We start from the raw sequence: 56,667 nt of genomic DNA, 5'->3' as shown, positions 1-56,667 counted from the left end.
GAGATAGTCCTTAAGCATGGCTTAATTATTCTGAGTGATGAGGTTTACGAAAGGCTTATTTATGATCAACTTGTTCATCAAAGTGTTCTGCGATATCCTGGTCTGGCTTCTCAGAGTGTAGCCGTATTTTCGTTTGGAAAAACTTTTCATGCAACAGGATGGAAGGTAGGTTATACTGTTGCTCCAGAATCTTTGACAAAAGAAATCCGCAAAGCACATCAGTTCATTACCTTCAGTGTTAATACCCCGGTACAAATGGCATTGTCCGAGTACATGAAAGATCCAGATCACTACATACACCTCGGAGAGTTTTTTCAAAAGAAGCGTGATTTTTTTCTTGAGCAGATAAAGGGATCATCATTTAAACCATTGCCTTGTCATGGCAGTTATTTTCAATTACTCTCTTATAAAGGAATTTCCAATAAATCAGACACGATGATGGCTGAATGGATGACACGTGAGCATAAACTTGCTTCCATCCCGATTTCTGCCTTTTATAAGGACGGAAGCGATCATCATCTTCTCAGGTTTTGTTTCGCAAAAAGCGAAAGCACTTTACAAAGAGCAGGCGAAATCCTTAGAAAGTTTTAAACTACTATGAAAGATCTTTCCATAAGCATTATTCAATCACCTCTTCACTGGGAAAACCAAGTGGCCAATCTTGCTATGTTTGAAGAGAAGATATGGAAAGTTGAGAAATCGACTGACGTGATCATTCTGCCGGAAATGTTCTCAACAGGATTTTCAATGAATGCACCAGCATTGGCGGAAGTCATGAATCAACACACCTTCAAGTGGATGAAGCAAATGGCCAATCAAAGTGGCGCACTTATCATTGGAAGCTTTATAGTGAAAGAAAATGGAAATTTCTTTAATCGATTGCTTTGGATGGAACCCGGCGGAAATTTTAATACCTATGACAAGCGGCATCTGTTTCGTATGGGGGAAGAGAACACAGTTTACTCTGCGGGGAAAAATAAATTCATAGGTCAATGGCGAGGATGGAACATCTGTCCGCTGGTATGCTATGATCTTCGTTTCCCTGTCTGGAGCCGTAATACATGGAACAAGGGTGAAAATAAAATGGAGTACGATCTTCTGATCTATGTTGCCAACTGGCCGGAAGCCCGTGTATCTGCGTGGGATGCCTTACTTCGGGCCCGCGCTATAGAAAATCAATCCTATGTTGTCGGTGTAAATCGGATAGGCAGCGATGGAAAAGAAATTCCCTACAGCGGACATTCTGCTGTCATTGGCCCAAAAGGTGAAACACTTTACTCTGCTGAAGAAGCTGAGACGATCAACACACAGATCTTAAGTGGGAAGGCTCTTAAAGAATACAGGGACAAGTTTCCGGCTTATCTGGACGGAGATAAGTTTGAGATTCAGCAAGATTGAATCTGAATACATTTCTGTTACCGGGTAATACAAGTGCATCCGTTTGAATTATCAAGGAATGGGATGTATTAAATCAACGGAAATCTGCCAGGGAAATGAATCCCTTCTGCCGGAAATCCTCTTAGTTTTGCACCTTAATTTTTCCCTATGTCTACCCGCAAAATCACAAGAGCCTTGATTTCCGTTTTCTATAAAGACAATCTGGAACCTATCATTCAGACTTTGGCTCAGCATGGAGTTGAATTTGTTTCTACCGGAGGCACCCAGGACTTTATTGAAAAGTTAGGCCATAAAGTTACTCCTGTCGAAAAGCTTACTGGATATCCTTCCATTTTCGGTGGTCGGGTAAAAACACTTCATCCTGCAGTTTTCGGTGGAATTTTATATCGGAGAGAAGATGCCACTGATGTGAAACAGGCTTCCGAGTATAATATTGGGCCACTTGATCTTGTAATTGTTGACTTATATCCCTTTGAGGAAACTGTTTCAAAAGGTGGGTCGGAAGATGATATCATTGAAAAGATAGACATCGGTGGAATTGCCCTCATTCGTGGTGCTGCCAAAAATTTTAATGATGTCTTGATCGTTTCTTCAAGAAATCAGTATGCGGAAGTTCTTGATCTATTGAAATCAAAGAATGCAAGTTCGGAACTCAGCGACCGGAAACATTTCGCAGCCATGGCATTTGACGTCACGTCTCACTACGACGGTGCGATCTTCAATTACTTTAATCAGGAACAAAACATACCAAGCTTTAAAGCAAGTGTGCAAACCGGCAAAACACTTCGCTATGGTGAGAACCCTCATCAGAAAGGTGTTTTCTATGGTGATCTCGACGCAATGTTTGAGCAGTTAAATGGAAAAGAGTTATCCTATAATAATCTTGTAGACGTTGATGCTGCCGTAAATCTTGTTCAGGAGTTCAAGGATGAGACAGCTTTCGTAATTATCAAGCATACAAATGCCTGCGGTGTGGCAACTGGCAGCTCAATAAAGGAGGCGTACCTGAAAGCTTTCGCCGCTGATACCATTTCTGCATTTGGCGGCGTACTTGCTGCCAACAAGACTATTGATTTAGCGGCCGCTGAGTCGATTAACTCACTCTTTTTTGAGATCCTCATTGCCCCCTCCTATACAGAAGATGCTCTAGCCCTTCTCAAATCAAAGAAGAACCGGATTCTCCTGACCCAAAAGCAACCGGTTACAAGTACCAAACAAGTTAAAAGCCTCCTCAACGGAGTAATTCAACAGGATAATGACTGGAAAACAGATTCCAAGGAAGATCTTAAAGTCGTCACAAAACGGTCCCTTACAGACTCTGAGGAAAAGGCTCTTCTGTTTGCCAGTAAGATCTGCAAGCACACCAAGTCGAATACAATTATCCTGGCGGTGGAGGGTCAATTGCTGGCCAGTGGGGTGGGCCAAACGAGTCGCGTTGACGCATTGAAGCAAGCGATCGAAAAAGCCAGGGAATTCGGCTTCTCACTGGAAGGTGCAGCGATGGCTTCCGATGCCTTTTTCCCATTCCCGGATTGCGTCGAAATAGCCCATAAACATGGCATAAGGGCCGTTATTCAGCCAGGTGGATCCATCAAGGATCAGGATTCAATTAACTATTGCGATCAGAATAATATGGCGATGGCCTTCACTGGTTTCAGGCATTTCAAGCATTAATAGGATCGGAGGCAACTCACCGTGTGTTTTAAAACACCCTATAAGTAGAGGGGTTCACGAATTAGCATTCATTGTTCTGAACCTGATTTGGGCATAATCGATAACATTTGCAGGCCTGAAATCAGCTAAATCGCCCAGGCTGGATCTGGTTTGAACTTAGTTAGAACCTAGTTAAGACCTAGTTAGAACCTAGTCAGAACCTAGTTAAGACCTAGTCAGAACCTAGTATGGACCTGGTAGTGCATTGAAAACACTCTGAAATATCTCACTGAACTGACTATTGAGACCCATGTGGTTGATGTCCTAAGCCAAAGTATCGTTGACCTGGGACAAAACCGTGATGACTCTGATAAGAAATCCACCGGCTTACAAAATACTTTCAAACTTGTAACATCTCTCAAAAGAGGATACTTGTTTGTTATCTCTACTTCGTGAATAGCCTGTCGAAACCGGTGTCATTCCGGCGATCAATAGGATTAAAAAATCTCTTTTAATCACTCTTAAAAAACTAATATCGAAAAAGCTCCTAACCTCCATCAAATCACCTGATTATTTACGTAATTTTGTTGCGATTTTTAACAGCATTCAACGGAGGATATTATAACGAATGGGACTTTTCGATTTCTTCACCAGTGACATTGCGATTGATCTGGGTACAGCAAACATCTTAATCATACATAAAGACAAAGTGGTAGTGGACGAACCCTCCATCATTGCTCTTGACAAACTCACAGGCAAGGTACTTGCCATCGGTCGGGAAGCCATGCAGATGCATGAGAAGACCCATGACAACATTAAAACGATTCGTCCTTTAAAAGAGGGTGTTATTGCCGATTTCCATGCTGCAGAGATGCTGTTACGTGGCATGATCAAGATGATTGATACAGGCCGTCGCCTTTTTCCACCTTCCCTTCGAATGGTTATCTGCATCCCCTCTGCTATCACAGAAGTAGAAAAGCGTGCTGTGCGTGACTCTGCTGAGCATGCAAATGCAAAAGAAGTATATATGATCCATGAGCCAATCGCTGCAGCTATTGGAATTGGTATTGATATTGAACAACCGATCGGAAATATGATCGTTGACATCGGTGGGGGTACAACTGACATAGCAGTCATTGCTCTTTCCGGTATTGTTTGTGATCAGTCTATCCGTATTGCAGGAGACACTTTTAACCGTGACATTCTGGATTACATGCGCCGCCAGCATAATCTGCTTATCGGAGAAAGAACAGCAGAGCGTGTGAAGATCGAAGTAGGTTCGGCATTGACGGAGCTCGATGACGGTCCGGATGATTATGAAATCCGTGGTCGTGATCTTATGACCGGCATTCCTAAAACTATTAAAATCTCTTACAGCGAAGTTGCCTTTGCTCTTGATAAATCTATTTCCAAGCTTGAAGAAGCCGTATTGAAAGCACTCGAGCTTTCACCTCCTGAACTTTCTGCTGATATATATGAGCGCGGAATTTATCTCACCGGTGGTGGTGCGATGCTTCGCGGTCTGGATAAGCGTCTTTCTTTAAAAACAAAATTGCCGATACACGTTGCTGATGATCCATTGCGTGCTGTTGTGCGTGGCACAGGAGCCGCTCTGAAGAATCTGAACCATTATCGCAAAGTATTGATGACATGATTTCATGCAGCGATTACTTAACTTTTTCTACGAGTACAGGGCTTTCTTTACTTTTTTATTCCTAGAACTTTTTTGTGCCTGGTTATTGGTTCAGAATAATCAATACCAGAGCACAAAATTTTTCAATTCATCCAATCGCCTCGCCGCAGGTCTTCTTGGTTTCTCTCAAAGCACCCGTGAATATTTTTCCCTTCGTCAAATAAATGAAGAGTTGGGGCGTGAAAATGCTCAGTTAAGAACCCAGTTGGAAAGGCAAGCCCAACCCACTGGAACCACCGTTGTAAAAACGGATAGCCTGATGGTCCGCTATGATTTTGTCAGTGCAAGGGTGATCAATAATTCTGTGGCACAATTCAAAAACTATATTACCATTAACCGGGGATCAGATTCCGGAATAAAGCCTGGAATGGCCGCTATCAGCATTTCAGGGGCTGTTGGGAAGGTAAAATCCGTGTCGGAACATTTCTCGGTTCTCATCTCTATTCTGAATATTGATGAGCAGGTTTCCAGCGTTCTTAAACGCACTGCGAATTTCGGAACCACTCAATGGGACGGAACAGATCCACGAATTGCAAACATGCTCTATGTGCCAAGACACGTCCAGCCCGTTGTTGGTGATACCGTTGTCACCTCGGGATATAGCGGAGTATTTCCTCCTGGAGTATTGATTGGAATTGTGAGTGAGGTCAAATTAAAAGAGGAGGCTTTGTTTTATGATATCCGCGTGGAGCTCGCTCAGGATTTTAGAAGATTATCATTTGTGAAGATCATCAAGAGTCAATTGAAATCAGAACTTGATTCATTGGAGAAAACAACTGTAGGAATACCGAAATGAACCGCTCTGGAATTTTCGTTGGAATTTATTTCATCCTTTACCTGCTGGTTCAGGTGATGTTGTTCAAACAATTGGTTTTATTCAACACTACTTTTTGCTTTCTGTACGTCGCCTTTATTCTACTTCTTCCTATTGAAACGAATGTGCTGATCCTGATGGGCATTGCGTTTTTCCTGGGATTTATGATCGATGTCTTTTATGATAGCCTTGGATTACATGCTTTCAGTCTTGTCTTCATTGCGTACATAAGAAACTACTGGTTAGGAACAATCACTCCTCAGGGTGGATACGATGCGGGTGAAGGTCCAACACTCGCTGTGAATGGCCTGCAATGGTTTATGGTTTATTCTGTGCCGCTGGTATTTGTACACCACTTTGTATTGTTCTTCACAGAAGCCGGTGGATTTGGAATCTTCTGGTTCACGATGTTGAAAGTGATCACGAGTGTGACATTCACCATGATCGTTATTTTATTTTTGCAATATTTTTCTTTTGACAGAAGACGATGAACGAAGGAAGAAAAGAAATTTTTCAAATTGCAATTGTGCTGATCAGCGTAGTATTCCTGGTCAAGCTTTTCTTTATTCAGGTGCTGGACAGTCGTTATGCGGAGTTAGCCGATAGTAATGCCATTTTACCTCAGGTCGAATATCCTTTTCGCGGTCTTATCAGTGATCGTAACGGAAAGCTGATTGTTTATAATACACCAGAATACAAACTTGATGTTCTTTTAAAAGATGTCAAGAATTTTGACTCTGCAAGATTCTGCGAAGTCTTTCAGATGTCACAGGAGGATCTGAAAAAGAAGTTTAAGGAGATGAAAGCGAGGAAGGAATATTCCCGATACAAGCCAACTCTCTTTCTCGATCAGCTTTCCAACACTGACTTTGCAAGAGTTCAGGATTATCTTGATGAATTCCCTGGATTTTATGTTCAGGCACGTACCACCCGGGCTTATTCTTCAAAAGCATTGGCAAACGCATTGGGTTATGTAAGTGAGATCAGCAAGACCCGTTTGGAGAATGATGCTACCAAAATTTATCGTCAGGGTGATTATGTCGGACAAAGTGGAATTGAGGCGTTCTATGAAGAACAGTTGCGTGGAAAAAGGGGTGTACGCTTCAAATTGCGCAATGTAAAAGGTATTGTAAAAGGCTCTTTTAAAGATGGCGCTTATGATACTCTTTCCGTACCAGGGCAAAATTTAACTACTGGTATCGATCTCGATTTGCAGCAATATGGTGAGTTTCTCATGGAAGGTCTTGCAGGAAGTGTGGCCGCAATCGAACCTTCTTCAGGTGAGATTCTTGCATTAGTATCAGGACCATCTTACGACCCAAATCTGCTCACTGGAAAAGAATACAGTTCTAATTTCAGATTGATCAGCAGTGATACTCTCAAGCCATTATTCAATAGGCCGTTAATGGCTCAGTACAGACCAGGATCCATTTTTAAAATTGCTCAGGCAATGACCGCCCTGCAAGAAGGCGTTATTACTCCCGAAACCAGAATCCGATGTGATCGATCCATCATTGGTTGTCACGGGGCTCATTCAAATGAAGACCTTCGTGGCGCGATTACAAACTCATGCAACCCATACTTTCATAATGTCTTAAGAAGAATGCTCAATCAGGGAAAGATCAACGATCCATTTAAGGATACACGCATTGGTCTCGCTGAGTGGGATAAGCATATCATGAGCTTTGGCTTTGGCAAACCTTTGGGCATTGATCTTCCAAATGAAAAAAATGGAAACATTCCGACTCCGGAATATTATGATCGCGCCTACAATAATCGTCCATGGAAATTCTCAAATATTTATTCCATCGCAATTGGTGAAGGAGAAAATCTTGTGGTGCCCTTGCAGATGGCAAACTTTGCGGCAACAGTAGCAAACCGTGGATTTTACTACACTCCGCACATTGTGAAGACCATTGGTAAAGAAGGCAAGCCTCTTCCAAAATATACAGAGCGTCATTACACCACCATTGATTCTGCTAATTTCCTGATCGCTATTGATGCCATGCAAAATGTGGTGGAGTCAGGAACAGGACTTCGCGCAAAGCTCAAGGATATTATTGTCTGTGGGAAAACAGGGACTGTACAAAATGATCCTCTTCCTTCTCACGGTGTATTCATAGCATTCGCACCACGTGATAATCCAAAAATCGCAATCTCTGTTTACGTTGAGGATAACGGGCAAGGTGGTCGTGCTGCTGCCTCCATTGCTTCCCTGATGATTGAAAAATATTTACTGGGTCACACTGAACGTCCCAACATTGAACAGTATGTGAAGGCCGGAAAATTTCTTGATGTAGTTAAACATTGAAAAGAGAAGATAACATATCGGGTAGTCTTGATTGGCCCACCATTGGTCTTTACATGGCCCTGGTGTTATTGGGATGGATCAACATCTATGCAGTCGTGTATGATGAAGGGGTTCATCAACCCATTTTCAGTCTTGACCTGAATTCCGGGAGGCAGCTGCTTTTCATTCTTGCTTCTTTCATTATCATCGCCGGCATTGTTATTCTTGATGTCAGGTTCTATGAAACTTTTGCTTACGTTTTGTACGGAATTATTGTCGTCATGCTCTTTCTGGTACCGATCGTTGGTAAAGAAGTTGGTGGAAATAAAGCATGGCTTGGGGTGGGGTCATTTGGAGTACAGCCATCAGAGTTTGCAAAGTTTATCGTCACCCTGGCGGTAGCCAAATACATTGGTTCTGTTGGCTTTAGAATGGACAATTTGCGCAATCAGGCCTTCCTTTTTGGAATGATCGGTATACCGATGTTCCTGATCCTGCTGCAAAAAGACACCGGAACAGCACTAGTTTTTACTTCTTTCATTCTGGTATTCTTTCGCGAAGGCATGTCGCCATTCCTGATGATTGTCGGCATCTGTGCCGCAACAATTTTCGTTCTTACGCTTCTCATTCCGAATCAGCTTTACTTGCACGCTGCTATTATTGTTATTCTGGCAATTTTAATTGGCTTTGGAAAAAAGAAGTTAAAGCGCATTGTGCTCCTTACGATTGGCGCCATTGTGATCATGGGTGTCATTGAGAGTGTTGACTATGTGATCACAGATGTATTGAAGCCACATCAGCAGAATCGTGTCAAAGCGCTTATCAATCCCGATGCTGATCCTCTTGGCTATGGGTGGAATGTCACTCAATCAAAAATTGCAATTGGAAGCGGTGGATTCTTCGGCAAGGGATTTTTAAAAGGGACACAGACAAAGTTTGATTTTGTTCCTGAACAAAGCACTGATTTTATTTTCTGTACAATTGGTGAGGAGCACGGCTGGCTGGGAAGCCTGATCGTAGTGTCCCTATTCGTTGTGCTTTTAATGAGAATCATTTTTATTGCTGAGCGACAGAAAAGCAGGTTCGCCCGTGTCTATGCATATAGTGTCGCGAGCATTTTCTTTTTTCACTTTGCGGTAAATATTGGAATGACGATTGGATTGTTTCCTGTTATCGGAATTCCTCTCCCCTTCTTCAGTTACGGTGGATCATCCTTATGGGGATTTACAACCCTGCTATTTATTCTTTTGAAGCTGGACGCTCATCGTGGTCAGATGCTTCAGCGTCTTTAGACTGTCAGGCAAATCGTCTTTCCACCAGTTCTATAAATTCCTGGTATTCCTCACTTTCTTTGCTCCACTCTGGATAATTATTTGTGAGGTAGGAATTAGCCTGGGATAGATTATCCAATTCATCAAGTCTGTCAACAGCAGCGGAGAATAATTCAAAGTCACCATTAAAAAGAATTTTGGTGAACATGAATTTCTGATTGATCGTGAGGATGTCCTTGATCTTCTTCCTTTTCTGAAAGTCTTCTACCAAAGAAGTCTGGGTGCTTTTAGGTAACTGATCTATTAGTGCCGACGCAGAAACCTGCTGAGGCTTAATCTCTTCTTTCCTTGGCGCTTCCTTCACGGCCTCCACTTTGACTGGTTCCGTTTTTATTGAAGGCTGTACAGGTTTCACCTCTATTTTAGGAATCTCCTTCTTTTCCGGCTCAATCTTTGGAATGTCAGATTTTACATGAGGCGGTGTGTGAATCGTTATGGTTTTCTTATCATAAAGCTTTTCAACATCCAAGGGAGTGATGGTAGAGAATTTCGTGACGTACGCATCAATTTCCTCTGGGGTGAAATTTACTTCCTCCAGGATCCGATCCAGCAAAGCAAATGCTTCGTTACCAGAAATTGTGGAGAGTTTTTTCTCATCCAGTGTCTTCAACAGATTTTGAAGTGGTGTATTGTTGATCTTCACATACTTCACTTCATTCTTTAAATCCTCTATTTTCAACTGACCACCAAGGCCATTGTCCAGGGTTTCGGAATAAAAATCATAAGGATCCAGAATGAGAAACAAAGTCTGATGAACAGCTTTCTTCAGCAACGGCTGGAAGTTTTCTCTTGAAATTGAAATATGATTTGATAAAAGGTTTTGAAACTTTGATAATGATTCTGCAACCTGAGGAGCAGAATAATCAAAGAAAGGACTTCTGAGTTTTTGAAGTTCATGCTTCCAGACATGGAGAAGTTCGCGTATGATGAATAGATTGATCTGATGAACATCGCATACTTTGAGGATCTCAGCCCCTGTGATTTTCTCTTTAGAAGAAAAGAAAGAAGCTGTTACCTTAGAGGCGTAGTCGTCACTGTAATCCTCCAGGGCCTTTAAACTGATTTTTTCATCCATGCGGCAATCCGGGTAAGAATATTTTTTGAACGATGGTAAAGATAATCATAGAAAATCTCGGACAAAAAGAAGTAGAAGTGCGGGAGCTTAATAAAACAGCCCTTTATCACTTCCAAACCAACTATATCGATTGGATGCACGAATGTGGCGGAAAGGGCAGATGCACCACCTGTAAAATGGCAGTTCGGCAAGGCATGGAAAACCTCAGCGGAATTACCCACGCCGAAAAAAAGTATAAAGAAGAAGGTCTTTTAAAGGAAGGCGAACGCCTTGCCTGTCAGGTGCGCGTCAATGGAGATCTTACTATACAGGTTCCGGACGAATCCAAGCTTCGTCATATCCAATACACACAGTAAGAATTACTTTTTCAATGGAGCAAGAATGCGGTATTCAGTATCCACATCTCCCTTGCTGATGTTGGTGAGTTTGCCTTTCAGCATGCGTTTCTTCAAAGGTGAAAGATAATCAACAAACATTTTACCATTCAGGTGATCATATTCATGTTGAATGATGCGTGCTTTCATTCCATCATAGTCTTCTGTCTTTTGATTCCACTCTTCATCATAATAGCGGACCTTTAATTTCTCAGGACGGTTAACATCTTCACGGATATTGGGAATGCTGAGGCAACCTTCTTCGAAAGGCCACTCATCACCTGTTTCCTCCAGGATTTCAGGGTTTACAAATATCTTTTTGAAAGCGGTCATATCATCGTCAACATCTTCCAGTGTTGTACCATCCACTATGAAAATACGGATGCTCTTTCCAATTTGTGGAGCAGCAAGACCTATTCCATGAGCCGCGTACATTGTTTCAAACATGTCAGCCGCAAAAGCTTTGATGTCCATTGAACCCTTTTCTACTTCTTTTGCACGTTTTCGCAAAACCGGATCTCCGTACATAACGATGGGGTAAACCATTTTTCAGTGAGCTGATGAGTCACAAAGGTAGAAAAAAAGTGTTGAGGTGATGAAGGCCCGTAATCTATTTTGGGGAGTTCATGTAGGACTGGAGGATCAGTGTGGCGCTGATCTTATCGACATTCCCTTTTACCCTGCGTTCCTTTTTTTTCATTCCGCCATCAATCATGGTTTGAAGTGCGATCGAGCTTGTGAATCTCTCGTCAATGAGGGCAACGGGTTTATCTGGAAATTTCTGAGCCAGCAATTCCATTAATTTTCTGACATGAGGAGTCATGTCAGTATCTTCATTATTAAGGCGTTTAGGCATTCCCAACACTAATTGATCAACGACTTCCTTTTTAAAATAGTCTTCCAGAAATTTTATAAGGCCGGGGCTTTCCACTGTTTCCAGTGAGGTTGCAATGATTCGATTAACATCCGTGACAGCGATGCCAGTACGTTTCAATCCGTAATCGATTGCCAGAATCCTTGCCATTAAGATTTTAAATTAAGAGAATTGAGTCAATCAATTGAACTTGATCTTCTCCATGAATGAAGTCTTGATCTTGTTCTCCAGCATCATTGCTTTCGGGAAAAGAATTTCATTCTCAATCCTTGCATGAACCTGCAGACTTTTCTCAAGTTCGGTGAGTTCGGTGTAAATCACGCGCACATGAAGTGGTGTGTGAGCGTCAACATTATAATCCTGTGTGATCTTACGAATGCCTTCCATCTCATCATCGTGAACTTCATGCTCAACAGCAAAGCGCTGAAGAGAATGTCGTTCCATCATATAGAATAACTTCGATGGATTATATTTTCCCCTATCCGTTTTGTCCAAAAACTTGATGTATCTGAAAAGCGTGGCCTCTTCTTCATAGATATGATGAACAAAATCTTCCACAAAAAGAGGAAAAAGAGTTTTCAGATCTTTTGAAATCGATTCATAGGATGAATGATCTGCTTTAAAGCTTTCCACTAATCTTGAGATATAGGGAAGTTTTCTTTTTATGAAAAGAAAGTGTGCGTGCTTAAGGTATTCGATGATCAGATCGATCGGATATGAAAGCAATGGAAGGCTTTCCTCAGAAAGAGCATGAGTAGGCGATTCCAGCTGGCGGACCACATGATCCAGTTTCAGTCCCCTGAGATGACAAACCTCCTCAAGCGTCTTTTCGGAATACTCATAGAACCGTATACCGAAATAATACAGCACATAGGCCCTGACATTGTCCTGCTCGACAAGGTCAGCGATTCTCCTATTTCTAAGCCCGGTTTTTTCCATGGAAGGGTAAATATAAAAATAGGGCCGCCCTTCTGCAATATTCATTCTGGGCCAGTTTCCTCGAATCTGAACTTTGGCGCATCTTTGACGTTCTAGAAAGGAAGTTTAATCCTATGAGCGAAGAAGTTAAAAACAACCCGCGTCAGATCGCCCTTCCACTGGTTTTATGCATTGGTTTGGCAGCAGGCGTTCTGATCGGTAGCAGCATCAATTCTACCTCTATTCAGGTACCTGGAAAATCGTCCGGAGAGGACATTCAGAAGTTCCGGGAGGTGCTGAGTCTCATCAAAAATGAATATGTCGACACGACCCAGACCGACATTCTGGTGGATGATGCTATTCAACATATGCTTGACAAGCTTGATCCTCATTCATCATATATACCCATCAGCAATAGAGTTGAAGCCAATGAGGATCTTCAGGGAAACTTTGAAGGGATAGGAATTGAATTCAGCATTTTCCATGATACACTTGTTGTCGTCTCTGCTTTGAGCGGCGGCCCGTCAGAGGCAGTTGGATTACATCCAGGAGATAAGATTATTAAAGTTGGTGACAAAGCAATTGCAAATGTCGGATTGACTAATCCACAGGTGATGAAATTGCTGAAGGGGCAGAAAGGAACAGAAGCAAAACTTGAAGTTATAAGGAAAAATGTAAAAGAGATTCTTAAGTTTTCAATCATACGAGATAAGATTCCTCAACATTCAATGGATGTATCTTATATGATTGACAATGAAATAGGATACATCAAGATCAATCGTTTTTCTCAAACAACTTTTGAAGAATTTCATGCAGGACTTGAAAATCTGCGCGGCAAGGGAATGAAGAAACTTGTGCTGGATCTTCAGGGCAATCCCGGTGGATATATGAATCAGGCGATTGATCTCGCCGATGAATTTCTCTCAGAAGGTAAAAAAATTGTTTTCACAAAAGGAAAAGATTCCCGGTACAATTCGGATGCGATGTCCACTAAAAAAGGAGACTTTGAAACAGGTGACCTGATCGTTCTCGTTAATGAAGGTAGCGCATCTGCCTCTGAAATTGTTGCCGGAGCCCTGCAAGATAACGACAGAGCATTGGTCGTTGGCAGAAGATCATTCGGCAAGGGACTTGTTCAATCACCGTTTGATTTGAGCGATGGGTCGGAATTAAGATTAACCATTTCACGCTACTATACACCGAGTGGTCGTTCGATTCAAAAACCTTATGTGGATATGGAAGAGTATTCCAAAGACATGCTAAAGCGATACCGTCACGGTGAATTCTTCAATGCGGATAGCATCAAATTCAACGACTCTTTGAAATATACTACTCTCAACGGTCGTACTGTCTATGGTGGCGGTGGCATTATGCCGGATTATTTTGTTCCTCTCGATACCACATTAAACAGTCGCTATCTCAGTGAGCTTGACAGATCAAACTCCATTCAGGAATTTACTTTCACCTATGCTGATAAGAATAAAGAATCTTTGACAAAAATGGGTTACGAAAAGTATTACAGGAATTTCAATGTTGATGATGTAATCCTTCAGCAACTTGTAAAAGTTGGGGAGTCGAACAAGGTAAAACCTGATTATAAGGATATGGCAAAAAACAGAAGAGCTTTTCAGATCCACATCAAGGCTCAAATCGCCCGCAAGATCTGGGGCAACGACGGTTTCTATCCTATCTACAATCAATCCAATGAAGTTCTTGAGCAGGCAATAAAACTGTTTGATCGGATACCTGATTTGAACAGGAGCAAAATGTAATTTGACTGCATCAGCGCTTTTCGGCGTGATTGCGAATTGCTGATGCACGTAATGAAGCTTTAACAACAAGTGCCTGCTGCTAATTTGCAAGCTGATAATGTTGTTTTTCGTAGCTTCACATACTAATTCAGTCTAATTATGTATTACCATCGACTCGGAAAAATCCCACCCAAACGCCATACTCAGTTTCGTCAGCCTGACGGAAGTCTTTACAAGGAAGAAGTAGTAAGCTCAGAAGGATTTTCCGGGATCTATTCAATCCTGTATCATATCAATCCTCCGACCAGGATCAAAATGTTAAAGGATCCTGTTAAATACGGACCAAAAAAACTCGAAGAGTATGGTTTGCGTCAAACACATTTGAACACTTCGAAAGTTGGTGTCACTGGTGATGATTACCTGGATGCAAGAAAAGTATTGCTGATGAACAATGATTGTTCAATGGCAATCTGTTCACCAAAGAACAGGAAGATGGATTATTTCTACAAGAATGCTGAAGGTGATGAAGTCCTCTTCATTCATGATGGAAGCGGAACATTGATCTCGCAATTTGGCAGGATTGAGTTTAAACAAGGGGACTATGTAGTTATTCCACGCACTGTAATTTATAAACTTGAATTTAACGAGGGGCCTTTGCGGTTGCTTATCATTGAATCAACTTCTCCTGTTGAAACTGTGAAGCGATATAGAAATCAATTGGGTCAACTATTAGAACATTCTCCATACTGTGAACGAGATATCCGCCCACCCGTCGAAACACCTCCGGATACCAGCAAGGGAGAATTTTTAATGAAGATCAAAAAGCAGGGTCATTTGCATCAGTATGTCTATGATTACAGTCCCATGGATGTCGTTGGATGGGACGGATTTCTCTGGCCTTATGCATTTTCCGTTCATGAGTTTGAACCGATTACCGGACGTATTCATCAGCCGCCACCAGTACATCAGACGTTTCAGGGCCGCAATTTTGTGATCTGCTCTTTCGTACCAAGATTATTTGATTACCATCCTCTTTCGATTCCTGCGCCTTACAATCACAGCAATATCGACAGTGATGAAGTTCTGTATTATGCAGAGGGAAATTTCATGAGTCGCAGAGGCATTGAACGCGGATCATTCACCCTTCATCCTGGCGGATTGCCGCATGGACCACATCCTGGAACAGTAGAGAAAAGCATTGGCGCTAAAGAGACAAAAGAGCTGGCAGTAATGCTGGATACATTCCATCCACTGTTTCTAACAACTGATGCAGAGGAGTTTGTTGATAAGAACTATCCGATGAGCTGGACAGATCATGCAGAAGGATTTAACGAAGTGAACACACCATAATTTCCTGACTAAACCGTTTTCCGCCCGACATTCACTAAAAATCCAAAAGCAGCCGCAGTCACGAACATGATCAGGCTATAGATCGCCGGAGGTATGGACATCGAGGAATTATTGATAACATTCAGCGCAATGTAGATTGCAAGCGTTCCGTTGTGAATCCCAATCTCCAATCCAATAGCAATGGCTTGCTTCTTTTCAACTTTAAATATCATTGGTAGATAATATCCCATCAGCATACTGAGAAGATTGAAGCAAAGCACAGGCAAACCCAGTGATGCAAACATATCAGCCAATTGATTTCTCTCTTTTAAGGTTACGCTGATGATTACCAGCAATAAGAATAGTACTGAAAGGATCTTGACAGGTTTATCCATTCTGGCAGCAAATGCAGGTTTTTTGCTTCGGATGAGCATTCCTATCAATACAGGAGAAAGAACTACCGCAAAGACTTCAACAATTTTTATAAACTGCATCGGAACGTATTGATCCGAATTCATAAAATAGGAAAGAGAAAAATTCACGATCAGTGGAAGCGTAAATAATGTCAGAACACTATTGATTGCGGTAAGACTGATGTTCAGTGCGACGTCTCCGTGCGAAAGATGACTGTAAAGATTGGCGGTAGCACCACCCGGTGAAGCGGAGAGAAGCATAAGGCCTACACACAATGCAGGTTCCAGTTTAAAAACAATCACCAATCCAAAACACAGGGCTGGAAGCAATATCATCTGGCAAACCATTGCAATGGTAATTGCCTTGGGATAGAGTGTTACTCTTCTAAAATCAGCAATGGAGAGTGAAAGCCCTAATCCCAGCATGATCGTGCCGAGTGCAATAGGCATTAACGTTGTGGTCAACGAAGATTTTTCCATTTGGGTGAGGTTAGGTTATGAAAATGTAGTCAATCCGGGATACATTATAAAATCTTAACTTTCGGATGAAATTGTGTTATGCTAAACTTTTCAATTCCCATCCAGGTACGCTGGTCTGATATTGATCCCAACCGTCACCTGCGTCATTCCGTATACTATGATTATGGAGCAACGGCACGAATTGCATGCTTTTCGAATCATGGATTAACAAATTCAAAATTGGATGAATTTCGGATTGGCCCGATCGCTTTCCGCGAAGAGGCCGTATTCAAAAGAGAAATAAAATTTGAAGATCGTGTTACTGTAGATTTAGAAGTGATAAAAGCAACACGTGATTTTTCACGATGGAGTATCCGGCACCAGATATTAAAAGAAGATGGAACCTTATCAGCTCTTTTAAATTTGGACGGCGCCTGGATAGATCTCGATAAACGAAAACTAACAGTTCCGCCACCAGATGTTCAGAAAATATTTGAAGACTTCCCCAAATCTTCAGATTTCATATGGTTAGAGAAAAAAGAGAAATAGAATAATGAAAGTCATCAATCTTCCGGACGATATTTTTCCAGGCAATAAAATGCTGATGGATCCTATCCTGATTCACCATTACTCTGCTACTGTTGGATCAATGAATGGAAGAAGCGTCCTTAATAAAAATGCAATCAGTCTGGTATTGAAAGGTGAGAAAACCATGCATTTCTCACAAAAGGTGGTTAAAATTAAAGATGATGAGTTTCATTTTCTTTCTGCAGGAAATTGTCTGGCGTCCATCGATCTTTCAGGACAAGATGTTTTCACCAGCATTCTGATATTCTTTGATACAAAAGTGCTGGCTGATTTTCATGTGAAGTATAATGAGCAGATCAGTCGCATAAGGAAGAGAATCAAAATTGTGCAAGAATCTTATATTTCATTCAAGAAAGATTCTTTCGTTCTAAATCTGATCACCTCACTGCAATTATCTACTGAAGGCGGGAAGCAAATGTCTCTGCAAATGCGATTATTGAAATTTGAAGAGCTCATGCTTCACCTTTTGGAAAAATATCCGGAAACTATTCTTTCTTTTCAGATACCGGAAAAAGACGGCAACGATGATCTTACGCTAAGGAAAGTTGTGGAAACAAACGTCCTTAATCCAATCAGTATCGAAGAACTTGCCTTTCTATGCAATCTCAGTTTATCGACATTTAAAAGAAGGTTTATAAAACTTTATGGCACTACTCCAAGCAAATGGCTGGTTGGAAGACGAATGGAATTTGCAGCGAACCTGTTACAGCATCATCACGCCAAGCCGAGTGAGGTCTTTTTTAAAGTTGGTTATGAGAATCATTCAAGTTTTACACACTCGTTTAAGCAGAGCTTCGGTTTAACACCCAAAGAGTTTCAGGCAAAAAATTGAACGTTCAGGAACATTTGTTGAATCAAATGCCTTAATTCCGACAATCAGGTTGATGGTAGTTTTGTTGAAAAACAAATCAATCATGAGCACTTCAATTCAGGAAAAAAAAGAAATTGTAATTCGTTTCAATAAAGAAGTGATTGAAAAGGGAAGCATGAGCTCTTTTAATCAACTTGTTTCAGAAAAAGTAATTAATCATTCAGCACCTCCAGGAACTCCACAGGGTCCGGAAAGTATGATTTATTTTCTGTTCCACATGCTTCGGGCAGGATTCCCCGATCTCAAAGTTGAAATTCTCGATCAGGTTGCAGAAGGAGATCTCGTTACCACCAGAAAAAAAATTCATGCAACTCATCTTGGAGAGTTCTTTGGAATTGCTCCCACGCGAAAACCGGTTGTTATCGACATCATCGATATCATTCGCATAAAGGATGGAAAATATGCAGAGCATTGGGGGATAAGTAACATCTCTGACGTTGTGGCTGAGTTAGCCAAGTAACAGAATTATTTCAATATCCAGTTTTCAATCACGACAGGATAATGCTGATACTCCAGCGCATGGACTTTGTTCCCAATCTGTTCAATGGAATCGCTTGTTTCTATAGCTATGGAAGCCTGAAATAAAATTTTGCCCTCATCGAAATTACCATTAACCTCATGAATTGTAATTCCAGTTATAAATTCCCCAGCTTCCTTTACAGCATGATGTATCTTACTTCCATACATTCCCTTACCTCCAAATTTTGGCAAGAGGGAAGGATGAATATTAATAATGGGATAAGTGTTAATCAGATAATCCGGTATTAGCCAAAGAAAACCCGCAAGAACAATATGTGTTGCCTGCGCTTTCTTTAAAACATCGAGAATCATACTGCCATTTAAAAACTGAGGCTTATCAAAAATGTATGATGGCACATCGAGATTCTCAGCTCTCTGTGAGGCTTTGGCAGAAGGATTATTGCTCAGCAGAGCACAAACAGATATCTGCTCGTTCCCTAAAAAATATTTTATGATCGCTTCGGCATTGGTACCATTACCCGAAGCAAAAATTGCAATGTTAAATTTCTTTGGACTTTCCACGGCGCAAACCTAATTAAAGAAATGCCATGCTCAATACGCCGGCGATCATGATGATCTTACAAAATTGACTTAGTTGATAGAAATCTCTTCGGGTATCAGCCCGCACCAGCCAGCCAGCAAGTATTACCATTGGCACAAAAAGCGACCAAAGCAGGAATTGCAGTGGCAAGGGGGCAATCCACTGATTGAGCGCAAGCACTAAAAGGGAAAAAAGTATCAATAGGAAATAAATAAATACTTTGGTCCTGCGTATTCCCCATACAATCGGAAGAGTTTTGCATCCAAACGTATCATCTCCCCTCAAATCTTCCAGATCTTTAATGATCTCTCTTACCAGCGTGATGAAAAAAGCAAAGAGGGAGTAGATGATTGTTAGCGTCAGCAATGGAGGGTATAGAAGGTTGATGATGAAAATGGATAAACCAGTGAGAAGACCGACGGTAAAATTGCCAATGAATGGCAATCTTTTCAAGGCATTGGAATAGAGCCAAAGAGTAAAAGCACAAAAAAAATTCAATACACCAATCTTCCAGTCAAGAAGAAATCCAAGGGCAACCCCACTTACTGAGAGGATAGTATGAAATAAGATAGCATAACGTCTTTTAATAGACTTGCCTATCACAACTCTCTCAGGCTTGTTGATAAGATCAATTTTTACATCATAATAGTCATTGATAATGTATCCTGCCGCAGCAATCAACACGGTAGAAATTGATAGTTGCAGAAGTCGGAAGTCAAATAAAGAATCTGGGGATATAAGAAAGTACGCTGTGAAGTACTGAGCCAGGCCTATGATGATCAGGTTCCAAAACCGGGTGAGTACAAACAAGGAACGTAAAAGAGACATTCCGCAAAGTAATTTGAAGATTTGAAGATTCGGAAATTTACTTCTTTAAAAAACTGTAAAGGATCATCTTACCTGATCTCTCACATTATTAAGTGCCTTTTGAGTGCAGTAAGACTGATAAGGCTTTGAAAAAATTGGCTCCAATATTCTGGCTAAAAAAATCCCTGGCCGTGAAAACGTACGAATTTTGAAAAAGAGTTTGCCATTTATCTCTTCCATCGTAAACATTGATTCCCCTTTCTCTACATGACCTTCCAGGGTTTCGTAGCTGAACCCTATGCGATTAGGCTCATTGATAATTGAATTGATCCTGACTCCAAAAATTATCTTTTGCGAAAAGCCTGGTATTGGAGGAATGTAAACCTGCTGCAAAATGTTATCTCCCTCTCTCATTTTCCTATTCTCATCCTTCCATTGCGAGAGATGTGTCATAATAGTTTCCGGAAAAATAGAATAGTCAAAAAGGAAACTTGTGTCTACTTCATTTAATCGCTTTGCTGAAGACAGCCTGATCGTTGAAACACTTTCACGCAAAGTACCTTTCTCATATTCCATTACGTTTTTTGCAATGAGCTGAGATAAAAGAACCTTGAAATGGGACTGTTGGTCCGTCAGAAAAATCTTCAATTATTAAAATTTAATCTTCAAAAAATGCAACTGATCCGCCTACCCATGTCTTATCCTTATTGTACTTCACTCCGATCATCTCTCCGCGACTGAGGCGCGCGAGGTTTGTTATCAATTGAGGTCGGGGCTGTCCATCTTCCCAGATGAATAGTAAACGAATCTCGATCTTAACCATTCCATCAGGAGCTTGCAAAACAGGTTCATACTCAACCTTTCGCTGCAACATAAACTCATGTCTCTGATTTTCAGGTATCGTTTTAAGATCATCGGCTGTAACATGAAAGATCACTCCGCTTCCTGAGAATGAAAAAAGTGGCTTTAAAACGTAATTCTCAAGATCTTTTGGAAACTCCTTATAATCGGATAAAAATTTACACTCCGGAATATACTTGCTCTTGATCAGCGGCATTGTGTACTTACTGATCCGGTAAAACCAATTAGGATGACCTGCCCACTCCACATCAACATCGTCTGTCATTTTAAATGATAGCTGAAGATCTGGACGTTTTACCAACTCATCAAAAATCACACGGTTATAGATTCTTTTAATGGCAATTCTTCTACCATCCTTTATGTAGAATAATTTTCTACCCTCGCGAATAACATCACCTATATGTACAGGTTCGATGCCGGTGAAATCTTTTGTAACAAGAAAATCAATCGCTGTGTTCTGCTTTAAAGGATCAATCTCAAGGAGAATGACATTTTCGGAATCATGACCATTCAATAAAACTTTTCTGATCTTTTCGCGATACTCCTCTGATGAGAAACCAAAATGGCTTTGCAAGCGATCAGGAATATCGAAATGTTCACGGTATTTCTGTGAAATCAAATCCTGCCATCCATAGAGGGAAGGAAATCCCTGCATCTCAATCAATCTGGGCTCAAGTTCATTACCATACTTTACCACGGCAAAATCAAGCGCGAGGAAAAGAGTATGATCTGTTTCGTTTGGAACATTAAGTTCAGGAGGAAGCGCTGGTGCCGTTAGTTCCTTTACATCCTTTCTGACCAGAAAATCAATAATATCATCTGATGCCTGGATAAGTTTTTTTTTGAAATCGTGTCCGACGAATAATGGAGTCTCCGCAACCCTGAATGTGATCTTGTAATTATAAAGTGCATCAAGTTCGGCAAGAAAAGCAGCATACTTGCTTTCAGAAAAACTTTTGTTGTAAGCTGCCCGAACTTCTGGAATCATAATAGGACTGCGTTCATTTTTTTCTTAAGAGCCATTCTTAAAAAAGAAGGAACGATTGTTTTATATGTCAATTTGATTTTATCTGGCTCATTGAGATACTGAAGCATCTGATAGTATTTCTTCTCACCGTGCTTTTCAATCACATCTCTCTTCTTTTCTTCTGTGATCAGATATTTATACATACCATCAGAGTCAGCCTCAGGATGAAATTGAGCTCCGAAAATAGCTTCATCAAAACGAATTGCCATTACAGCTCTTTCCAATTCCACATGCGGTCTGTCTTTCTCTATACAAACAATCTGCCCTCCTCCAGAAATAATTTTTTCTTCACGGGGCTGTACAATCTGATACGTTCTTGAATCTACACCGTAGAAAGGATCTGGAAGGTTTTTCAATAAAGGCTCTGTCCGTCCCGACTTGGTTTTATTGATCATCATCACACCAAACGCCGCTCCTTTTCTTTTCTTCACCTGGGCGTAGTTGTAATAGCGGCAATAGATCTGGAGCGAATGACAAATCAGAAATATGGACTTTCTGTCAAATGGGTTTTGAGAATTATGCTTGCGGATTCCATCCATCAATCCAAAAAAATTTCTTTCCCAATCTGAGCCTTCACTTTCCAATGGGCTTCCCGGACCACCGGAAGAAATATATGCGTCGTAGCTAAGGTCAGCGATTTCTTTTTTTAAGCGGACATCGATTACATCATACGTCAGATTGAGACCAAAGTCGTGTTTAAACTGCTCTACCAACTGAAGAATGCAACGCATGCCTTCATTCGTCTCTCCTTCATATAAATCCAGAATGGCAATTTTAATTGAACTCATATTCGCAATTATAAAATCTAAACTCCGGCCAGTGTCTGGTCCGTGATGTAGTCAACTACTTTTTCAAGACTATGGGTCTTTTCAAATACCTGCAACTGGCGATCAGCTCCTGTTCCTTGCTGCAAGATCTTATGCACATAATTGATTGCCGGGCGACTTCCAAGATCATCCACAACATCATCAATAAAATCGAGGAGCTCAAGGATCAAAAGACGGGTATCAACTTCTGCCTGCTTTCCAAAGTCAATGAGCTTGCCGTCAATTCCGTAGCGGGATGCACGCCATTTGTTTTCACTGATAAGAGCTCTGTTGTAGACAATGAAACTCATGTTCTGCAGTCGCAGTTTATACAACTTTACTGTTAATGCCTGAAGCACAGCTGTAATCGCAATGGTTTCCTCGACATGCATTGGAACATCGCATATGCGATACTCGATTGTGTCAAAGAATGGGTGAACACGAACATCCCACCAGATCTTCTTTGCATTATCTATACACTTGGTGCGAATAAGAAGATTAACATAGTTTTTAAAATCATCCCAGTCATTAAAATAGTCGGGCAGGCCTGTGCGTGGAAACTTATCAAATACTTTTGTCCGGAAAGATTTGAATCCAGTATTTCTACCTTCCCAAAAAGGAGAATTGGTAGAAAGAGAATAAATGTGAGGAAGAAAGTACCTCACCGTATTCATGATGTGGATAGCCATGTTCTTATCAGCTATCCCTACGTGAACATGCAGTCCAAAAATGAGATTAGATCTGGCCGCTTCCTGCATTTCGTTTACAATTTCGTCGTAGCGGGGATTAGGCGTTATGAGTTGCGTGCTCCAGTGTGAGAAGGGATGTGTTCCGGATGCTCCGATCTTTAATCCGATACTTCCGGCAATCTCGGCAACCGTTTTCCGAAGCATCTTTATCTCGCTTTGAGCCTGAAATACATCCTTACAGATGCCTGTTCCGACTTCTACAACAGCCTGATGCATTTCAGCTTTTACACTGTCACCCAGCATCTGCGCAGCGATGTCTACAATTTTATGTTCATGTGACTTCAATTCCCGCGTAACGGGATCAATGACCATATACTCTTCTTCAACGCCTAAAGTGAATTTTTCCATATTCGCGCCATGCTTCTGGCAAACATTATTTCTTTGTTGACTTTTTTGCTGCTGGTTTTTCCTCTTTTGGCTCAGCCGGTTTTGATTTACCTGATTTCAAAAAGTTTGCAACACCATCGGATACAAAAGTTCCCCAGGTGAGGTTATCCTGTCCGTCCTTCTGAGCTTGTGCGCGCTCAACAGCCATCTTCGCGGCATGTTCTACTACCCATTCAAAATTTTCCTGACCCACTGAAGCAACATCCGCATCGGGTGCAGGATTGCAGAAGTCAATTGCATAAGGAACTCCATCACGGACTGCCATTTCAACTGTATTGAAATCATATCCTAATGCATTGTTAAGATCCATTACATAGTCATGAACTTTCTTTAACAATTTTTCAGAAGCTGGCCCCTTCTCGACAACATATCTTAAGTGATGCGGGTTGCGTGGCTCATATTGCATAATGCGAACATGTTTTCTGCCAAGGCAATAACATCTGAAATAATCATCAAAAATAATTTCTTCCTGAAGCATCATTACCAATTGTGCTGTCTCGCGGTAAGCTTCAAAAAATTCTTCAGGACCTCTAAGCTTGTAAACACTTTTCCAGCCTCCACCAGAGTGTGGCTTCATGTATGCTGGCCATCCAATATGTTCAAAGATTGCATCCCAACCCAAAGGAAATTTTAAATTGCTGAAAGAACCATCCTGGGTATCAGTAGGTTTCTCATGTGAAGGGAGGATAACTGTCTTTGGAACCGGTACTCCGATCTTTACAGCTAACGCGTTATTAAAAAACTTTTCATCAGCGCTCCACCAGAAAGGATTGTTCATAACGGCCGTTCCGGAGATTGCAGCATTCTTAAGATAGGCTCTGTAAAAAGGAACGTCCTGAGAAATCCGATCCAGAATCACGGAATATCCTGATGGATCTGCCTGTTGAACTTTGTCGATCATAACGGGCTCAGCCGAAATGCCTTTTATCTTAAGACTGTTAATGCGCTCAACAAATGCCTGAGGAAAGGAGCGTTCCATGCCGTGTAATATTCCGATTTTCTTCATGATGGTTTTAATTTTTTGACTTCAGTGAAATAACGATCTGTTGGAATTTTCGTGATTCGGTTAGGTTAAGATTATGTGCTGAATTAGTAAACCAAAATAAGTCCTTTTTTCCTGCTTTCAGCATTTTATAATATTCTTCTGTCAATCCTGAATGTGTCTGATAATCTCGCTTTCCCACAAAGAAGTATATAGGGCATTTGATTTCAGGTGCGACCTCAAAAAAGTTAACTTTTGAAGCTTCCAGAAATAATCCCAACCATTTCTTATCCCAGCTTTCCACAAAAGCTTTGAAAGGTGCTTTCGATCCCATTCCCACAGCCAACCACTTACGGTGATAATAAAGATCACCCACAGATTGAAAAGGGATCCTAACCATGGCAAGCTCTTTTAATTCCTGAGTATTCCCCTTGCCCTTTTCTTTCATCCATGCAAGGGAGCGTTGTTCGCTTTCGTCCTGATATACCATGGGGCTCACAGCAAAGTAAGCCTCAAACAGATCGGGATGATCCGCTGCTAGTTTAAGACCCAGAAATCCGCCCCACGAGTGACCCATTAGAAAAATTTTATCGCGACTGAATTTTAATCTCAGATAATCGACAAGCTCCCGAGCATCTTCCTCCATTAAAGCTACTGTCAAAGGTTGATTGGAGGCATTCAATTTTGCCGTGGTTCCCGCTTCACGCTGATCCCATTGTACTACGATAAAGTGTTTTTGTAAGTCATTTGTAAACTTATCTGCATAACTCATGACCGAGTTACCCGGACCTCCATGCAAAAAAAGTAAAACCGGATCGCTATCGTTAGCTCCCTTGATACTGATCCATTGTTTAATACCTCCGATGTCAACCGATGTTTGGATGTTGACCGATGCCAGCAGGAAATTGGAAGAAGCTACAAATAGGGTAAGTGAAAAAAGTTTAATAAAAATTCCTTTCACGTGGCTCAGGTTTAAAAAATGATTTCTTAGCGGATCATTGATAAATAGTGAGGGAACATTTCTCTCCACGCCGGCCAGTCGTGAGGAGCATTGTGTCTGACATCAAGCCAGTGATGAATGCCTTTATTACGAAACACTTCTGCCATTTTCTCATTCGCGCTCCAGCACATATCGTGTGTACCAGTACCTAATACGACAAACATATCGTGGAAGAAATCATTATGTGCGTTGGGAATGAAGTCGGGAGGATTGTTGAAGTACACATTATCATCATAATATCCATCCAGCTGATCCTTGATATCAAAAGCTGCACCCATATTAAAAACATACTTTACAACTTCAGGATGTCTGAATGCAAAATTGGTAGCATGATATCCACCAAAACTGCAGCCCGCGGTTGCCACGCGACCTACTCCGGTTTCGCGCTGCATGAGTGGAACAAGCTCTGTCAGTAAAAAATTATCATACCACATGTGATTAATGACTCGCTGCGCAGGATGAATATTTTTATTGTACCAACTCGAAGAGTCGATTCCATCAGGGCAATAAATTTTCACAAGTCCTTCTTCAACAAACCATGCAACACTATCAATCAGTTTAAAATCCTTGTTCTCTGTAAAATGTCCCATGGAAGTGGGGAACAACATGATTGGATAACCACGCGTCCCAAACGCAAGCACTTCAATATCGCGACTCAGACTTGGGGAATACCAACGATGATAATGTTCGTACATAAGATTTGATTTGAAATACCCTGATAATTAATAAAATCAGTCAGGTAAGTTAACCACCGTTGTTCTATTTTTGCAAGCATAAATGCCGGAAGACCTAAATAAAGCTGAAGATCCATCTGCTATTGCTGAACCAGCGCTTGCCTACCGTTCTGAAAAGCTTAGCGATATCTACACGAAATTGCTTCAGCGCAATGTCGAGGTGGAGATTATGACTCCTTTGGTGCTTGATAAAAGCAAATTGTATCCTTTGTTGATCCTCAATGACGGTCAGGATAGCGATGCAGTCAAAGTAAAGGCGACAGTGGAGAAGCTGGTTGCCGAAAAGATTATTCCGGAAATCATTGTGGTTGGAGTCATGGCTGCGGATCGGATGCAGGAATATGGCGTAGCATTCAGATCAGATTATTTTGGTCGCGGAAAAATGGCAAAAGCCTATTCAGATTACATAATTACAGAGCTCATCCCCTACCTCACATATAAATACCCTATCGACCCCTCTCTTTCTGCCCACGCAATGGCGGGATATTCATTGGGCGGCTTATCCGCAATTGACATCGTATGGAATAACCCGGAAGTTTTCAGCAAGGCTGGAATTTTCAGCGGATCATTCTGGTGGAGAAAGCGTGACACACGCAGCATTTTTTATTCAGATTACCGCGACCGGCTGATGCATCTGCAAGTAAGAAGAGGAAAATTCAAACCTGGAATGAAATTCTGGTTTCAAACCGGGACGCAGGATGAGAACAGTGACAGAAACAAAAATGGCGTCATCGATTCTATTGATGATACGATGGACCTTATCACAGAGCTTACGCGAAAAGGATATCGTCCCTTTCATGACATTCAATATCTTGAGATCAAGAACGGCAAGCATAATCAGGAAACCTGGTCACAAGCAATGCCTGAATTCCTGAAATGGGCATTCGGAAACAATGAGTGAACCTAAAGTCATCATTACTACCCAACGCCTGGTGCTGAGAGAATTTCTTCCGTCAGATGCGAAGTTCATGTTTGATTTGAATTCCGATCCTGAAGTCATTCGCTTCACTGGTGATGAAGCTTTCAAAACAATCAACGAAGCCTCTAATCTCATCCGGGAGTACGATCAATACAAAAAGTATGGTTATGGACGATGGACCATTCTATCAAAAGATCCGGCTGAGTATCTGGGATGGTGTGGCTTGAACTTCAATAGAGAAAATAAAGAAACTGATATCGGCTTTCGTCTCTCAAGAAACTATTGGGGCAATGGATTCGCAACAGAAGCCGCCAGCGCTTGTCTTGATTTCGGATTCAATCAGTCAGGATTAAAGAAAATAGTTGGCAAGGCAATGAAAGAAAACCGTAATTCAATCCACGTCCTTGAAAAAATTGGAATGCAATTTGAAAAAGAATTCGAAGCTCATGGCGGCAAATGTGTTCAGTTTATCAAACTAAAAAAATAAATTCTCAAGACATAATTCATGCAAAAGGCAGATACCATCATATTTGATCTCGGAAACGTTCTGATCGATTGGGATCCTCGTTATCTCTATAATAAGATTCTGAAAGGTGAAGAAGAAGTCACCTGGTTTTTAAACAATGTTTGTACACATGAGTGGAACGAAAAGCAGGATGCGGGACGCACATTTCAGGAAGCTACTGAAGAGCTTGTCTTACAATTTCCTCAATACGAACATGCTATTCGTGCATGGTATGATCGGTGGAAGGAAACCATTGGAGGGCCTATTCATGATACAGTGGCAATTTTAAAATCCATTAAAGAAAGTAAGAGTCATCGTCTATACGCTCTAACAAACTGGTCGGCTGAAACTTTCCCCTGGGCACTGGAAAACTTTGAGTTTCTTCATTGGTTTGAGGGAATTGTAGTAAGTGGTGTCGAAAAAACGCGCAAACCATTCCCTGAATTTTATCACATTCTCCTAAATCGGTATTCCATTTCTCCTGAGCGATCGATCTTCATCGATGATAATCTGAAAAATATTGAAGCCGCAAAGGCCATTGGCATAGACGCCATCCACTTCAAAGGAGCAGACACTCTTAAAACAGAGCTTAAAAAAAGAGGACTAGAGTTGTAGGTAAAATCAAACTACACCTGTGATGGACTTTACCACATCTTCCACTACGCGTTCGGCGGAAGCCAAAGCTCCATTGATCATACCTGCCTGACCAGTGACATCCGTCGCTTCGCCAGCAAAGAATAATTTATCAGAAATTGGTTTGCAAAGTGTTTTGCGGTCTTCATTTGTGGCACCTGCTAAAGGATAAGAAAATCCTCCTTTGATGTACTCACGCTTTGTCTAGTCTTCAATAATGTAAATGTTTTTCTCAGTATTCACATCCTTGCGGATAAACTGAGTTCCTTGTCCGGCGTAGATTAAATCAAGATCAGCAATAATGGCATTCACAATAGCATCATTGCTCATCGCTGAGTATTGCGCAGCCTTGTCACCGTGCACTGTGATGGAAAGAGTCTGATTAAATTCGCTTCCAACTCCCGCGCTGAAATATTCAGGCACTTCCGTTGATCCCCAGACAAATCCAGTTGCTGGCCCCCAGAAATTCTTTTTGAATTCAAGAATAACACGAATGGAAGCTCCCATTGAAAACTTGGCGAGCGCTCCTGTAAAATCACCTGGCAATCCCGGGGCGAAAGAGATACCACCACTTTTTAAAATACTGATGGGTACAGTAACGATAAGTTTATCGACTTCAAAAGTTGAATTGTCTTTTGCTGTTAAGGTTATTTTCTCACCTCCATAATTCACCGATGAGATCGGGGTGCTAAGTTTTACAAGATCCTGAACAGTACTAAAACGTGAAATCAGAATGTCCTGTAAAGGATTTGAACGAAGTTGAAGTACCTTAAGATCATTGCCACTGGTGGCTAAAAGTCTTTCGTCTTCAGCAAGGACACCAATACCAATGGATGTACTGCTTGCTCCATGTGCGTTACTGATCTGTCCATTTACCATTCCAAGTCCTCTTGGAGCAACACCAAAACTTACTGCAGCATCATTCACTGTCAGACCACTTCCTACTTTATTAGGAACATCGGACTTAAAATTTTTAGCTTTTATGAAATCAACATCATTTCCCCAATCACCCTCAGTCTTGGCCTGATTGCCTAAAACAAAAGTGTTATCGGAGGGAGCAAGCTCAATGGACGTTAAATTGTAGTCCTTGAAAATTTTTCCCAAAATAGAATTTGAACCAACAATTGTCTGGGCCCCCAGCTCCAATGGAAAGACTGAACTTAGTTGTGGTATATACGGGTGCTGTAAAATGGATTGATTGCGAAGTGAGCAAACCCTTCCACCCAACTGATCCTGAGCTTCAAAAATAATCACCTTAACTCCTTTTGATCGGAGAACGTCTGCTGCGTATAAGCCCGCTGCGCCGCTTCCAATAACGCCTACCGTTCCGCTGTAGTTAATTTCCGGCCCTGGATCATTGCTGGCACAAGCGTCCAATAAAGAAGGCAGCAAAATACTTCCCGAAAGACCCCAACCAATCTGCTTTAATGCTTTCCTGCGCTTCACTTAATTCAATTAATTAATTGACCTGAAAGATAAGGAGACCTGACGTCTTAATAAAATGGCCATTCAACGTCACAGTCAAAAACCGGTCAAATTGACGCTAATTCTGGTATCTTGCATCAATGCTGGCGACTCACCCTACTTCTGATCTCGTTAAAAAAGTGGCAATTATTGGCCCTGAGTGCACCGGCAAAACTGACCTTTCTCAATATCTCGCCGGCAGGTTTAAGACAGAATGGGTACCTGAATACGCACGTGCCTATCTCAACAAACTTAATCGTCCTTACGATCAATCAGATCTAACAAAAATTGCTCACGGTCAGTTACGCGTTGAGGATGAGTGGATGCAGACAGCCAAAGGTGTTCTCATCTGTGATACGAATCTTATCATCATAAAGGTCTGGAGTGAAGAAAAATTCGGCATATGTGATCCGGAGATTCTTAAAGCAATGCAATCCCGTCATTATGATCTGCTTTTGCTTACCAACATTGACATTCCCTGGGAAGAAGATCCACAAAGAGAACATCCTGATAAGCGGGAATATTTCTGGAACATTTATAAAAAGGAAGCAGTTGAATCAAAAATACCAACAGTAGAGATTTCGGGTAGTCGTGAAGAAAGGAGAAAGAAAGCAACCGACGCTATTGAAAGAATTTTAGTTCCAAGTTAATGAGCAGTCCTTACGCCGCACTTCATATCCGCGACTTTCGTTTATTCATCAGCGCACGTTTTTGTGTAACGCTTGCGATTAACATCCAGGCAGTCGTTGTCGGATGGCAGGTATATGAAATCACCAAAGATCCTTTATCACTTGGATTGATCGGACTTGCAGAAGCCATTCCGTCAATCGTTGTTTCATTGTACGCGGGACATCTTGCAGATATTATTCAGCGCAAACAAATCATCGTTGTCACATTGGCAACATTATTCCTCTGCTCCTTAGCTCTATTGAGTTTCACTTCTGATCTGGGTGGCTTCATTTTGAATTATGGCATATGGCCCATCTATGCGGTCATTTTCGTAAGTGGTATTGCAAGAGGTTTTATTACACCTGCACTATTTTCTTTTATGCCTCAGTTGGTTCCACGCGAATTGTATCAAAATGCAATTTCCTGGAACAGTACTTTATGGGAAATGGCATCTATCGGTGGCCCACCGATTGGAGGATTGATCTACGGCTTTTTTGGAATCAGTGCTGCCTATTCAATGGATGTTGCCTTGATGCTGATTGGATTATCGATGGCGATGATGGTGCCTAACAAGCCCTTACCACCCATGACAGAAGAGCAGGGTATTGCTGATAAAATCAAAGCAGGATTAAAATTTGTCTTTCAAAACAAGATCATTTTTAACGCCATATCACTGGATCTGTTTGCCGTTCTGTTTGGTGGCGCCATTGCATTGCTTCCCATTTTTGCCGATCAGATTCTTGGCGTTGGAAAGGTGGGATTAGGATTTCTTCGGTCAGCACCTGGCATTGGAGCTGTGTTGACAGCGGTTTACCTAACGCATTATCCTATTAAAAAGAGTATGGGGAAAATCTTACTCTTCGCAGTGGGTGGCTTTGGAGTATGCATGATCTTATTTGCTGTCTCCACTAATTTTTGGATATCGATGGGAGTGTTAGCCATTAGTGGTGCTTTTGATTGCGTTAGTGTTATTGTAAGAGGAACATTATTACAAACCCTAACTCCCGAAAACATGAAGGGTCGTGTCTCTGCAGTTAATAATATCTTTATCGGATCTTCAAATGAAATTGGTGCTTTCGAATCAGGTATTGCCGCGCGAGTTATGAAGGTTGTACCATCGGTTATCTTTGGAGGAGTTATGACTTTATTGGTAGTGGGTCTTACTGCATGGAAAGCTCCTGCTATCAGAAAACTGGAAAATGTAAATTGATATGCAAATCTCCATCAATACCCCCGCTCTTCTCTTTCCAGCCATTACGTTATTGATGCTTGCCTATACAAATCGTTTTCTGGCTTTGGCATCTCTCATCCGAAAACTTCATGCTGAGTATAAGCTTCTCACTGAAGATAAGCATCTTGTAAAGGCGCAGATCGTCAATCTCCACAGAAGGCTCACCCTCATAAAACAAATGCAGGCAACAGGGATTCTCAGTTTTTTCTTTTGTGTACTTTCAATGCTTTTCATCTATCTCGAACATGAAACAGGGGCATATGCAATTTTTGCTTTGAGCTTATTGTTTCTACTTGTCTCTCTCGCACTTTCGTTAAATGAGATCTACATCAGCACACGTGCTCTGGAAATAGAATTAAAAGACATGGAGGATTAAATTTTCTGATGGACTTTCCGTCAGAAAAATCTCACTTCAATTCGCTATCTTCATTGTTCATTTTAATTTCTCATTATGAACTCCCGCAGATCGTTCTTTCGCAAAACCATGGGTATTGCTGGTGCTGTTTCATTAACATCCTTTGCGCAACAGGCAGCCGCAGAAGATATTTCCGATGCATTGTTTTCTCTTAATGAACTTTCGCCAGAAGCTGCGGCAGATGATGAAGAACTGTGGACAAGAATGGCTCAGGCTTACACCGTCACTACCAACATATTAAATCTTAACAATGGAGGAGTAAGTCCCCAGCCCAAAGTGGTTCAGGATGCCGTGGATCGGTATTACCACCTTAGCAATGAAGCTCCAACTTATTATATGTGGCAAATCCTTGACAAAGGACGTGAGCCCCTCCGAAGAAAACTGGCTGATCTTGCCGGCGTGCCGGGTGAAGAAATTGCTATTAACAGAAATACTACTGAAGCTCTTGGAACCTTCACATGGGGAATCGATTTGAAACGTGGGGATGAGATTGTAATGACAAAGCAGGATTATCCCAACATGATCCATGCCTGGAAACAACGCGAACTTCGTGAAGGAGTAAAGATCAGTTGGATTAATCTGTCCCTTCCGGTTGACAATGATGATGTGGTTATTAAAGCATACATCAATGCGACCACTCCCAAAACAAAAATCTGGCACATCACTCATCTTATCACATGGACGGGACAAATTCTCCCTGCCGCAAAACTTTGTGCAGAGGCACGAAAAAGGGGAATCACTACCATTGTTGATGCAGCTCATTCATTTGCTCATCTGGATTATAAAATTTCAGATCTCAATTGTGATTACTTCGGCACCAGCTTGCACAAATGGCTTTGTGCTCCTTTCGGAACAGGTATGATGTACATGAAAAAAAATCTTATTGAAAAGACCTGGCCATTATTTCCAAATGATAAGCCCCAAGGAACAGATATCAGAAAGTTTGAAGCATTGGGAACACGTTCCTTTGCACCTGAGCAAGCCATCGGACAGGCTATTGATTTTCATCTTGCCATTGGTGCCAAAAGAAAACAAGAGAGACTACACTATCTCAAGACCTATTGGTGCAACGCCGTTTTGAAAAACCCAAGAGTAAAAGTTCACATCTCTCTTAAGCCAGAATATTCGTGCGCCCTTGGAACTTTCAGCATTGATGGAATGACGCCGGGAGAAGTAGGTTCAAAACTATTCAGTGAATATCAGATTCACACTACTACAATTGTATGGGAAAATGTAAGTGCAGTCCGTGTCACACCACATGTGTATACAACTACCAAAGATCTTGACAGATTAATTGAAGCCGTTGGAAAAATGGCAGCGTCTTAGAGCACGGCCAGTGCTGCTTCATAGTCTGGCTCGTCGTCAATAGAGGAAACCAGCTCAGAGTATTTTATTTTGCCGTCAGGCGCAATCACAACAACAGCCCTGGCAAAGAGGCCATTTAATCTTCCATCGGTCATTTCGACACCATACGATTCTGAAAATCCTTTTGCTTTAAAATCTGAAAGCATTGCGATTTTATTTATTCCTTCAACACCGCAAAAACGTTTCATAGCAAAAGGAAGATCTTTCGAAATGCTTAATACGATTGTGTTATCAATAGCAGCAACAGCCTTATTAAATTCACGAACAGAAGCAGCACAAACATTTGTATCAATACTTGGGAAGATATTCATTACAATGTTCTTGCCTTCATAGTTTTTAAGACTTACCTCTTTGAGGTCAACACCTGTCAATGAAAAATCAGGAGCTGCACTTCCTGCAACCGGGAGTGTTCCATTGGTATTAACTGTACTTCCACCAAGCTTAGTTTGAGCCATTTAGTATTTGTTTTCTGTTTGAACTTCTGTGCTGAGGTTATCGCAACCGGTCTGAATCTCTGACTAGCTTTTCATCTTGCCGGATAAACCGATTGGCAACCATATTATTGATCATTGCTGCTGCCGGAAGCCAAAAGCCCCATCCTCTCTCTCCTCCTATTTGATTTACTTTAATAAGATCGATCATGAAATAAACTGAAAATCCGATTGCTCCTGCCATCAGCAACGAATTCAAAGCAGCAAGTTTTAGTTGAAGCAAACGGTTTTCAAATTTTCCTATTTCATAGATTGCCAGTGTTGCAGCGGCGATTAAAAGTATAGAGACAATTGCGTAAGGAAAGTATACTGTATTGCGGACATCTCCGGTTTTAATGGTGTAATGAAGCGGGAAAAGCATTTTGTCCACTCCCTCTTCTGTACTCGACCAAATAGGAAAAAAAATAGATAATACCAGACAAAGCACTGTCACCGTCAGGAATATTGTTTGCTTTCTTTGCCACATAAATAGGTTGAGCTAACTTGAGTCGTTTTATCGAAAGGCCAAAAGTAGGAATTTTTGCCTTTGTTCGCACTCCATTATGAAAACGGCTTACATTGTTGATATTCTTAGAACTCCCATTGGGAAGTATGGCGGATCACTCGCTTCTGTGAGACCTGATGACCTCGCAGCGTTCACAATTATTGAGTTAATGAAGAGAAATCCTTCTATTGATTTCAATCAAATTGAAGATGTGGTTTTTGGAGCAGCAAATCAGGCAGGAGAAGATAATCGAAATGTCGCCCGAATGGCTTTGCTGCTTGCCGGACTCCCTGTATCCGTAGCGGGCGTAACCGTCAATCGTCTTTGTGCTTCGGGTTTACAAGCGATCATGGAGGCATCGCGCGGTATCATGACCGGAAATGGAGAACTCTTTATAGCAGGTGGTGTTGAAAGCATGAGTCGTGCTCCCTTTGTAATGCCTAAATCAGAAGAGGCATATTCGCGCAAAGCAGAAATTTTTGATACAACATTGGGTTGGCGATTTGTGAACACTGCTCTTTCGAAAATGTATCATCCCTATAGCATGGGTGAAACAGCTGAGAACGTCGCAAAAAAATGGAACATCACTCGCGGACAGCAAGATCAGTTTGCTCTTCATTCTCAGGAAAAATATTTTACCGCTCAAGCTTCCAATAAATTTAAGGAAGAACTTATCTCCGTCTCCTTCAAAAAAAATAAAGACAGTGTTGTTTTTGATCGGGATGAATATCCCAGAACTACATCTCTTGAAAAGCTTGCGACACTTAAGCCCGCATTCATTGAAAACGGAACTGTAACGGCTGGCAATTCATCTGGCATTAATGATGGCGCAGCCGCATCCCTGATTGCAAGTGAAGAAGCTGTTAAAAAATATAACTTAAAGCCATTGGCAAAAGTGGTTTCGATGGCAGTCGCCGGAGTAGATCCTGCATACATGGGGATTGGTCCTGTCCCTGCTTCTCGAAAAGCACTACAACGAGCCGGTCTTAAAGTTGCTGATCTTGGTTTGGTAGAATTGAACGAAGCATTCGCGTCTCAATCTCTTGCTTCGATTCACGACCTTGGATTAAATCCTGATATCGTTAATGTTAATGGCGGAGCTATCGCAATTGGTCATCCTCTCGGTTGCAGTGGCGTTCGGATTAGTGCGACTCTTATACATGAAATGCGGAAACGTAAAGTGAAATACGGTCTGGCAACAATGTGTATTGGTGTTGGACAAGGAGCTGCAGTGGTTTATGAAAATCCGGAATACACAAGTTAGCCATCAGCGCAAAATTTGAGAGAACATAATTATCTCTTCACTTCGAGTTTACCATTTTGATTTCTGATTCTTATGCGCTTCTTCTTTGAAATCTCATACAATGGCACAAACTATCACGGATGGCAATCTCAACTGAATGCTATAGGAGTTCAGCAGCGAGTTGAAGAGGTAATGAGTCAGCTTTTTCGTGATGAGATTTCTATTGTCGGAAGTGGTCGCACCGACACAGGTGTTCATTGTAAACAACAATTTTTTCATGCTGACATTGAAAAAGTATTTGACGTTGATAAAATGATTATCCGGTTGAATTCTTTTTTGCCCAAAGACATCGCGATACGTTCGGTACAAAAGGTAAAACCTGAAGCCAGTGCCCGGTACGATGCTTTTGAAAGAACTTATGAGTATCACATTACGCGAGTAAAAGATCCTCTTCGTGAAGGACTCGCCTTTTATTATTTTAAATCTATCGACATCCCAACCCTGCAACAAGCTGCTGCGTTACTGACCGGGGAACATGATTTTGAATGTTTCAGCAAAGTAAAAACTGACGTGAACCACTTTATTTGCAATGTAAAACTGGCAGAATGGAATCAAAAGGATGATTTGCTCGTTTTTACCATCACTGCCAATAGGTTTTTGAGAGGAATGGTTCGTGCTGTGGTGGGCACATTGCTTGATGTCGGCACAGGAAAACTAAACCTGGAGGATTTTAAAAAGATCCTGAAAAGCAAAGACCGCAAAAAAGCAGGAATGAATGCCCCACCAGAAGGGCTATTTTTGATGAGTGTAAAGTATCCTAAATCGATTTTTATTAAATAGTTAGTCGTTTTCGAGGGCAGGAAGGCAAGCATGGAAAAAGAAAAGGTCAGTAGTGGTAATATTATAGACTTCACAGTACTGAAACGTATTTTTCAGTTTATCAAACCATACAAGGGGAGATTCTACTTTGTCATTGTCCTTACTTTTTTTCTTGGATTCCTTTCTCCTTATCGGGTTTATCTAACACAACTTATTCTGGATGACTATGTCTCAGAAGGTAATTACCAAATGGTAATCTATTTTACTGCACTTCTCATCGGCCTCCTTGTATTTCAATCGATCCTTCAATATATCCACACCTACATTTCAGGAAGGATCGGTCAATATATAATTCGGGATATCAGAATAAAACTTTATGAGTACATCATCAGTCTTCGCATCAGTTTTTTTGATAAGACTCCCATCGGGCGATTGGTTACCCGCACCATTTCAGATGTAGAAACTCTTGCCGATGTTTTCAGTGAAGGTTTGGCGGCGATGATGGCCGATCTCCTTCAGATCATTTTCATTCTTGCTTTCATGTTCTGGACGGATTGGAGACTGTCTCTTGTAAGTCTGTCCTGTATTCCATTGATGTTTCTGGCCACCTATATCTTTAAAGAAAAAATTAAAGTTGCATTCAACGATGTTCGTAATGCTGTGTCTAATCTGAATTCTTTCGTTCAGGAGCACATCACTGGTATGAACATCGTGCAGATCTTTGGAAGTGAGAAAAGAGAATTTGAAAAATTCAAAGAGATCAATAAGGAGCACTTTGATTCTAACCTGAAGTCTGTGCTTTATTATTCAGTTTACTTTCCTGTTGCTGAGATCATTGCCGCCATGGGCATTGGATTGGTGATGTGGTATGGATCAAAAAGTGTTTTAAATGTTGAAGAAACGGGAATCACCATTGGAACACTGACTGCGTTCATCATGTATATACAAATGTTCTTCCGGCCAATAAGGATGATTGCCGACCGGTACAATACTCTTCAAATGGGAATTGTGAGCTCTTCACGAATTATTAATCTTCTTGATAGTGAGGAACACCTTATGAAGAATGGTGAGCACCATCCGGAGGTAATGAAAGGAGAAGTTTCATTTGATCATGTGTGGTTTGCCTATACCGAATCACAATATGTTTTGAAAGACATCAATCTTGATATCAAACCGGGAGAAACCGTTGCTATGGTTGGAGCAACCGGTGCAGGCAAATCTTCTATTATCAATCTTTTGAACAGATTCTATGATATTGAAAGAGGATCTATAAAAATTGATGGTGTCGATATCAAGAATTATGATCTCAATTCATTGAGAAAAAATATCGGTGTGGTTCTTCAGGACGTTTTTCTATTCTCCGATACGATCCGAAACAATATCACTCTGGGAAACACAGAAGTAACGGACGAAATGATTCTTCATGCGGCAGACCTTGTTGGGGCGAGGAAGTTCATCGACAGATTGCCTGGCAAACTTGATTACAATGTCATGGAGCGTGGTTCAACATTATCAGTGGGTCAGCGACAACTTCTGTCTTTTATCCGGGCCATGGTCTATGATCCCAAAATTCTCATTCTCGACGAAGCGACTTCTTCTGTAGATTCCGAAACAGAAGAAATGATACAGGATGCCATCGGCAAAATGATGAGTCATCGCACCTCCATCGTCATTGCCCACAGGCTTTCCACTATCCAGAAGGCAGACAAAATCATTGTTCTTGAAAAGGGCGAAATCAAGGAATCCGGACGGCATGAGGAGCTTTTGGAGCAGGCAGGCTTCTATTCTCAGCTTCACAAAATGCAGTATAAAGAAGTCGTCTGACGTTTGGCTGCCCTTTTGGCGTCAAAACCCTTGCTTATTGCAAAACCATTATATTTGCTCTAATGCGTTGCTCAAAATTCGGCTGGATTATGGTTTTGTTGCTCTTTGGAGCTGCAAGCTGCTATGCTCAATCCAGAAAAAGTCCCAGAAGCTCAACCTTCACCGTGCACAAAATTCACGGCAACAAGGCGCGTATTATTTGCCCAATCTTTGAAGAAAGTCGCTATCCATACCAGGGGATCGGCTTTAAACTCGGTGATCCATTTGCAATTACTTATAAGTTCTACGCCACCAAGCATTTTTCATTTGCAGCCGATGTAGGCAAGGCCGCCAGTGGACTCTACAACCGCTATTATCGTGAAGCATTTAATGGCTATCTCCCGGATACATTGAAAAAAGATCAGAGTATTGCTTACCTGACTCACAAGGCTCTCAGTGATTGGTTTGTTGAAACCAAATTTTTGTATCAGTGGGATGCTGAAAAAATTTCTAAGGGACTTCAGCTTTATGCGGGTGTCGGCTGGCAGTGGAGAAACACCAGTATTCAATACGATTACAACTTCAATGACCGAGCATTCAATACAGATGATGGAAGATTCGGAAAGTTCACTGAGAATCGCTTCACCTATGGACCCGTTGCCGTTGTTGGTTTTGAATATTCCTATTTTTCATTACCCATCTCTGCTTTCATTGAGATAGAAATGTTTACCGATGCCTTGATTGATCCTGGATATACTCGATTTCAGGGCGGCGTTGGTTTACGATATGTTTTCTGATAACGTCATCTTTTCCTCATGTTATCTAAAGTCACAGCAATCATTTGTTTAGTTCTCCTGATGCAGAGTTGTTCAATCGAACGATTGCAAAATATGAGGAAGGTGAATCAATCATCTCCCTACGAACAACTGGATTTTAAGGGATTGATGAGGCGATACATGAAAAAAGATAAACTCAATTCCATTGAGGGAATCTATTCTGTATCGGGTTCAGTAACTAAAAAAGGAAAAGGCTTTCTGGGATCTGCTGATAAAGTAAAAACTACGGATCAGAAAGATAATTATGCAAAAGTTGCAATCATTCGCGACCCTGAAGGAACCGGAAGAGAATACATCGAGGTATCTCTTGACAAGGAAAATCTCACCAGCTATTCTATCATTGGCGAATTCAATACAACAGAAGGAGGAAGCATTCTGGTTTACAAACACATGGAAGGCAAAGGCAAGTCAACTTCTTTTAATTTCACTACTGAAAAAATCTCTGATATTCTGGAAGGAGTAAGAGTGGAGAATGATGGTGGCACCGTTATTACATATCGGCTGACGTACGTGAAGCTATCAACCCAATAGTTAATTTTCAGTCTCTTCCGTCATCATTTGCTTCTCATACAATTCCTTATAAACACCATTGTGTCCAAGCAGAGACTCATGAGTGCCTTCTTCCACCAGTTCCCCATCGCTCAACACAATAATTTTATTTGCAAGTTTAGCAGAGGAGACACGGTGTGAAATAATAATTGTGGTCCTTCCCTGCATGATGTTCTTCATACTGTTAAGGATTGTATTTTCAGTTTTTGTATCAACTGCTGAAAGAGCATCGTCAAGCATTAATATCTTGGGCTCCCTGACAATGGCCCTGGCGATTGAAACTCGCTGTTTTTGACCACCTGACAGGGTTATTCCTCTTTCTCCAACTCTTGTATTAAAGCCAAGTGGGAAGTCCATAATGTTATGGTATACATCAGCATCCTTGGCAGCTTGCTCTACCTTGCTTTCGTCTGGAGATTTGAGACCGAAAGCAATATTGTTAAAGATGGTGTCACTGAATAAAAACACATCCTGAGGTACATAACCAATCTGACTTCTCAGGTTGGTTATGTCAAAATCTTTGATGGGAATATTGTCAATGGTAATTTCTCCATCTGTAACATCGTATAGTCGCGAAACAAGATTGGATATTGTGCTCTTTCCGGAACCCGTACCTCCTATTATTGCAAGAGACTCTCCAGGCTTCAATGAGAATGTGAGATTCTTAATCGCTCTGACGCCAGTATCCGGATAAACAAAAGATATGTTGTTGAATTTTATTTCACCATTGATAGGATGATGGATGTTTTTGGCAGACACAATGTCCGTTTTCGTATTTAAAAACTCATTAATACGTTTCTGCGATGCTTCTGCTCGTTGAACAAGACTGCTGGTCCACCCAAGAGAAGCAACGGGCCATGTTAATAGGTTGACATAGATGATAAACTCTGCAATGTTGCCAAATGTCAGAGATCCATTGATTACTTCAATGCTGCCTTCATACACGGTAAGAATTGTGCTTAAACCAATCAGGCCTAACATTAATGGAAAAAAAAGAGATTGAACTCTTGTTAAACGAAGAGATTGTCTTTTATACTCTTCATTTTCAATTGCAAACTTTGCGGTTGACTCTTTCTCACGGGTAAAAGATTTTAAAACTCTGATTCCCGAAAAAGCTTCCTGTACGAATGTGCTTAATCTTGACTGGCTTTTTTGAATTTCTTCCGACCTCTTTTCAATAATGTTATTCACATAATATATGCTGAAGGATAGTAATGGAAGAGGAATCAACGCAAACCAAGTCAGCTTCACGCTGATCATAAACATTACAGGAATGAGCATGAAAAAAAGTGTAAACAACTGCAATCCATACATAATGCTCGGTCCGAGATACATGCGCACTCGTCCAACATCCTCAGATATCCTGTTCATAAGATCTCCGGTGTTATTGCGCCTGTAGAAACTTAAAGGAAGAGTCTGATAATGTTCAAAAATATCGTTCTTAAGATCAAACTCTACGAGACGACTCATAACAATAAGCGTTTGACGAACAAAATATAAAAACAAGCCCCGCAGAAGAGCCATGGCCAAAATCAGGACCGCATAAACCAGAATGCCTTGAGCAAATACCGTAAAGAATTTATCCTGAGCTGCAGAATCACCAAATGACCGGTAAATCTGAATATTTCCCATTACAAGGTCTATGGATTGACGCACCATAATGGCAGGTACAATCTGAAAAACGTTTGAAATGATGACAAACACCAGTCCCCAGATAAGGTGCCATTTATATCGAATCAGGTATTTATTGAGCTGAGAAAGTTCTTTCATGAATGACCGAATAGGCCCAGGGGAATTAAAACGAGAGCGCCAAATTTTAGTTCAAATCAACCAATTATCCTCTACAAAATGTAACTTGCGACGTTCTTTTTTACCGTTCCTTGCCATGCTTAACCGACGCACCCTTCGAATCAAAATCATGCAGAGCCTGTTTGCTTACGAGCAGTGCAAAGAAGCTGATTATCAAATTGCCCTCGAGCATATTGATGCGTTTTTTCAGCCGGACCTCAACTCCATGAAAGTCCAGGATAAAGTCCTCTTAAAAGGACAGCGTACGGTAGCACTTAAGCAATTCGAAAATAAATTCCAGCAAAAGCCAGTAAAGGAAAGTTCTGATCCAAGGATCAATCAGGCCATTGATGAAGCTTTTACTCTCAATCAAAAATTAGTAAAGAAAGACTTCGATTTCTTTCGTAAGAATATTGTACTGGAGGTTGAGAAGATCAACGTCTTTTATCTTTCGGTACTGAATCTGGTGCCAGCTCTGGCTTCTATTGCATCTCATGATAAAAAAATTCCAACCAAAAACTTCTCTTCGAACCCATTAGTCTCAGCATTGAAAGACAATTCCGATCTGAAAAAGGAATCTCTAAAAAATGGAAGTGGTTGGGATCAGAAAATGGATCTTGTCCGTGGATGGTTCCGCGATTGTGTTAAACCGGATAAGGAGTTCCTTCAGTATGCCAATCTTGCTACTGTTGAGTTAAGTGATCATAAAGCTTTTGTCAAGCATTTGGTTCGTAAAATTATTCTGGGAGACACAGCTATCAATGCACACTTTGAAGAAGAGGATTTACGATGGGCAGAAGATCATGAGATTGTGAAAAGTATGGTCGACAAGACTCTGAAATCTCTTGAGGAAAAATCAGGTGTGGTCGAAATACAAAAACTGTCGCTGGATTGGGAAGAAGACAAGATATTCATCGAGAAACTTTTCGTAGCAAGCACAAAACTTGATAAAAGTTATAAAGAACTGATCGCAAACAATACAAAGAACTGGGAAGTGGATCGTCTACCACTCACTGATCGTGTGATACTTGAAATGGCTTTAGCGGAGTTAACCGATTTTCCGAATATTCCCGTAAAGGTGACGATCAACGAATACATCGAGCTGGCTAAACAATACAGCACTCCAAAAAGCAGGCAGTTCATTAATGGTATCCTGGATGTTATTTCAAAAGACCTTAAAGATTCAGGAAAAATCAAGAAAAGCGGTCGTGGGCTGATGGATAATAAGTAAGAAACCCTTCGTTTTCGACCTTTAAAAGGACTATTGAGAGTCATTTGAATAAATTATCTTTGCACCTTAAGTAATTCGTCATGGGTAAAAAAAGCAGTAATACATTAATAGCATTTCTCGCAGGAGCAGCAGCAGGAGCAATTTTGGGAGTTTTATATGCACCGGATAAAGGGTCTAACACACGGGAAAAGCTTTCCTTTCGTTTAGATAAATACAAAAAGATGCTGGAGGAATATATTAATGATCTCGTGTCCGGAAAAGAAACACCACTTACCACAGAAGCTAAGGCACAAGGTCAAAAAGTAGTTTCAGAAGCAAAAGGCAAAGCAGAAAGATTGCTGGAGGATGTTGACGATTTACTTGAGCAGATTCGCGGAACCAAGAAAAGTTAATGTATTGTTAACGATCTGAATCTGACCAGTTTTCTCGATAATTTTACAAATTCAAGATTAAATATTACAAGTTATGAAACGTAGCATTTCCATATTAATGATAGCAGCGTCACTGCTATTGTTTATCAACTGCTCTGATAGAAAGGCAGAGAAACGTATTGCGGAGCTTGAAAGTCGTCTTGCTCAGTTAGAGACAAACAAGACTACACCAGCTAACCCTGTTGCAAATCCTGTGGCAGAGGCTGCCCCTGTTGCAGAAGAGAAGCCAGAAGGACCGCTTCCTGTCGCTCAATTTGAACAAATTGATCATGATTTTGGAACTATCAATGAAGGATTGAAAGTTTCTTACACATACAAAATTAAAAACACAGGAGAGGCACCTTTGATTATTCAAAGTGCTGCACCTTCATGCGGTTGCACAGTTCCTACCTGGACAAAAACTCCAATTCCTGTAGGTGGCACAGGTTCAGTTATTGCTGAGTTTGACACCAATGGAAAACCTGGTATTCAAAATAAAACCATTACAGTAACTGCCAATACATGGCCAAAAACTACAACTCTTCGCTTTAAGGCGATGGTGACTCCAAAGGCTGAGCAAAACGGTCCAACGAAGTAGTTTTAACAACCTTATTATTAAGTCCCTCGCCAAAAGCGGGGGATTTTTGTTTTTACCCATTTCCCTCCAAATTCATACCTTTGGTCTTCAAAAAAATACCTATGATTTTTAATATTCTATTACAAGCACAAACAGCAGGTTCCCAGATTCAGTTTTATGTCATGATCGGTTTGATGATCGTGATTTTCTATTTCTTTATGATCCGCCCTCAACAGAAGAAAGCAAAGGATCAGAAAAAATTTATTGAAGAAATTAAAAAGGGAGATCTCGTTGTAACAATCGGTGGTGCTCATGGTCGTGTTGCCGAAATTGAAGATGACGGCTTCATTCTTGAGTTTGAGCGTGGTGCACGCATCAAATTTTCCAAGACTTCTGTATCTATGGATTCAACTAAAGCAGTGACTGCAGGCAAATAAGTTTCTGCCTGAGACTGACCCTCTGATTTGAATTTCTTTCGTGCCATCAGCAATCTTCTGCGGTTTGACCGCACTAATTGGAAAGCGTTGGCACTTTGTCTTTTTGCAGCGGCAATTTTCTGGATATTCAACGCATTAAATAAAAATTATGCAACGAACCTTAAATTTCCGCTGCACTTTGAATACGATGCCTCCAAATATATTGCGGTAGATCCTTTACCCTCATCACTTGCTCTTAATGTCAGCGGGAATGGATGGGACTTGTTAAGGAAAAGTCTGGGGGTTAAAGTACCAACAATTTCTATGACGTTGGAAAGGCCTACTGAAGCTCGCAAGATCGTTGCGGGGACTCTCTCTCCCATTGTCGCAAGCCAGATCGGATCATTACATGTAAACTATATCGTGACAGACACGCTTCGCTTGAAAATCGAGCCCGCAGCAAAGCGGAAAATAATATTGAAAGCAGATCTTAGTGAAATTTCTTACAAGAAGAATTTTGGTCGTTCAGGTCCTGTGGTAATCTTACCAGACTCAGTCATGCTCGAAGGACCTAAAAGCCTGATAGAAAAATTAAGTGATACCATCATTTTAAAAATCCAGTCCACACGCGTTGATGGTAATGTCAGGGAAAATGCAGAAGTGATTGTGAGCCACAAGGATCTTATAAGCCGCAATCCACCCGTTGCCGAAGTAATGTTTGAAGTCGGGCCTGTGGTTGAGGTTATGCGATATCTTAAACTAAAAACTCCAAAAATACCCTGGGGAACGGAATTAGTTAATGACAGTGTAGCTGTTAGTTTTATTGTCCCACAGAAAAATCAAAAGGATTTTTTGAACGAGCCATTACTTGCGGAATTATCTGACAAAATATCTGAGATCCAAAAAGGAGAAACCAAATCCTTTCTGCCAATAATAAGGAAGATCCCTGAATACGCTGTGCTTACTCATATCGATTCAATCAAGGTCAAGAAATACTAAATCATGAATCGTCCCCTTCAAGTTGGCATAACCGGAGGAATCGGATCAGGAAAAAGTCTTGTATGCCGGATATTCAAAACACTTGGAGTTCCAATTTATGATGCCGACAGTCATGCAAGAAATCTAATGACTTCTGATCCTGTACTCGTTGGGCAGATCAAGAGTGAATTCGGAGAAGCTTCTTACGAAAAAAACGGAACTCTCAACCGGGGACATATCAGTTCTTTGACTTTTGGAAAAAAGGATAGCTTGGAGAAATTAAACAGTCTTGTTCATCCTCGGGTAGCGATTGATTATTCAAACTGGTCTGAAAAACATAAAAAATTTCCCTATTTGATCAGGGAAGCGGCATTGCTATATGAAGCAGGTTCCTACACATCGGTTGACAAGATGATCGTAGTCTCCGCGCCAGAGAATGTAAGATTAAAAAGGGTTTCACTTCGTGATCCTCAAAGGACAGAATCAGATATAAAATCAATTATGCTCAGTCAGTGGCCCGAAGAGGAAAAATTAAAAAGGGCAGATTTTATTATCTACAATGATGATCAAAGGATGGTTATCCCACAAGTATTAAAACTTCACGACACTTTTATTTCCCTTCAAAAAAGATAGAAATTCCTTCTATCTGAGAATTGGATGTCTCTTAAATGGCTTGGTCGCATCAAAAAGCTTTCTGTAGGTGATGTGTCTTTTGGAAACATAACCACCCACCTGCTCAACTACCTGTATCATTTTAGGATTGAAATCTCCAATCCAGTTCATTTCAAATTCCGTATAGGGAAGTTTATTCGATTGATACAATTCGCGCGAGGCCATGATCAACGCCCCATCAACACCTAGTCCCTGGTGCTCCGGAACAACACCAAATAGGATTCCAAAGGCTTTGTTATTGGTCTTATTTAATTTATGCCAAAGAAATTTAATCTTACCAATCCAGTCGAGTTTTCCGTTGACATGTTTGAAAATCTGATTGATCTCAGGAAGAGAAACAAAAAACGCCACAGGTTCATCCTTATAGAATCCAAACCAAAGTAAGCGCTCATCAATAATAGGCTTCATTTGCTTTACAAGAAGTACGGACTGCGCCGGTGTTAATTCAGGGTTTTCTGCCCGATTGGCCCATGCTTTGTTATAAACTGTTCTTAGATATTCCGGTAGTCTATTAAGCTCTTTTTTCTGAATATATCGAAAACTATAATTGGAGTCGCGCGCTACCAGTTTAGCCTTCATGTCGAGTCTTTCTGAAAGTGGTTCCATCACCTTGCGGGCAAACGTGAGCTGGTTGAAATAAAGTTGGAATCCGTATGATTCAAAAAAGCTTTGATAGTATGGAAAATTATAGTTGCATTGATAGTTCGGTTCATATTCAAATCCATCCACCAACAATCCCCACCAACGATCACGACTTCCAAAGTTGATTGGACCATCCATTGCTTCCATACCTTTTGCTTTTAACCATGATGTACATTGGTCAAAAAGCTGGTAAGCAGCCATCTGGTCATTAATGCATTCGAAAAAACCCATTCCACCAGTGGGTTGATCATTTCCCTTGTTTACATTTTTCTCAACAACAAAAGCAGCAACTCTTCCAATCGTCTCTCCATTATCACCTTTCAGTAGCCAACGGATGCAATCCCCATGTCGATAGGCTTTATTCCTTTCCTTATCAAAAACTGACTCAACATCACTATCCAGAGGCCGGATCCAGTGAGCTGTTTTTTGATAAAGCCGTACTGGGAATTGCAAAAACTCCTTTATATCCTCTGATGATTGTACTTCCTTGATTTGCATGATACTATTGAGTACTATTTATTTATACGCTGATTCGGCAAAAGGATTCTAAATGTTGTGCCCTTTCCAAGTTCGCTTTCCACACGAACATTTCCTCCCAATTTCTCTACAGCATTTCGCACAATGTAAAGACCCAAGCCACTACCCTCAGATTGATCACTTGCCCGATAGAACATTTCGAAAATCCGATCAAGACTAGCCTTATCAATTCCAATGCCGTTATCCTTAAAGACAATTTTGCAGTATTCATCATCCATCGATATGTCGATTACGATATGAGTCTGGTCATGATCAAGTCGTCTGTACTTGATAGCATTGGAAATCAGATTTCTGAAAATCTCAGCAACTCTCCATGGGTCACTGTAAAACTCTTTTGAAGTAACATGAATGTCCTTCTTTACAAGATCAGCTCCTTTCAGGTAGTTCAGATCACTGAAAGTCTGATCAATTATTTTCTGAAAATCAACTTGCTCCACAAGCAAGTCCATCTTGAGATTTTTTGAATGGCTTAACACATCACTTATAAAATGATCCAACTGCTCAACCTTTTGACGCATCAACTTTATATAATCAACAAGATTATCGTCATTCCCTGGCAATGTCGCGAGATTTGCGAGGCCAAGAATTGAGGATAGCGGCGCCCTGAGATCATGTGAAACTTTGTAAACAAAATTATCAAGCTCCGTATTCCTGATCTTCAATTCCTCTTCAGTTTTCTTGGTATCTGTGATGTCTACATACATTCCGAAAATACCAATTGTCTGATCTTGCAGTAAAACTGGTACGCCGTAGATAATCACTGATAGCAGCGTCTTATCTTTTCTATGACGGATGGTCTCCATCTTAACTACCTGATTACTGGATATAAGATTGTTAAGATCATTGCCTTCTTCCTTCAAATCACTTGGAACAATGAACTGGTTGAGACTTTTTCCCTGCAATTCTTCAACATTGAAACCGAAAGTTTCTTCAAATCCTTTATTGATCTGAACAACATTTCCCTCTTCATTCAATAGCGTTACAGCGAGAGGTGTACTTTGAAAAAGCTGATAGAATAGTGTTTCTGTCTTTTTAAAACTTGCCTCAGCCCGTTTACGCTCTGTGATATCAGAGAAAATTATTTGTATGGCATTTTCACCACGATATTGATACGGATGCCCTGAAGCTTCAACATGGATTGTGGAACCGTCGAGACGAAGATACTTCTGCTCAATTGGAGGAGTGGATTCTCCATGAAGAACTTTTTCACCACGCTCTCTAATTTCGGCAAATGAATCAGGATGAGCAAACGCATATGCGTTCATCCCAATAAGATCCTCCTGTTTACCTCCTACCATTTTTGCGGCAGCGGCATTAACAAATACCAGGATCCCATTAATGTGAATCACAATACCAAGAGGAAGCTGTTCAATAAGATCGCGGTATCGTTGCTCTGTTTCAAGTTGTTGCTGCTCAAGTCTCTTCTTTTCTGTAATGTCAAAGAATATTCCATTGTAGGAAACGCTTCCATCATCCATTTTAATAGGAAATCCCTGAGCTTCAATCCACAAATAGCCGTTGATTCCTTTACATCTACCCTCCCATTTCCACTCCTTCAGTTGACTAACACTTTCATTAATGCTTTCATTAAAAAAAGCTAAATCCGTCGGGTGAATAAAGGAACTAATGGAGAGATGTCCATTCATAATTACCCCGGGACTTATTCCAAGCAACACCTCTGCACGGGGACTGATAAATGTAAAGTCACGATGCCCGTCTGGGAAAAAGGTATATTCAAAGACAACCACAGGAAGGTGATCAATTAAACGCTGCAGGCTTTCTTCCTTTTTTTGGATCATTCAATAATGGACACTAAATATAATGTTTGTGGACTTTATTACAGCTTTGCATGTAATAAAGTCCCTCAAATTAAAGGATTGGGAATGCTCAAAATTATTTTGAGCTTATTAACTTCGGTATATCTCTTAAAAAAGCCTCAATTCAGACGTGAAGACTAACAAAACCAAATTCATCTTTCAAGCAGTCCTGGAAAATGTGGAAAAAAGCATGGACACAGCCTTCATTTCAATCCCGTTCGATGTTCAAAAAGCATTTGCTGCGAAGCGGGTCAAAGTGAAAGCAACCTTTGATGGATACGAATATCGTGGCTCTATTGTGGACATGGGTTTTGGACATTGTCTTGGGGTGAGGAAAGATATTCGAAAAGCAATAGGAAAATCTGTTGGTGACAGGATTCAGGTCATCATTGAGCAGGATACTGAAGAAAGAATCGTTGTGCTGCCAAAAGAGCTCGAAAGTATTTTAAAAAAAAATCCTAAAGCATCCGCATTTTTCTCAACCCTATCCTACACCAATCGAAAAGAGTATGTTAACTGGATAGTATCAGCAAAAAAAGAAGAGACAAAAGAAAAAAGGTTAAAGGAAATTCTTAAGAAACTCCTTAGTGAGAAAAAGAATCCATCTGAAAAATAGTCATTACGTTGATGGTGATTACCTCACCCGATAGACTGAACTCTTTATAAAACCTCCATAGAAAAACTCTCTTTCCTCCTCTACCAAACCTGAACTTCTTAATGCTCTATTCCAGTCAGGTAGTTTTTGATTCTTCAGCCTCGATACTAACCCAAAAAAGCTATACATCAGCTTCAGCATTGCCTTATGCCATTGTCTATCGGACACAAAATCGGTTGCCAGCCAAACACTTTCATGTCTAACTGATGCTTTTATCTTCTCAATAATTTTAACAAGTTCTTCATCTGAAAACAGGTCGAGATAACAAAAAGTTATCACAGCATCAAAGTGATTTAACTCTGTTATGGAGTTTTCTGTCCCCAAACGAAATTCAATCCTGCTATCCGCAAGTGATTTCTTTCTGGCGAGATCCAGCATTCGTGAGGCTGATTCTATATAGACAATTTTGCACTTCGAATGTTCTTTAAGAAACTGATCGAGCCATAATCCTGAGCCTCCCCCCAATACCACCACTTTTGATCCATCCCGGACTTTACTTAGAAAAAAATGCTGAGCCTTCTGCATTTGCATTCCAAAAACAAGTTTCACCATCTTGTCATAGTGAGGAGCGATGAAATCAAACGAACTACCCATTTAAAATCAGGTATGGAAGTGGCAAAAGAAAAATAGCATCGCCAATAAGACGATATCGGTCTCCCCCCTTAAATTGTTCAGAAAAGACAAATAGAATAATTAAAACAACATTCATTACCAACAGCACGATTATTTCCATAAAATTATTTCCCTTCATTGCCAGATAAAAAAACAGGATTCCCTGGGCAAAAAATAAAAACATCAGAAAGAAAGAAGTGTTCCTTTTACCAATCAAAATAACAATTGATGATTGGGTATGACTAATGTCTTTATCGACATCAAACATTGAGAACAAAATGAGGTTGATAAATGCTGTAATCGCAAAAGAGATCATCAGAAGAATAGAAGATACTGGCAAGATGCCTGAATACAGAGAGAAGGCAGGCAACACAATACCACAGGTATATAAGAGTGCTGCCACAACTTCCTTAAATGGACTTATCCATTTCTGCAACAACAAATAGATTAAGACAACAAAAGAAAGTGCCAGTCCCTTGTCAAAGATTGCTTTTCGTACATGAAAGATCATATATAAATCAATGAAAATTGCCAGTATCACAATCCGGCTTAATAACTTATAATATTTTTGATGAAATCTATGACGCTCTGTGGACGCCTGATTCTTTAGTCTTCCTGCATCAAGAAGATGATCAATTGTATAAATGATCCATACCGTCATACCCAAAGATGCAAATCCATAGGTTTTGAGTTTTATCATTAAAATATCCGCAAAGAAAGCCGCGCATACAACAGCTCCGCATGCCACATCGATGCTGATGATATTCAGAAATCTGTAAGCATTCAAAAAAGATTTCATCAAACAATCCTGTAGTATTCCTTTAAAAGCAAAAAGCCCATCTCACTGAGACGGGCTTCAAGTTATTCGATTTTTTCTTTATGCGCTCTTTAACGCCTCTGCTCCCGCAACAATCTCAAGGATTTCCTTTGTAATCGCTGCCTGACGTGTACGATTGTACATCAATTTGAGGTCTTTAAGGAGTTCTCCGGCATTTTCATTTGCCTTGTCCATCGCCGTCATTCTTGCTCCATTTTCAGAAGCATTTGAATCGAGAACTGCTTTGTAAAGCTGAACTTTCAATGACTTAGGAATTAATCCAGTCATAATCTCCTCCTGATTTGGCTGGAAGATGTAATCAATGTCCTGACGTGGTCCGGCAGCATTTTTTACCGGAACTACAGGTAACCATTGCTCTGCTACCAAAATCTGAGTTGCAACGTTCTTAAACTGATTGTAAACAATTTCAATTTTATCATATTCTCCTTTACGGAAGGAGTTCATCAGATAGTCTCCGACAACAGAAACCTTATCAAAAGACAATCCCTGAAATACGTTTACATATTCAGCTGCTGTTGGATATTTTCTCTTCGCGAAAAAATCAAGAGACTTCTTTCCTAAAGGAAGAATGGTAACATTTCCCTTTGCCTGCTGAGAAGAATACTTTTCCTGAATAAGACGCAACGCTCCTTTAAACACGGTTGAGTTAAAAGATCCGCACAAACCGCGATCAGAACTGATAGTTACGATTAAGATCTTTTCTTCCTGACGAACATCGCTATACCAGCTGTCGCCATCATTATTTCCAGAAGATAGATTTTGCAAAATAGCTGTCATCTTTTGCGCAAAGGGGCGCATCTGCATAATTCGATCCTGTGATTTACGCAACTTGGCCGCCGCAACCATTTTCATGGCTTTGGTGATTTGCTGCGTGCTGATCACTGAACTGATCCGGGACTTAACTTCTTTTAAACTGGCCATATTTATTTTAAGATTGAACTAACCGATAAATCAGTTAGTCAATTTTCAATTCTAATATTTAGAAGATAATTCAGATGCTAATTTCTTGATCATCGCAACATCTGCATCTTCAACTTTACCTGCCTTGAAATTATCAAGGATGTTCTTGTGCTGAACTCTCAACAATCCAAGGAAATCTTTTTCAAACTCCTTCACTTTTTCAACAGGTACTTTATCAAGGAAACCACGGGTTGAAGCTGTAAGAATTGCTACTTGCTCTTCAACAGGAACCGGTTCGTACTGAGGCTGCTTCAATATTTCCATGTTTCTACGGCCTCGTTCGATCGTAAGCTTAGTAGATGCATCAAGATCAGAACCGAATTTTGAAAAAGCTTCCAATTCACGGAACTGTGCCTGATCCAGCTTCAATGTTCCGGCAACCTTCTTCATTGATTTGATCTGCGCAGATCCACCCACACGTGATACCGAGATACCAACGTTAATCGCAGGACGAATTCCAGAGTTGAACAAATTCGTTTCAAGGAATATCTGACCGTCTGTGATAGAAATAACATTCGTTGGGATATAGGCAGACACATCATTCGCTTGTGTTTCAATGATCGGAAGGGCAGTCAATGAACCACCACCTTTCACCAGGTGTTTAATGGTTGCAGGAAGATCGTTCATCTTCTGAGCCAGCTCATCATTTGCAATGATCTTCGCGGCTCTCTCCAGCAAACGTGAGTGAAGATAGAATACATCTCCAGGATACGCCTCACGACCAGGAGGTCTTCTCAATAACAATGAAACTTCACGGTATGAAACAGCTTGTTTTGATAAGTCATCATAGATTACAAGAGCAGGGCGGCCGGTATCACGGAAAAACTCGCCAATCGCAGCTCCTGTAAACGGTGCAAAGAATTGCATCGGAGCAGGATCTGAAGCTGAGGCAGAAACAATGACAGTATATGGTAAAGCACCAGCCTTCTCAAGTGTTGCAGCCACTGAAGCAACTGTAGATGCTTTTTGACCAATTGCCACATAAATACAATAAACTGGCTTGCCAGCTGCGTAAAATTCTTTCTGGTTGATGATCGCATCAATTGCAACGGCAGTCTTACCAGTCTGACGATCACCGATGATCAACTCACGCTGACCACGACCGATCGGAATCATTGCATCAATCGCCTTGATACCTGTCTGAAGCGGTTCACTTACTGGTTGACGGAAAATCACCCCTGGAGCCTTACGCTCAAGTGGCATTTCATAAAGTTCCCCAGTCAAAGGTCCTTTACCATCGATTGGTTTTGCAAGGGTATCTACAACACGTCCTAAAACACCTTCACCAACTTTTACAGAAGCGATCTGACCAGTACGTTTTACGATAGCACCTTCCTTGATACCCTGAGGGTCTCCAAGTAATACCGCTCCAACGTTATCTTCTTCAAGATTCAATACCAATGCACGCAATCCGTTTTCGAATTGGATCAATTCTCCGGCTTGAGCTTTGGTAAGTCCATATATGCGGGCCACGCCATCACCTACTGTTAATACAGTGCCGACTTCTTCCAACTCTGCGCTTGTACGAGCGCTTGATAATTGCTCGCGTAGGATTGCGGAAACTTCTTCGGGTCTGATCTCTGCCATAATTAAGTTCGTTATTCGTTGTTATTCTTTATTCGTTATTAAAATTCTTTCACATAGAAATTCTCAGTGAATTTCATTTTCAATGATTTCAGTTTGCTTCTGATTGATGCATCAATCTGACGATCTCCAACATTAAGGATAAATCCGCCGATCAGATCCTTATCAACTTTCTCGTGTATTTCAACTTGTTTCTGAGCGCTAAGCTTCTTCACAATAGTTTCAATTTTCGCACGCAATTCCTGATCCATTGGAATTGTTGTAGTGATATACGCTTTGCCAATGCCTTTGTATTCGTTGTAAGCATTGTGAAATTCTGCAGCGATGGCAGGCAACAAAGGCTCACGATTCTTCTTCGTAAGAATATCAATGATGGCCATTGTTAAGGGATTCACCTTTCCTGAAAATATCTTGTCCAGAACAGCACGCTTCTTTTCGTGACGGATTACAGGACTACGAAGCATGACAGTAAAGTCACGATTCTCAGCACAGATCTTTGAAAACAGAAGCATGTCCTGATGCACGGCTTCTACAGCACCTTTCTCCACTGCCAATCCAAGCAGTGACTTTACATATCTTGAGGCTACGCGTAAATCCGCCATGTTAGTCTGCTATCAGTTCAGTTTTAAATCATTCATAAAACCATCTACCATTTCTTTTTGAGCTTTATCGGTAGAAAGATTTTTCTTCATAAGCTTTTCTGCAATCTCCAGAGAGAAGGTCGCTACCTGCGCGCGCACGTCGCGTAATGCTGCTTGCTTTTCAATATTGATAACTGCTTTTGCGTCCTCAATGATCTTGTCAGCATTCTTCTTGGCATCGGCTTGTGCCTGGTCATGAAGACGATTAGCAGCATCACGTGCTTCGCGCAACATTATATCACGTTCTTCACGGGCCTGCTTCATTAATTTCTCATTATCTGACTTCAATGAAGCCATCTCATTCTTTGCTCTTTCTGCAGAATCAAGTGCATTTTGAATTGAATCTTCACGCTCTTTCAAAGAAGCAAGAATTGGTTTCCATGCCATTTTACCCAAAAGGAAAACCAAGGCAATAAAAACAACAAACTGCCAGAAGAGAAGGCCTGAGCCGGGGGTTAAGAATTCCATAGTTCTATATTTTTAGATCAACTGTGATCAGTTATTCATTCAGAGTAAAAAGAAACCTGCCCGGCCCATTGCCTAAGGCAAGTTTCAAATTCATGCTTAAGATGCTTTAGACCTCAAACAAACTAGGCGATTTTCGCGCCTGTTGTGTTGGAAATCAAGAAGCAAATTACAAGAGCGAATAGCGCTGCCACCTCGACAAGAGCCGCGATGATCAACATAGAGCCCTGCAACTTGTCAGCAGATTCTGGCTGACGTGCCATTGCTTCCATTGCAGAGCCACCGATGCGGCCTACTCCGATTCCGGCGCCAATTGCAGCCAGACCAGCACCGACACCAGCACCCAAAAGTGCGTAGCTAGCATCTACTAAAATTGAAAATAACATAATGTTAAAAATTAAAAGTGAAACAAAATCCAGGGTTCTCCTGGGGTATCTTAATGTAGTTTCCTACCTCAATTCTTTTTAATCGTGTTGATGCTGATTGTCATGTCCATGCTCTACTACTGCCATTCCTATATATAAGGCAGAGAAAAGCGTAAACACATAAGCCTGGATTCCTGCTACCAGCAATTCAATCAGACTGATGAACAAAACAAACAACGATGCTCCGATTCCAACATACCAGCTACTGAATACGAAAGTCAATCCAACAAGACTTAACAATACGATGTGACCAGCTGTAATTGCAGCAAACAAACGAATAGTAAGCGAGAATGGCTTGGTTAATATCCCTATCAACTCAACCGGCAAGATGATAATGCGCAATGGCAATGGCACGCCAGGTGTCCATAGAATATGCATCCAGTAGTTTTTGTTTGCGCTAACATTGGTAATCACGAAAGTGATCAGCGCTAATACCAGTGTTACCGCGATATTGCCTGAAAGATTAGCCGCTCCCGGAAGTAATCCTAAAAGATTTCCAAAAAGGACAAAGAAGAACAAGGTGAGTAAATAAGGAAGATATCTCTCATACTTTGGTCCAATGTTAGGCTTTACGATATCATTCTTTACGAATAAGACGATCGGCTCAATGAAAGATTGAATGCCTTTCGGTGCTTTACCAGCATTCTTCTTATATGATCGGGCTACCGCGCCAAACACCAGCAACAAAATAGTTGCATTGATGAAAAGCATCAAAACATTCTTTGTAATGGAAAGATCAAGAACAGACTTTTCTCCAAGGTGAATCTTGTCATGCTCAAGGGTGTAGCCATTATATGCTACAGGATTGTGGTGTTCGTCAAAAAAGTTTTTAGAAGAAAACATTTCAAGACCGCGCTCGCTGGTATAAACAATTACCGGAGGATAAATTGTGCCATAATGACCGTTGAAAAAGTGCCAAACGTGGTTGTCCAAAACGTGCTCAATGATCACTTCACTGATGTCGAGACTCTTGCCATGCGCCTTTTCAGCTGACTCTGAAGACTCCACTGTAGTCGAATCTGTGAGTTGTTCTGAGTGGTGATCTTCCTGTGCGATTACAGGAGAAAATGCCACTGAAAAAAGGGTTAAAAAACACGCTAAAAACGCGCTTTTTACTAGGGGAAACGGCTTTTTTGGGTAGGTCGTCACAGTCTTTTTAAATCGACCGCAAAACTATTCATTAATGAGCCAAAAAAAAATCTTTAAAGATCTTTTTGCCCATGTTGGGAGGACTTTCGGGCATTTATTTTCCTGAATAAAACACCCACCTCCAGGATCGTAAAAAGGAAATAACAGACAAGAAACAGGACGGTATTTTCAATAGCTCCATCAGGGTCAAGTTTGATGATCACGAAGATAAATCCGCCAAAAAAAAGGATTCTCAAAACAGTCACACCAAGGTATATTTTGACAAAGTCAGAGGGATTGGATCCTATTCTGTTGGTGATAAGTCTGTAAAGGCCTATTGTGGAAATCCCTAAAAAAATAACAATCTCTTTGAAAAATGACGGCAGATCAAAATATCCTGCATCAGAAGCTACCACCACTACCAGCAAAACCACTGCAGCCAGCAATACCGCTATGATTGAAAAACGTAGCAACTAGTCGTTTTTAAGTTTCTTATACATGGTATATAGCATTCCCGTGAAAACAATCAGAACGAATGAAAGCAGGAACACAGGAAATCCAAACCCAAGATATTGATCAAGCTTGTAGCCAAGCCAACCTGCAAGGGCCATGCCTCCAAAT

At 40.9% G+C, this 56,667-nt stretch carries 64 protein-coding genes (2 of these 64 running past the window's edge); 33 read left to right on the top strand and 31 right to left on the bottom strand.

Going from position 1 to position 56,667, the window contains the following annotated elements:
• The 8 genes from HOP08_11380 to rodA all read left to right on the top strand — a co-directional run.
• Positions 1 to 591: the 3' portion of an aminotransferase class I/II-fold pyridoxal phosphate-dependent enzyme gene (locus HOP08_11380; GenBank protein ID NOT75525.1), read on the top strand. Its footprint begins 558 nt before the window's first position; the window shows 591 of its 1,149 coding nt (coding positions 559-1,149); its start codon lies off the left edge, out of view; its stop codon occupies positions 589 to 591.
• A 6-nt stretch (positions 592 to 597) separates the two neighbouring features.
• The gene (locus HOP08_11375; protein ID NOT75524.1) at positions 598 to 1,398 is read left to right on the top strand and encodes an amidohydrolase; all 801 of its coding nucleotides are present in this window, start codon (positions 598 to 600) and stop codon (positions 1,396 to 1,398) included.
• 147 nt (positions 1,399 to 1,545) lie between these two features.
• Positions 1,546 to 3,072 (top strand): bifunctional phosphoribosylaminoimidazolecarboxamide formyltransferase/IMP cyclohydrolase, encoded by a 1,527-nt coding sequence (gene purH / locus HOP08_11370; GenBank protein NOT75523.1) that lies wholly within the window; start codon positions 1,546 to 1,548, stop codon positions 3,070 to 3,072.
• Between the two features lie 607 nt (positions 3,073 to 3,679).
• Positions 3,680 to 4,705, top strand: coding sequence for a rod shape-determining protein (locus tag HOP08_11365; GenBank protein ID NOT75522.1), 1,026 nt, complete (start codon positions 3,680 to 3,682; stop codon positions 4,703 to 4,705).
• A gap of 4 nt (positions 4,706 to 4,709) precedes the next feature.
• Positions 4,710 to 5,540 carry a rod shape-determining protein MreC gene (gene mreC, locus HOP08_11360; protein NOT75521.1) on the top strand — a complete coding sequence of 277 codons (831 nt, stop codon included), beginning with the start codon at positions 4,710 to 4,712 and terminating at the stop codon, positions 5,538 to 5,540.
• Positions 5,537 to 6,049 (top strand): rod shape-determining protein MreD, encoded by a 513-nt coding sequence (mreD, locus tag HOP08_11355; protein NOT75520.1) that lies wholly within the window; start codon positions 5,537 to 5,539, stop codon positions 6,047 to 6,049. Before mreC ends, mreD begins: the two co-directional genes overlap by 4 nt.
• Positions 6,046 to 7,869 (top strand): peptidoglycan glycosyltransferase, encoded by a 1,824-nt coding sequence (locus tag HOP08_11350; protein ID NOT75519.1) that lies wholly within the window; start codon positions 6,046 to 6,048, stop codon positions 7,867 to 7,869. Before mreD ends, HOP08_11350 begins: the two co-directional genes overlap by 4 nt.
• Positions 7,866 to 9,140: a rod shape-determining protein RodA gene (gene rodA / locus HOP08_11345; GenBank protein NOT75518.1), complete on the top strand. Its 1,275-nt coding sequence runs from the start codon at positions 7,866 to 7,868 to the stop codon at positions 9,138 to 9,140. Before HOP08_11350 ends, rodA begins: the two co-directional genes overlap by 4 nt.
• A 4-nt stretch (positions 9,141 to 9,144) precedes the next feature.
• Here rodA and HOP08_11340 read toward each other — a convergent pair whose 3' ends face one another.
• A complete protein-coding gene (locus tag HOP08_11340; GenBank protein NOT75517.1) occupies positions 9,145 to 10,254 on the bottom strand; it encodes a hypothetical protein in 1,110 nt (369 codons plus the stop codon).
• A 32-nt stretch (positions 10,255 to 10,286) separates the two neighbouring features.
• On the opposite strand from HOP08_11340, the gene HOP08_11335 reads away from it, so the two are divergent.
• Complete coding sequence (locus tag HOP08_11335; GenBank protein NOT75516.1) at positions 10,287 to 10,610, top strand: (2Fe-2S)-binding protein; 324 nt, start codon at positions 10,287 to 10,289, stop codon at positions 10,608 to 10,610.
• A 3-nt stretch (positions 10,611 to 10,613) separates the two neighbouring features.
• Here the strand turns inward: HOP08_11335 and HOP08_11330 are convergent, their stop codons facing one another.
• The 3 genes from HOP08_11330 to HOP08_11320 form a co-directional block, all read right to left on the bottom strand.
• Positions 10,614 to 11,174 carry a peptide deformylase gene (locus tag HOP08_11330; GenBank protein ID NOT75515.1) on the bottom strand — a complete coding sequence of 187 codons (561 nt, stop codon included), beginning with the start codon at positions 11,172 to 11,174 and terminating at the stop codon, positions 10,614 to 10,616.
• A 64-nt stretch (positions 11,175 to 11,238) separates the two neighbouring features.
• Positions 11,239 to 11,652: a Holliday junction resolvase RuvX gene (ruvX, locus tag HOP08_11325; GenBank protein ID NOT75514.1), complete on the bottom strand. Its 414-nt coding sequence runs from the start codon at positions 11,650 to 11,652 to the stop codon at positions 11,239 to 11,241.
• Between the two features lie 30 nt (positions 11,653 to 11,682).
• Complete coding sequence (locus tag HOP08_11320; protein ID NOT75513.1) at positions 11,683 to 12,441, bottom strand: iron-sulfur cluster repair di-iron protein; 759 nt, start codon at positions 12,439 to 12,441, stop codon at positions 11,683 to 11,685.
• Between the two features lie 113 nt (positions 12,442 to 12,554).
• Here HOP08_11320 and HOP08_11315 point away from each other — a divergent pair, with 113 nt between their 5' ends.
• Together HOP08_11315 and HOP08_11310 are read left to right on the top strand one after the other, a co-directional pair.
• Complete coding sequence (locus HOP08_11315) at positions 12,555 to 14,192, top strand: S41 family peptidase (GenBank protein NOT75512.1); 1,638 nt, start codon at positions 12,555 to 12,557, stop codon at positions 14,190 to 14,192.
• Positions 14,193 to 14,327: 135 nt separating this feature from the next.
• Positions 14,328 to 15,521: a homogentisate 1,2-dioxygenase gene (locus HOP08_11310; protein ID NOT75511.1), complete on the top strand. Its 1,194-nt coding sequence runs from the start codon at positions 14,328 to 14,330 to the stop codon at positions 15,519 to 15,521.
• An 8-nt stretch (positions 15,522 to 15,529) separates the two neighbouring features.
• Here HOP08_11310 and HOP08_11305 read toward each other — a convergent pair whose 3' ends face one another.
• Positions 15,530 to 16,393, bottom strand: coding sequence for a bile acid:sodium symporter family protein (locus HOP08_11305; GenBank protein ID NOT75510.1), 864 nt, complete (start codon positions 16,391 to 16,393; stop codon positions 15,530 to 15,532).
• Between the two features lie 78 nt (positions 16,394 to 16,471).
• On the opposite strand from HOP08_11305, the gene HOP08_11300 reads away from it, so the two are divergent.
• The 3 genes from HOP08_11300 (at position 16,472) to HOP08_11290 (ending at position 18,291) form a co-directional block, all read left to right on the top strand.
• Positions 16,472 to 16,921, top strand: a complete 450-nt coding sequence (locus tag HOP08_11300; protein NOT75509.1) for a thioesterase family protein — start codon at positions 16,472 to 16,474, stop codon at positions 16,919 to 16,921.
• Between the two features lie 4 nt (positions 16,922 to 16,925).
• Positions 16,926 to 17,792 (top strand): helix-turn-helix transcriptional regulator, encoded by an 867-nt coding sequence (locus HOP08_11295; protein ID NOT75508.1) that lies wholly within the window; start codon positions 16,926 to 16,928, stop codon positions 17,790 to 17,792.
• 82 nt (positions 17,793 to 17,874) lie between these two features.
• Complete coding sequence (locus tag HOP08_11290) at positions 17,875 to 18,291, top strand: ester cyclase (GenBank protein ID NOT75507.1); 417 nt, start codon at positions 17,875 to 17,877, stop codon at positions 18,289 to 18,291.
• Between the two features lie 5 nt (positions 18,292 to 18,296).
• Here the strand turns inward: HOP08_11290 and HOP08_11285 are convergent, their stop codons facing one another.
• From HOP08_11285 to HOP08_11245, 9 genes are all read right to left on the bottom strand, one after another.
• The gene (locus tag HOP08_11285; GenBank protein NOT75506.1) at positions 18,297 to 18,872 is read right to left on the bottom strand and encodes a phosphoribosylglycinamide formyltransferase; all 576 of its coding nucleotides are present in this window, start codon (positions 18,870 to 18,872) and stop codon (positions 18,297 to 18,299) included.
• A 13-nt stretch (positions 18,873 to 18,885) separates the two neighbouring features.
• The gene (locus tag HOP08_11280) at positions 18,886 to 19,719 is read right to left on the bottom strand and encodes a geranylgeranylglycerol-phosphate geranylgeranyltransferase (protein NOT75505.1); all 834 of its coding nucleotides are present in this window, start codon (positions 19,717 to 19,719) and stop codon (positions 18,886 to 18,888) included.
• Between the two features lie 63 nt (positions 19,720 to 19,782).
• Entirely contained in the window at positions 19,783 to 20,274 is a 492-nt protein-coding gene (locus tag HOP08_11275; GenBank protein NOT75504.1) for a DUF1990 family protein, read from the bottom strand.
• 82 nt (positions 20,275 to 20,356) lie between these two features.
• Complete coding sequence (locus HOP08_11270; GenBank protein NOT75503.1) at positions 20,357 to 21,547, bottom strand: hypothetical protein; 1,191 nt, start codon at positions 21,545 to 21,547, stop codon at positions 20,357 to 20,359.
• A complete protein-coding gene (locus tag HOP08_11265; GenBank protein ID NOT75502.1) occupies positions 21,544 to 22,374 on the bottom strand; it encodes a GMP synthase in 831 nt (276 codons plus the stop codon). Before HOP08_11265 ends, HOP08_11270 begins: the two co-directional genes overlap by 4 nt.
• 17 nt (positions 22,375 to 22,391) lie before the next feature.
• Positions 22,392 to 23,489 (bottom strand): carboxylate-amine ligase, encoded by a 1,098-nt coding sequence (locus tag HOP08_11260; protein ID NOT75501.1) that lies wholly within the window; start codon positions 23,487 to 23,489, stop codon positions 22,392 to 22,394.
• A gap of 25 nt (positions 23,490 to 23,514) precedes the next feature.
• Positions 23,515 to 24,534, bottom strand: coding sequence for a hypothetical protein (locus HOP08_11255; GenBank protein NOT75500.1), 1,020 nt, complete (start codon positions 24,532 to 24,534; stop codon positions 23,515 to 23,517).
• A gap of 7 nt (positions 24,535 to 24,541) precedes the next feature.
• The gene (locus HOP08_11250) at positions 24,542 to 25,471 is read right to left on the bottom strand and encodes an alpha/beta hydrolase (GenBank protein NOT75499.1); all 930 of its coding nucleotides are present in this window, start codon (positions 25,469 to 25,471) and stop codon (positions 24,542 to 24,544) included.
• A 26-nt stretch (positions 25,472 to 25,497) separates the two neighbouring features.
• Positions 25,498 to 26,205, bottom strand: a complete 708-nt coding sequence (locus HOP08_11245; protein NOT75498.1) for an esterase family protein — start codon at positions 26,203 to 26,205, stop codon at positions 25,498 to 25,500.
• Between the two features lie 82 nt (positions 26,206 to 26,287).
• Between HOP08_11245 and HOP08_11240 the strand changes: the two genes are divergently transcribed.
• The 3 genes from HOP08_11240 to HOP08_11230 are packed head-to-tail and all read left to right on the top strand — an operon-like array spanning position 26,288 to position 28,283.
• The gene (locus tag HOP08_11240; protein NOT75497.1) at positions 26,288 to 27,145 is read left to right on the top strand and encodes an esterase family protein; all 858 of its coding nucleotides are present in this window, start codon (positions 26,288 to 26,290) and stop codon (positions 27,143 to 27,145) included.
• Positions 27,138 to 27,650, top strand: coding sequence for a GNAT family N-acetyltransferase (locus HOP08_11235; GenBank protein NOT75496.1), 513 nt, complete (start codon positions 27,138 to 27,140; stop codon positions 27,648 to 27,650). Before HOP08_11240 ends, HOP08_11235 begins: the two co-directional genes overlap by 8 nt.
• Positions 27,651 to 27,668: 18 nt before the next feature.
• Positions 27,669 to 28,283: an HAD family phosphatase gene (locus HOP08_11230; protein ID NOT75495.1), complete on the top strand. Its 615-nt coding sequence runs from the start codon at positions 27,669 to 27,671 to the stop codon at positions 28,281 to 28,283.
• Positions 28,284 to 28,289: 6 nt separating this feature from the next.
• On the opposite strand, the gene HOP08_11225 is transcribed toward HOP08_11230, so the two are convergent.
• Positions 28,290 to 28,490, bottom strand: a complete 201-nt coding sequence (locus HOP08_11225; GenBank protein NOT75494.1) for a hypothetical protein — start codon at positions 28,488 to 28,490, stop codon at positions 28,290 to 28,292.
• 15 nt (positions 28,491 to 28,505) lie between these two features.
• Positions 28,506 to 29,747: an NAD(P)-binding protein gene (locus tag HOP08_11220; GenBank protein NOT75493.1), complete on the bottom strand. Its 1,242-nt coding sequence runs from the start codon at positions 29,745 to 29,747 to the stop codon at positions 28,506 to 28,508.
• Positions 29,748 to 29,866: 119 nt separating this feature from the next.
• On the opposite strand from HOP08_11220, the gene HOP08_11215 reads away from it, so the two are divergent.
• The 4 genes from HOP08_11215 to HOP08_11200 all read left to right on the top strand — a co-directional run bounded on the left by HOP08_11215 (position 29,867) and on the right by HOP08_11200 (position 33,406).
• Complete coding sequence (locus HOP08_11215; protein NOT75492.1) at positions 29,867 to 30,415, top strand: ATP-binding protein; 549 nt, start codon at positions 29,867 to 29,869, stop codon at positions 30,413 to 30,415.
• Positions 30,415 to 31,644 carry an MFS transporter gene (locus tag HOP08_11210; GenBank protein NOT75491.1) on the top strand — a complete coding sequence of 410 codons (1,230 nt, stop codon included), beginning with the start codon at positions 30,415 to 30,417 and terminating at the stop codon, positions 31,642 to 31,644. The genes HOP08_11215 and HOP08_11210 overlap by 1 nt, the downstream gene beginning before the upstream one ends.
• A 1-nt stretch (position 31,645) precedes the next feature.
• Positions 31,646 to 32,041 (top strand): DUF2721 domain-containing protein, encoded by a 396-nt coding sequence (locus HOP08_11205; GenBank protein ID NOT75490.1) that lies wholly within the window; start codon positions 31,646 to 31,648, stop codon positions 32,039 to 32,041.
• A 72-nt stretch (positions 32,042 to 32,113) separates the two neighbouring features.
• Positions 32,114 to 33,406 (top strand): aminotransferase class V-fold PLP-dependent enzyme, encoded by a 1,293-nt coding sequence (locus tag HOP08_11200; protein ID NOT75489.1) that lies wholly within the window; start codon positions 32,114 to 32,116, stop codon positions 33,404 to 33,406.
• Here HOP08_11200 and tpx read toward each other — a convergent pair.
• Positions 33,403 to 33,900 carry a thiol peroxidase gene (tpx, locus tag HOP08_11195; protein NOT75488.1) on the bottom strand — a complete coding sequence of 166 codons (498 nt, stop codon included), beginning with the start codon at positions 33,898 to 33,900 and terminating at the stop codon, positions 33,403 to 33,405. The genes HOP08_11200 and tpx overlap by 4 nt on opposite strands.
• Positions 33,901 to 33,937: 37 nt before the next feature.
• Positions 33,938 to 34,402: a DUF4293 domain-containing protein gene (locus HOP08_11190; protein ID NOT75487.1), complete on the bottom strand. Its 465-nt coding sequence runs from the start codon at positions 34,400 to 34,402 to the stop codon at positions 33,938 to 33,940.
• A gap of 76 nt (positions 34,403 to 34,478) precedes the next feature.
• Between HOP08_11190 and HOP08_11185 the strand changes: the two genes are divergently transcribed.
• The 5 genes from HOP08_11185 (at position 34,479) to HOP08_11165 (ending at position 39,652) form a co-directional block, all read left to right on the top strand.
• Positions 34,479 to 35,684, top strand: a complete 1,206-nt coding sequence (locus HOP08_11185) for an acetyl-CoA C-acyltransferase (GenBank protein ID NOT75486.1) — start codon at positions 34,479 to 34,481, stop codon at positions 35,682 to 35,684.
• Positions 35,685 to 35,756: 72 nt separating this feature from the next.
• Positions 35,757 to 36,503, top strand: coding sequence for a tRNA pseudouridine(38-40) synthase TruA (gene truA, locus HOP08_11180; protein NOT75485.1), 747 nt, complete (start codon positions 35,757 to 35,759; stop codon positions 36,501 to 36,503).
• 30 nt (positions 36,504 to 36,533) lie between these two features.
• A complete protein-coding gene (locus HOP08_11175) occupies positions 36,534 to 38,306 on the top strand; it encodes an ABC transporter ATP-binding protein (GenBank protein ID NOT75484.1) in 1,773 nt (590 codons plus the stop codon).
• Between the two features lie 89 nt (positions 38,307 to 38,395).
• Positions 38,396 to 39,082, top strand: coding sequence for a hypothetical protein (locus HOP08_11170; protein NOT75483.1), 687 nt, complete (start codon positions 38,396 to 38,398; stop codon positions 39,080 to 39,082).
• Positions 39,083 to 39,184: 102 nt separating this feature from the next.
• The gene (locus HOP08_11165; GenBank protein ID NOT75482.1) at positions 39,185 to 39,652 is read left to right on the top strand and encodes a hypothetical protein; all 468 of its coding nucleotides are present in this window, start codon (positions 39,185 to 39,187) and stop codon (positions 39,650 to 39,652) included.
• On the opposite strand, the gene HOP08_11160 is transcribed toward HOP08_11165, so the two are convergent.
• Positions 39,653 to 41,440 carry an ABC transporter ATP-binding protein gene (locus HOP08_11160; GenBank protein ID NOT75481.1) on the bottom strand — a complete coding sequence of 596 codons (1,788 nt, stop codon included), beginning with the start codon at positions 41,438 to 41,440 and terminating at the stop codon, positions 39,653 to 39,655. It lies immediately after the preceding gene.
• Positions 41,441 to 41,588: 148 nt separating this feature from the next.
• On the opposite strand from HOP08_11160, the gene nusB reads away from it, so the two are divergent.
• The 6 genes from nusB to HOP08_11130 all read left to right on the top strand — a co-directional run bounded on the left by nusB (position 41,589) and on the right by HOP08_11130 (position 45,703).
• Positions 41,589 to 42,689 (top strand): transcription antitermination factor NusB, encoded by a 1,101-nt coding sequence (nusB, locus tag HOP08_11155; protein NOT75480.1) that lies wholly within the window; start codon positions 41,589 to 41,591, stop codon positions 42,687 to 42,689.
• Between the two features lie 80 nt (positions 42,690 to 42,769).
• Complete coding sequence (locus HOP08_11150; protein ID NOT75479.1) at positions 42,770 to 43,081, top strand: YtxH domain-containing protein; 312 nt, start codon at positions 42,770 to 42,772, stop codon at positions 43,079 to 43,081.
• 97 nt (positions 43,082 to 43,178) lie between these two features.
• Positions 43,179 to 43,697 (top strand): DUF1573 domain-containing protein, encoded by a 519-nt coding sequence (locus HOP08_11145; protein NOT75478.1) that lies wholly within the window; start codon positions 43,179 to 43,181, stop codon positions 43,695 to 43,697.
• A gap of 101 nt (positions 43,698 to 43,798) precedes the next feature.
• Positions 43,799 to 44,113 (top strand): preprotein translocase subunit YajC, encoded by a 315-nt coding sequence (yajC, locus tag HOP08_11140; GenBank protein ID NOT75477.1) that lies wholly within the window; start codon positions 43,799 to 43,801, stop codon positions 44,111 to 44,113.
• Between the two features lie 27 nt (positions 44,114 to 44,140).
• Positions 44,141 to 45,091: a hypothetical protein gene (locus HOP08_11135; protein NOT75476.1), complete on the top strand. Its 951-nt coding sequence runs from the start codon at positions 44,141 to 44,143 to the stop codon at positions 45,089 to 45,091.
• Positions 45,092 to 45,094: 3 nt separating this feature from the next.
• Positions 45,095 to 45,703 (top strand): dephospho-CoA kinase, encoded by a 609-nt coding sequence (locus HOP08_11130; GenBank protein NOT75475.1) that lies wholly within the window; start codon positions 45,095 to 45,097, stop codon positions 45,701 to 45,703.
• 9 nt (positions 45,704 to 45,712) lie between these two features.
• Here HOP08_11130 and HOP08_11125 read toward each other — a convergent pair whose 3' ends face one another.
• Together HOP08_11125 and HOP08_11120 are read right to left on the bottom strand one after the other, a co-directional pair.
• Complete coding sequence (locus HOP08_11125; GenBank protein ID NOT75474.1) at positions 45,713 to 46,882, bottom strand: hypothetical protein; 1,170 nt, start codon at positions 46,880 to 46,882, stop codon at positions 45,713 to 45,715.
• A gap of 14 nt (positions 46,883 to 46,896) precedes the next feature.
• Positions 46,897 to 48,720, bottom strand: coding sequence for a PAS domain S-box protein (locus tag HOP08_11120; protein NOT75473.1), 1,824 nt, complete (start codon positions 48,718 to 48,720; stop codon positions 46,897 to 46,899).
• Between the two features lie 208 nt (positions 48,721 to 48,928).
• Here HOP08_11120 and HOP08_11115 point away from each other — a divergent pair, with 208 nt between their 5' ends.
• Positions 48,929 to 49,354, top strand: coding sequence for a DUF1905 domain-containing protein (locus HOP08_11115; protein NOT75472.1), 426 nt, complete (start codon positions 48,929 to 48,931; stop codon positions 49,352 to 49,354).
• A gap of 18 nt (positions 49,355 to 49,372) precedes the next feature.
• Here the strand turns inward: HOP08_11115 and HOP08_11110 are convergent, their stop codons facing one another.
• From HOP08_11110 to HOP08_11065, 10 genes are all read right to left on the bottom strand, one after another.
• A complete protein-coding gene (locus HOP08_11110; GenBank protein ID NOT75471.1) occupies positions 49,373 to 49,987 on the bottom strand; it encodes a class I SAM-dependent methyltransferase in 615 nt (204 codons plus the stop codon).
• The gene (locus HOP08_11105; GenBank protein ID NOT75470.1) at positions 49,980 to 50,804 is read right to left on the bottom strand and encodes a hypothetical protein; all 825 of its coding nucleotides are present in this window, start codon (positions 50,802 to 50,804) and stop codon (positions 49,980 to 49,982) included. Before HOP08_11105 ends, HOP08_11110 begins: the two co-directional genes overlap by 8 nt.
• A 78-nt stretch (positions 50,805 to 50,882) precedes the next feature.
• A complete protein-coding gene (atpG, locus tag HOP08_11100) occupies positions 50,883 to 51,764 on the bottom strand; it encodes an ATP synthase F1 subunit gamma (protein ID NOT75469.1) in 882 nt (293 codons plus the stop codon).
• A 51-nt stretch (positions 51,765 to 51,815) separates the two neighbouring features.
• Positions 51,816 to 53,390, bottom strand: coding sequence for a F0F1 ATP synthase subunit alpha (locus HOP08_11095; protein NOT75468.1), 1,575 nt, complete (start codon positions 53,388 to 53,390; stop codon positions 51,816 to 51,818).
• A gap of 38 nt (positions 53,391 to 53,428) precedes the next feature.
• Positions 53,429 to 53,989, bottom strand: coding sequence for an ATP synthase F1 subunit delta (atpH, locus tag HOP08_11090; protein NOT75467.1), 561 nt, complete (start codon positions 53,987 to 53,989; stop codon positions 53,429 to 53,431).
• 12 nt (positions 53,990 to 54,001) lie between these two features.
• A complete protein-coding gene (gene atpF, locus HOP08_11085) occupies positions 54,002 to 54,496 on the bottom strand; it encodes a F0F1 ATP synthase subunit B (protein NOT75466.1) in 495 nt (164 codons plus the stop codon).
• 122 nt (positions 54,497 to 54,618) lie between these two features.
• Positions 54,619 to 54,879 (bottom strand): ATP synthase F0 subunit C, encoded by a 261-nt coding sequence (gene atpE, locus HOP08_11080; protein ID NOT75465.1) that lies wholly within the window; start codon positions 54,877 to 54,879, stop codon positions 54,619 to 54,621.
• 78 nt (positions 54,880 to 54,957) lie between these two features.
• Positions 54,958 to 55,974: a F0F1 ATP synthase subunit A gene (gene atpB / locus HOP08_11075; protein NOT75464.1), complete on the bottom strand. Its 1,017-nt coding sequence runs from the start codon at positions 55,972 to 55,974 to the stop codon at positions 54,958 to 54,960.
• A gap of 146 nt (positions 55,975 to 56,120) precedes the next feature.
• On the bottom strand, positions 56,121 to 56,519 hold the full coding sequence (locus tag HOP08_11070) for a hypothetical protein (protein ID NOT75463.1): 399 nt from the start codon (positions 56,517 to 56,519) through the stop codon (positions 56,121 to 56,123).
• Positions 56,520 to 56,667, bottom strand: partial view of an AtpZ/AtpI family protein gene (locus HOP08_11065; protein ID NOT75462.1) — the 3' portion only. It continues 77 nt past the right edge of the window; only the last 148 of its 225 coding nucleotides appear in the window; its start codon lies off the right edge, out of view — the gene reads right to left on this strand; its stop codon occupies positions 56,520 to 56,522.

It is taken from the genome of Cyclobacteriaceae bacterium (assembly GCA_013141055.1).
Classification (GTDB): Bacteria; Bacteroidota; Bacteroidia; order Cytophagales; family Cyclobacteriaceae; genus ELB16-189.
This window is presented reverse-complemented; position numbering and strand designations above follow the sequence as displayed.

What these genes read in the sequence shown, in the direction of transcription:
- HOP08_11245 (NOT75498.1), bottom strand. Translation starts at nt 26,205, where the DNA reads ATGTACGAACATTATCATCGTTGGTATTCCCCAAGTCTGAGTCGCGAT.
- HOP08_11365 (NOT75522.1), top strand. Translation starts at nt 3,680, where the DNA reads ATGGGACTTTTCGATTTCTTCACCAGTGACATTGCGATTGATCTGGGT.
- HOP08_11320 (NOT75513.1), bottom strand. Translation starts at nt 12,441, where the DNA reads ATGGAAAAAACCGGGCTTAGAAATAGGAGAATCGCTGACCTTGTCGAG.
- HOP08_11175 (NOT75484.1), top strand. Translation starts at nt 36,534, where the DNA reads ATGGAAAAAGAAAAGGTCAGTAGTGGTAATATTATAGACTTCACAGTA.
- nusB (NOT75480.1), top strand. Translation starts at nt 41,589, where the DNA reads ATGCAGAGCCTGTTTGCTTACGAGCAGTGCAAAGAAGCTGATTATCAA.
- HOP08_11185 (NOT75486.1), top strand. Translation starts at nt 34,479, where the DNA reads ATGAAAACGGCTTACATTGTTGATATTCTTAGAACTCCCATTGGGAAG.
- HOP08_11330 (NOT75515.1), bottom strand. Translation starts at nt 11,174, where the DNA reads ATGGTTTACCCCATCGTTATGTACGGAGATCCGGTTTTGCGAAAACGT.
- HOP08_11130 (NOT75475.1), top strand. Translation starts at nt 45,095, where the DNA reads ATGAATCGTCCCCTTCAAGTTGGCATAACCGGAGGAATCGGATCAGGA.
- ruvX (NOT75514.1), bottom strand. Translation starts at nt 11,652, where the DNA reads ATGGCAAGGATTCTGGCAATCGATTACGGATTGAAACGTACTGGCATC.
- mreD (NOT75520.1), top strand. Translation starts at nt 5,537, where the DNA reads ATGAACCGCTCTGGAATTTTCGTTGGAATTTATTTCATCCTTTACCTG.
- HOP08_11115 (NOT75472.1), top strand. Translation starts at nt 48,929, where the DNA reads ATGGACACAGCCTTCATTTCAATCCCGTTCGATGTTCAAAAAGCATTT.
- HOP08_11335 (NOT75516.1), top strand. Translation starts at nt 10,287, where the DNA reads ATGGTAAAGATAATCATAGAAAATCTCGGACAAAAAGAAGTAGAAGTG.
- HOP08_11160 (NOT75481.1), bottom strand. Translation starts at nt 41,440, where the DNA reads ATGAAAGAACTTTCTCAGCTCAATAAATACCTGATTCGATATAAATGG.
- HOP08_11340 (NOT75517.1), bottom strand. Translation starts at nt 10,254, where the DNA reads ATGGATGAAAAAATCAGTTTAAAGGCCCTGGAGGATTACAGTGACGAC.
- HOP08_11295 (NOT75508.1), top strand. Translation starts at nt 16,926, where the DNA reads ATGAAAGTCATCAATCTTCCGGACGATATTTTTCCAGGCAATAAAATG.
- HOP08_11120 (NOT75473.1), bottom strand. Translation starts at nt 48,720, where the DNA reads ATGATCCAAAAAAAGGAAGAAAGCCTGCAGCGTTTAATTGATCACCTT.
- atpF (NOT75466.1), bottom strand. Translation starts at nt 54,496, where the DNA reads ATGGAATTCTTAACCCCCGGCTCAGGCCTTCTCTTCTGGCAGTTTGTT.
- purH (NOT75523.1), top strand. Translation starts at nt 1,546, where the DNA reads ATGTCTACCCGCAAAATCACAAGAGCCTTGATTTCCGTTTTCTATAAA.
- HOP08_11255 (NOT75500.1), bottom strand. Translation starts at nt 24,534, where the DNA reads ATGAAGAAAATCGGAATATTACACGGCATGGAACGCTCCTTTCCTCAG.
- HOP08_11270 (NOT75503.1), bottom strand. Translation starts at nt 21,547, where the DNA reads ATGATTCCAGAAGTTCGGGCAGCTTACAACAAAAGTTTTTCTGAAAGC.
- HOP08_11265 (NOT75502.1), bottom strand. Translation starts at nt 22,374, where the DNA reads ATGAGTTCAATTAAAATTGCCATTCTGGATTTATATGAAGGAGAGACG.
- yajC (NOT75477.1), top strand. Translation starts at nt 43,799, where the DNA reads ATGATTTTTAATATTCTATTACAAGCACAAACAGCAGGTTCCCAGATT.
- HOP08_11280 (NOT75505.1), bottom strand. Translation starts at nt 19,719, where the DNA reads ATGTCTCTTTTACGTTCCTTGTTTGTACTCACCCGGTTTTGGAACCTG.
- HOP08_11170 (NOT75483.1), top strand. Translation starts at nt 38,396, where the DNA reads ATGGTTTTGTTGCTCTTTGGAGCTGCAAGCTGCTATGCTCAATCCAGA.
- HOP08_11305 (NOT75510.1), bottom strand. Translation starts at nt 16,393, where the DNA reads ATGGAAAAATCTTCGTTGACCACAACGTTAATGCCTATTGCACTCGGC.
- atpE (NOT75465.1), bottom strand. Translation starts at nt 54,879, where the DNA reads ATGTTATTTTCAATTTTAGTAGATGCTAGCTACGCACTTTTGGGTGCT.
- HOP08_11210 (NOT75491.1), top strand. Translation starts at nt 30,415, where the DNA reads ATGAGCAGTCCTTACGCCGCACTTCATATCCGCGACTTTCGTTTATTC.
- HOP08_11110 (NOT75471.1), bottom strand. Translation starts at nt 49,987, where the DNA reads ATGGGTAGTTCGTTTGATTTCATCGCTCCTCACTATGACAAGATGGTG.
- HOP08_11315 (NOT75512.1), top strand. Translation starts at nt 12,555, where the DNA reads ATGAGCGAAGAAGTTAAAAACAACCCGCGTCAGATCGCCCTTCCACTG.
- truA (NOT75485.1), top strand. Translation starts at nt 35,757, where the DNA reads ATGCGCTTCTTCTTTGAAATCTCATACAATGGCACAAACTATCACGGA.
- HOP08_11375 (NOT75524.1), top strand. Translation starts at nt 598, where the DNA reads ATGAAAGATCTTTCCATAAGCATTATTCAATCACCTCTTCACTGGGAA.
- HOP08_11260 (NOT75501.1), bottom strand. Translation starts at nt 23,489, where the DNA reads ATGGAAAAATTCACTTTAGGCGTTGAAGAAGAGTATATGGTCATTGAT.
- HOP08_11290 (NOT75507.1), top strand. Translation starts at nt 17,875, where the DNA reads ATGAGCACTTCAATTCAGGAAAAAAAAGAAATTGTAATTCGTTTCAAT.
- HOP08_11275 (NOT75504.1), bottom strand. Translation starts at nt 20,274, where the DNA reads ATGGAATATGAGAAAGGTACTTTGCGTGAAAGTGTTTCAACGATCAGG.
- HOP08_11145 (NOT75478.1), top strand. Translation starts at nt 43,179, where the DNA reads ATGATAGCAGCGTCACTGCTATTGTTTATCAACTGCTCTGATAGAAAG.
- HOP08_11240 (NOT75497.1), top strand. Translation starts at nt 26,288, where the DNA reads ATGCCGGAAGACCTAAATAAAGCTGAAGATCCATCTGCTATTGCTGAA.
- HOP08_11150 (NOT75479.1), top strand. Translation starts at nt 42,770, where the DNA reads ATGGGTAAAAAAAGCAGTAATACATTAATAGCATTTCTCGCAGGAGCA.
- atpH (NOT75467.1), bottom strand. Translation starts at nt 53,989, where the DNA reads ATGGCGGATTTACGCGTAGCCTCAAGATATGTAAAGTCACTGCTTGGA.
- HOP08_11095 (NOT75468.1), bottom strand. Translation starts at nt 53,390, where the DNA reads ATGGCAGAGATCAGACCCGAAGAAGTTTCCGCAATCCTACGCGAGCAA.
- HOP08_11235 (NOT75496.1), top strand. Translation starts at nt 27,138, where the DNA reads ATGAGTGAACCTAAAGTCATCATTACTACCCAACGCCTGGTGCTGAGA.
- HOP08_11300 (NOT75509.1), top strand. Translation starts at nt 16,472, where the DNA reads ATGCTAAACTTTTCAATTCCCATCCAGGTACGCTGGTCTGATATTGAT.
- HOP08_11105 (NOT75470.1), bottom strand. Translation starts at nt 50,804, where the DNA reads ATGAAATCTTTTTTGAATGCTTACAGATTTCTGAATATCATCAGCATC.
- atpG (NOT75469.1), bottom strand. Translation starts at nt 51,764, where the DNA reads ATGGCCAGTTTAAAAGAAGTTAAGTCCCGGATCAGTTCAGTGATCAGC.
- HOP08_11215 (NOT75492.1), top strand. Translation starts at nt 29,867, where the DNA reads ATGCTGGCGACTCACCCTACTTCTGATCTCGTTAAAAAAGTGGCAATT.
- tpx (NOT75488.1), bottom strand. Translation starts at nt 33,900, where the DNA reads ATGGCTCAAACTAAGCTTGGTGGAAGTACAGTTAATACCAATGGAACA.
- HOP08_11230 (NOT75495.1), top strand. Translation starts at nt 27,669, where the DNA reads ATGCAAAAGGCAGATACCATCATATTTGATCTCGGAAACGTTCTGATC.
- HOP08_11190 (NOT75487.1), bottom strand. Translation starts at nt 34,402, where the DNA reads ATGTGGCAAAGAAAGCAAACAATATTCCTGACGGTGACAGTGCTTTGT.
- HOP08_11205 (NOT75490.1), top strand. Translation starts at nt 31,646, where the DNA reads ATGCAAATCTCCATCAATACCCCCGCTCTTCTCTTTCCAGCCATTACG.
- HOP08_11125 (NOT75474.1), bottom strand. Translation starts at nt 46,882, where the DNA reads ATGCAAATCAAGGAAGTACAATCATCAGAGGATATAAAGGAGTTTTTG.
- HOP08_11350 (NOT75519.1), top strand. Translation starts at nt 6,046, where the DNA reads ATGAACGAAGGAAGAAAAGAAATTTTTCAAATTGCAATTGTGCTGATC.
- mreC (NOT75521.1), top strand. Translation starts at nt 4,710, where the DNA reads ATGCAGCGATTACTTAACTTTTTCTACGAGTACAGGGCTTTCTTTACT.